Source organism: Alcanivorax sp. 1008, assembly GCF_020667895.1.
Classification (GTDB): Bacteria; Pseudomonadota; Gammaproteobacteria; order Pseudomonadales; family Alcanivoracaceae; genus PGZG01.
The window spans coordinates 1-57,671 of sequence record NZ_JAFMPS010000010.1 but is presented as its reverse complement, the minus strand read 5'-3'; the positions used below and the strand labels follow the sequence as shown (position 1 = coordinate 57,671).

The following is a 57,671-nucleotide window of genomic DNA, read 5'->3' as shown; positions in this document are numbered from 1 at the left end:
CCGAGATTCCAGCTGATCTCGTGGCCATTGTGGCGGGCGCTGCCGCTAAGCTGGTGGCTTTCAAGGCGCGAATCACCGATGCGGACCTGCATTTCACCGGCGCCGAATTCGCAGTCGGACAAAGGGTGTTCCTGCTTGACCGCAATCACCCGGTCCTGCTCACCATCAAACCAGATGGCCCAAAGCTCACCCAGCGACGGGCGTTTATCCTTGGGCACAAACAGGGTGTAGCGAATCCAGAATGCCTGTGCTTTTGAAGGGTGGTTGGCGCGCAGAAACCAGGACTCATAGTGACCCGGCTGACCACCGTGCTGACAGCCATGATAGGGAATCATGATGCGCTGCCGGCAGCGCTAAATGCGTTTTGCTCATCGACCAGGCGCAGGGCCTTGAACGGAAACGCCAACATGGAGTCGCGATAGGCAACCAGCGCCGAGCCAATGCGCTGGCCATTGCTGCTGATTTCTAGCGGGCAGGTGGTGAGCGATTTGACCAGCCCGTTCATGCTGTAGGTTTTGTGCCCCTCTGCGCGGACCTTGCCCAACTGTGGATGATTGAACTCGAGCCAGTAATGAGGGCCCCCGACGTGAATGGTCAGCTCGCCGCGACAGGGATAGTCAACGCCAGCCAGTGTCACCGTGCCACGAAAATAGCGCGGCGTACTCAGGCTAAAAATCCTGGTGGTAAAGGCACGAATAGAAAATGCAAATGGCTGTGCGACATGGTCAGCGTCGAGAGTGAAGTCGCCGCTCATGGTTTCGCAAAGCAAAAGTCCGGTGGCCATGGTTTTTCTCCTTTAAGAGAGTGAGTCTGCAATTTTTGATGCGGCACGGGCAGCCAGCGCCATAATGGTGACCTGAGGGTTGGCGCCCAGACTGGTGGGTACGTTGCTGCCATCCATCACATACAGGCCGTTCCAGCCAAATACTTGATGGTCCGGCCCGCACACTCCGCGGCTGACATCGGCGGCAATGCGCGCGGTGCCGAGCGGGTGATAGGCGCTCATCAGGAAATCCTTTGGCTTGTGCTTGCGCGCCATAAAGCTCGCCAGCTCCTGTTCATTGCGCACTGTGATCAGTCGGTTGAGGCCTGGAATCATTACTTCACGGGCGCCGGCAGCCAGATAGATTTGCGCCAGTGTTTCAACGCCTTTCAGGAAAAGCCGGAAATCCTGATCGTTCATCTGATAGCTGATCCACGGTACATCGCGATGTGGGCCTCGGCGCACCCGTCCTTCGCTGGTGTCACGGATCATGAAACCGAAGTAGGCGGTGTTCTGGTAGCGCTCGCAGAAGTCGACAAAGTCACGGCCATAAAGATTGCTAAACAGACCGTGGCCGGCAAACGGAATGGTGCCACCTTCGAACATTAGCCCCTGCTCGGCAAAATCGCCGACACCGAAACCCTGTGGAATGGTTTGCGAATTGGCAAACTCGCGCTCCGGAAAAATGGCATTGACCACCCCGGCGGGATGAATCGTCAGGTGACGACCAAGATGCGGGTTGCGCACGCCATTTTGTTTCAGAAACAGCGGCGTCAACAGACTACCCATGGCGACAATCACTTTCGCGGCGCGCACTGTCAGGCGAACAATGCTGCCGTCGTCACGCTTGCCGGTGGCCTCCACACCTTCCAGCTGCTGCTGGCGGTGCAACAGCTTTTCTGCGCGAAAGCCGGTAAATAAAAACGCACCGCGATCCAGTGCCCGGGGTACATAGCTGACATTGGTTGATTGTTTGGCATCCGTGGGGCAACCGAACTGACACAGGCCTTGGCCATCGCAGCCTTTAGCGTTGCGCGGCAGATTGTGCAGCTTGGTAAGGCCGATCTTGCGAGCGCCGTCGGCGATCACGTTGCCGATTTCGCCAACATATTTGTCTTCCGCCGGTGTGACATTGATAACTTCTTCGACGCTGGCAAAAAAGGGATCAAGATTTTCTGATGTCAGCTCGGTCAAGCCGAACTCTTTTTGCCAGCGCGCCAGCACTGCATCGGGGGTACGCAAACAGGTGCCGGAATTGATCGTGGTGGTGCCACCGACGCTACGACCGATGGGTACCGGAATGGTGACATTGCCCAGGGCAGTGGTGGCGCCGAGGCCGCGATATAGTTTCGCCACAGCGTCGGTGAGATTGCCGTTGAAGTGGGTGCGGTTGTAGTACTCGCCTTCCTCAATCATCACTACGGCCAAGCCACGGCTGGCCAGCTCGTAGGCAGCGGCCGCGCCGCCGGCGCCGGTGCCGATCACCACCACATCGGCTTCCAGTTCCATGTCCTCTTCCATATCTCGTGCCGGGCTGACCTGAGCTTGCCAGCGGAACGCTTCAATCTGCTTGGGCACCTGCACCGGCGGACGGCTACCGACCCGGCGCTGGGTATCGTCATCCAGTAGCCAGGCGGCTTTGAATGGCGCTGCCAGCGCGCGCAGCAGATGACCACTGATCAGCGTACCGGACAGGTCTTTGAGTACCACCTTTTGCTGATCCGGGGTTAGCCGGCTAAAGCGTTTGCCATGGCTGAACAGGGAGCGGCTTTCCAGCCACAGCAAGCTGCTGGCTAGTAACCGGCGAAAGCCGGGACGACCTTTTAAATAGCCGGCAACAGTGGCGCAGATGCGTTCGGCATCGGCGGCCGGTAATTGCTCACCGGCGGGCAGCATGGCTCGCACCAGCGCCCGGGCGGTATCCGGGCGCGGCAGGTCGGGCAGGATGTCAGTCAGAGCTTCAGTCATGTTCCGAGTGTAGCTGATCTAATGCTTTTGGCTTGTCCTTTCGCGCAGCCTGCGCTGCACCATCGGCCAAGCCAGAGCGTTTCAATCGGCCCGCCCGGGCTTACTTACGTCGGCGCAGCGGCTGAACGTTGCTACCGGTCTCGTCGCTGGCGAGTGACGACTTACCTTCAGAGCCTTTCTTCTCCTTGCCGAAGAACTCCGGGACGATCTGGTAGCCGGTATTGACGATCAGTTCGGCGGTCTTCGGCAGCACCGTGTACATGCCCTGAGAGAACAGGCCAAATGCGGTTACCTTGCGCTTTGGTCGGGTGACAATCGCTTCGCACATCCAGTCCACCGCCTTCTCCGGGCTCATGGCCGGGAAGTAATCATAGATCTTGGTGGGCGCGATCATCGGCGTGCGCACCAGTGGGTAGTTCATCAGGGTAAAGCTGATGCCGGTATGTAAAAGCTCGTTTTGCGCCGCCATCGTCCAGCCTTCCAGCGCACACTTGGAGCCCAGGTAGGCGGAGAAGCGCGGCACGCCGTTGAATACGCCGACGGTGGTGACATTGATGATGTGGCCGTCACCCTGGGCTTTCATTGCCGGAATCAGGTTCATGGCCAGACGAATGGCGCCGAAGTAATTCAACTGCATGGTGCGCTGGTAGTCATGGAAGCGATCCAGCGAATAGACCACCGAGCGGCGGATCGAGCGGCCCGCGTTATTGATCAGGATGTCGACCCGGCCATGATCCTCAAGCACCTTTTGGCAGAGACGGTCGCAGTCGTCCAGGTCGGCGATATCGGCGCGGTAGGCCACCGCCTCACCACCGTTATCGCGGATCTTCTCGGCCAGATCCTCCAGAGCATCTGCAGAACGGGCAGTCAGTAGCACCGTGGCGCCGGCTTCGGCCAGCTTGTGGGCAACACCCGCACCAATACCGGAGCTGGCGCCGGTGATCAGCACCACCTTACCGTTTACCCGGCGCCGCAACGCCGCACCGGGCATCAGCCGCTGATGTACTCCCCGGGCAGCGCCATCCACAAACCGCTTCGCATGGGGGCGAAAGTCGGGTACGCCAAGGGCGATGCCGCCAATCATGATTCGTCGTGACATGGTAATTCTCCGGTTGTCAGGAACGAGGGAAGTCTATTCTGTGCTGCTTTTTGCGCCAGTACACAGGGGGGAGAAAGATGTCGACTGGTGACAGGAGGGCGTTGTTGGCCGGAGGTTCTGCTTCTATTGCGGCTTTTGCTGCCGCAGGGCGTCAGGTTGATACCCTAAAGTGACAGTTAGTGGCGCAATGGAATCATGGCTTCGCACTGCCGATATGAAGGCGGGGAGCTGCAGAAGCAGTGCTGGCGGGGGCGGCAGTATTTTGTGGGTAGATCACTAGTTGTGGCGTGGTCTTTGCAAATGAGAATGTCATTCATTTCTCGATACGTCGTGGTTTCCCGAGATTACTGCGTGAAAGAGAGAAATATTCAATGGCAGTACGGAGTGATTTGATGAAAGCAGTGAGTCCGGTGATCGCACAGGGTCCAGCTTATGGCGTGAGACTATGGGGGGCGACCCTGTTGGTTGTCGGGCTCGTTGCGGGTTGCGGTGGTGGTGATGGACGACTGTTCCCGGCGGAGTCGAAGGCCGATGGTGTGTTTATTGATGCGCCGGTGCAGGGGCTGGGTTACCGCATCAGAGGTTGGAGTGAAGTATCGCGTTCTGAAGATATCTGGGGACGCGTGGCGATGTCCGCAGACGGCTCACGTATGTTCGCCTTGAGTGAGTACGCTATCTGGCTTTCCACGGACAGCGGTGCGAGCTGGCCATCGAATCGACGGCAGTCCCCTGTAACGGGTAGCTTCTTTAACAGAGATGCCGGGGCTACCGGCAGCGTGGCGGTATCAGCGGATGGGCAGACCATCGTCGTGCCGCAACGCAATGACAGCGCGGCCCTGCCGCTGCTGGTGTCTGTCGATGGCGGCGAGACATGGGTAGAGCGACCGGCACCAACATCAGCCCTGTGCCGCACCTCGGAGGTCAGTCTGTCCGCAGATGGTCAGCAGCTTTACTTCTCCGGAAAAGATACGCGCAGTGACGCGCAGCTCTGGGACGCTGGGGAGCAGCGAGATGTCTGCCGTTATCGCTCCAATGATGGCGGTCTCAGCTGGGCAGCGCTGACCGGTTCACCGGCCGAAGATGAAAACCGCTTGATGGTCTCCGCGGATGGTGCGCGCCTTCTCGCCGTGGGCGGCACCACCGCCAGTCTGTCGGTGGATGACGGCAACACTTGGCTGCCTCTGGCAACCAATGGTGAGCCAGTTCGGGATGCAGCGCTGTCCGCCGCCGGTGATGTGGTCGCCCTGGCCACGGCGAAAGGGGTGGAGCTGCATACACAAAGTGGCGTGCAGGTCACTTTGGCAGGCAAGAACATTGAGGCAATCGCCGGGTCTGCGGACATGCGCATTTTGCTGGCCGCCGAATGGCTGGGCAAAGTGTACCGTTCCAACGATGGCGGGAAGAGTTGGAGTGTGGATGTTGTATGGCCACCATCAGAGAGATGGAAAACAGCGGCCGTATCCAGTAACGGCCAGTTAGCACTTGTAACCGGTGGGTTGACGTACCAGAGCTCCATTGGCCGGATCTTCGATGATGTACCAATTTACGTCAGCAAACTGGGCTCCGAAATGCGCTTTACCGATGCCAATGGCGGATACCAATGCAAAGCCGGCGAGCAGGTCGCTTTCTATCTTGGAAACTTTGCCCTGGGCAGCACTGATTGCGCCGAAGCCGTTCACGTCTACCAGCTGGCGGGTCTGGGTGAAACCCCGGAAAGAGGTTTGCGCATAGCCCAGTTGTTGCAGTCTCTAAATACCAGCGGCGATCCGACGCAGATTGTATTGCCGGATCTTAGCGCGCAGAGCATTGATATCGATCTGGGCGGCACGGATGAGGAGTTTGCCAGCGCTGCCGAGACCCTGCTGTCGAGCATTTCCAGTACTGTCGGCAGTACCTTTACGCTGGTGAGTAAGGCCGATGCACAAGCGCATGTGGAATCGGAAATCATCAAGCTGCCGGCCGATGTGCGCGGAAAAATCTGTTCTCTGAATGCCTGCAACAATGATTTGATGACGCAGTTGGCGGCTGGTCTACAACAACTGGTGGGGGGCTCCTTGACTGGTCTTCCCGAGGGCGCGGAACTCAAGCTGACCCTCACATCCACCGAAACCAATGGCAAGCAGCGCGAAGACAAGCTGGCGATCTTCGGCAGTCAGGATCAGTGGCAGTTTCTTTCGCCGGTGCCTGTGAGTGCAACCTATACGGTCACCGTTGGTGATATCGCGCCGCAATTCGGCTGTACCGTCAGCAACGCCAGCGGCACCATGATTGGCAACAATATCAATAATGTTGCAGTGGATTGCACGCTGAAAGAGGTGCTGCCAGTGACACTCGGTGGCACCGCCACCGGGCTGCAGCCCAACCAGTCAGTCACGCTGTCCAATGGCGATGATTCGGTGGTCGTTGATGCCAATGGCGAGTTCAGCTTTCCATCAACGCTTGATGCGGGCGAGAGCTTCAGCGTGACAATCAACGGCGCCAATCCGAGCAACCTGCTGTGCTCGCTGGAAGGTGGCGATGGCGTTGCGCCGATCAACTATGACTCCGATGTGTTTGCTGTTGTGGAAGTCAGTTGTGAGGGGTTTGCCGCGTTCAGCCTTGGCGGGTTGCTCACCGGATTACCCGCCGGTGAAACTCTGGCGTTACAGAACACTGACAGTAATACTGGCCCGGCCTTCGCCCTGTTGAGCGCTAACGGCGATTATCTCTTTGCGGACAGTTTTACCGGCACCTACCAGCTGGAGCTGACCTCGGTGCCGAGTGGTTTGCAGTGCCAGTTGAGCAGCCAGAGCGATTCGCCGCAAGGCGCTCAGGTCACTGTCGATATTGCCTGCCAGGGCGCCCGCGTGACTGGCATTGTTAACGGCTTGGTGGACGGCGCAAGCGTGCAGCTCTCGGTGGTGAACAGTGCTACCGGCGCCCAGCAGATTGACCTTACCGGCACCGGCGCGGGTCTGGCCTTCAACAGTATCTACATGCCCGAAGGCGCTACTTATGATGTCACCGTGATCGGTACTTCGATCGGCACTACTTGTGGCGCCGTCACCAATGGCAGCGGCACCATCGGCACCACCAACATTACCAATCTGTCGCTGGAGTGCAGCTTCGATGGCGGCGGTGGCAGTGATCCTGCAGCAGGCTCCGTGGGCGGTACTGTGACTGGGCTGGATGATTTCGACAGTGTGGACATTGAAGACTTGGATAACTTCGAGTTTATTAACTTCCTGTTTAATGATTCGGGTCAGGGTGGCAGCTTCACCATGCCGAGCACCTTGGCACCGGGCGATACCTACGACATCACTGCCCAGTACACAGGCCTGTTTGGTTTGACCTGTTCGGTCACCAATGGCACAGGTGTAATGCCGGCGGCGGATGCCGTGCCGAACTATGTGAACGATATCCAGGTTACATGCCAATAATCGTACTCCTCAATCGTACTCATCTCGTAGTGGTATAAACAAAAAAGGCCCGGCAAATTGCCGGGCCTTTTTTGTTGGCGGACTTGTTTGGCAGATCCGATGTAATAAACGTGGCTGGTCAGTGACTCGTTGCAAATACTGCCTGTCTTGCTGTATGCAGTTTCTTGTAGCTATCGATCAGCCGCTGATGTTTGTCGAGCCCTTCCAGTGCCATGCTGGTGGGGGACAGGCCGTGGAAGCGCACGCTGCCGTTGACCGAGCCGATGACGGCATTAAGGATGTCATCACCAAACATACGGCGGAAACTGACCAGATAATCTTCCAGCGCCAGATCGTCATCCAGGGTGACTTCCAGCACTGCCTGCATGGCTTGATAAAAGCGCCCGCGCTCCACCGTATTGTCGTTGAACTGGAGAAAGGCCTCTACCAGTTCCAGAGCGCTATCCAGCTGGCCCAGCGCCAGATAAATAAGCAGTTTCAGCTCCAGAATGGTGAGCTGACCCCAGACGGTGTTTTCATCAAACTCAATGCCGATCAGGGTGATGATGGTCATGTAGGCGTCGCGATCGCTTTCTTCCAGCCGCTGCACCAGATCAGCCAGCTGGTTGTCGCCTAACCGGTGCAGGTTGAGGATGTCCTGGCGGAACTCCAGCGCCATATTGGTGTTGTCCCAGATCAGATCGTCGACCGGGTAGATCTCGGAATAGCCGGGCACCAGAATCCGGCACACCGGCGCGCCGAGATCTTCAAACACGGCCATATAACACTCATGGCCCATGTCCTTAAGTATGCCAAACAGGGTGGCGGCTTCTTCTTCGTTGCTGCCGCTGAAATCCCAGTCACAGAAGTCATAATCCGAGCGGGCGCTGAAAAAGCGCCAGGACACCACGCCACTGGAGTCGATAAAGTGCTCAACGAAATTGTTGGGTTCAGTGACAGCCATGCTATTAAAAGTCGGCGCCGGCAGATCATTCAGACCTTCAAAGCTGCGGCCCTGCAGCAGCTCGGTCAGGCTGCGCTCCAGTGCCACCTGAAAACTGGGGTGAGCGCCAAAGGAGACAAACACGCCGCCGGTTTTCGGGTTCATCAGGGCCACACACATGACAGGGAACTCACCGCCGAGGGAGGCATCCTTGACCAGCACCGGAAAGCCCTGCGCCTCCAGTGCCTTGATGCCTTCCTGAATATGCGGATAGCGATTGAGCACTGCCTCCGGAACATCCGGCAGCGCCACTTCATTTTCGATAATGTCTTTTTTTACGGCCCGCTCGAAAATTTCTGACAGGCACTGCACCTGAGCCTCCGCCAAGGTATTGCCGGCACTCATGCCGTTGCTGAGGTACAGGTTTTCAATCAGGTTGGAGGGGAAGTAGACCGTTTCGCCGTCAGACTGACGCACATAGGGCAGGGCGCAAATGCCGCGTTCCGGGGTGCCGGAGTTGGTATCAAGCAGGTGTGTGCCCAGCAGCTCGCCGTCGGGATTGTAGATCGACAGGCAGTGGTCATCGAGTATGCCGTTGGGCAGTGCGCCTTTCGGGCCGGGCTGGAACCATTTTTCATTCGGGTAATGGACAAAGTCGCTGTTACCGACTTCCTGGCCGAAATACTGATCGTTGTAGAAAAAATTACAGCTCAGCCGCTCAATAAATTCACCGAGTGCCGAGCACAGAGCAGCTTCTTTGGTGGCGCCCTTGCCGTTGGTAAAGCACATCGGCGATGCCGCGTCACGAATATGCAGTGACCACACATGTGGCACGATATTGCGCCATGAGGCAATCTCGATCTTCATGCCAAGATTGGCCAGAATAGCGCTCATATTGGCGATGGTTTGTTCCAGCGGCAGGTCTTTGCCTTCGATAAAAGTTCGCGCGTCGCTATCCGGTTTTATTGTCAGCAGTGCCTGGGCATCGTCATCCAGATTTTTTACCGTCTCAATTTGAAAGTCCGGGCCAGCCTGCACCACTTTTTTTACCGTGCAGCGCTCGATGGAGCGAATGATCCCCTGACGATCCTTGTCGCTAATGTCTTCCGGCAGTTGCACCTGAATGCGGAAGATCTGCTTGTAGCGATCCTCCGGGTCGACAATGTTGTTCTGCGAAAGACGAATATTGTCAGTGGAGATATTGCGTGTGTTGCAGTACACCTTGACGAAGTAGGCTGCACACAGCGCCGACGACGCCAGAAAATAGTCAAACGGTCCCGGCGCCGAGCCGTCGCCCTTATAGCGGATCGGCTGGTCCGAGATGACGGTAAAGTCGTCAAACTTTGCCTCGAGCCGAAGGTTGTCGAGATAGTTGACCTTGATTTCCATGGACAGTGTACCGGGGCAGATATGGGGAGAGGCGCAGGGCGCGCTATGGCAGCGATGGTCTCATAAAGCAGGAAATATGGACACCTTCACCACAGATGTGCAGGTGTCATAACGGAAAAGGCCCGGCAAATTGCCGGGCCTTTTCCGTTTGCGCTTGCCGCGGCGCGGATAGCTTACCAGTGAATGCCCTTGAACAGCCGCGAGAAGGCCTGCTGTTCCCGGCTGATCCGCTTCGGGGTTTTCTCTTTCTGGCCCAGTGCTGCAGACGAGTCGGAGAAAATCTTGTAGCCGGTATTCATGATGGTTTCGGTGATCTTCGGGGTCAGGAAGTGCATCACCTGGCCGACGATGCCCAGGCTGGTGGCGATGCGCTTGGGCTGGCGGACGATGGCATCACAGATCATGTCAGCAGCCTGATTTGGGCTGATGGTTGGCACATGGTTGTAGATCTTGGTCGGCGCGATCATCGGGGTGCGCACCAGCGGCATGTTAATGGTGGTAAAGCGAATGCCGTGATGGGCCAGCTCAGATGAGGCGCAACGGGTAAATGCATCCAGTGCGGCTTTGGAAGCAACGTATGCCGAGAAACGCGGTGCGTTGGTCAGTACGCCGATGGAGGAAATATTGATGATGTGGCCAGCGCCCCGTTCGGTCATTGATGGCAGCAGTTGCATGATCAAACGCAGGGCGCCGAAATAGTTAAGCTGCATGGTGCGCTCGAAATCGTGGAAGCGATCATAGGAGTGCTCCACGGAACGACGGATCGAGCGGCCGGCGTTGTTTACCAGAATATCCACCTGACCATGATCCGCAATAATCTGCTTCACCAGTCGGTCACAGTCATCCAGATGTGATACGTCAGCACTATAGGAGAATGCCTTGCCACCAAGCTGTTCAATCTCGTGCAGGGTTTCTTCAAGTTTTTCTGCAGTGCGAGCTACCACCAGAACGATGGCGCCGGCCCTAGCCAGCTTCAGGGCTGCCGCTTTACCAATACCTGAGGTGGCACCGGTGACCAGCACAACCTTGCCGGAAACTCGCTCTTCGAGGCTGATGGAAGGTGCGCCATCGTCTTCGCGCTCGTCGCGGTCCGGGTCCAGATGGTTTTCCCAGTAGTCCCATAGTAGCTGAGCATAGGCTTCCAGTTCAGGCGCTTCGATGCCGCTGCCATTCAGCGTCGCTTTGGCATTGCTGTTGTCAAAGATGGTTGGATAGCTGAGAAACTTCAGTGCTGACTCGGGGATATCCAGTCCCTCCATGGCTTGATGGAGGAAAAACTTGGCCGGTGTCAGTGAACTGATACCCTTGCGCACCATGCCCGGAACGGATTCGAAAACGCTGTTATCGATGCGTACTGGCATTTTCGGCGCGTCGGCCACGCCGGCAAAAATATTCATCACTTCGCCAACGCTGTAGTGACGGTCGGCGGTCAAATGGAAGCACTGGCCGTCGCGATCTGGCACATGGGCAATGCGATCAATGGCGCTAGCAACAAAGTCCACCGGAACAATGTTGAATTGGCCGCCTTCGATGCCCAGCAGCGGTACCCAAGGCGGCAGTACGTCGCTCAGCTTCTGAATCAGCTTGAAGAAGTAGTAGGGGCCATCGATCTTGTCCATCTCGCCGGTTTGAGAATGACCGACCACCATCGAAGGTCTATAGATGCGCCATGGCAGCTTTGCTTCCAGTCGCACTAGCGCTTCCGATTCGTGCTTGGTTTGCAGATAGGCATCGGCCAGCTCGCCAGCTTCGTCGAACATGTCTTCGCGGAAGGTGCCCTCATACAGGCCGGCGGCTGCTACCGAGCTGATGTGATGGAAGCATCCGGCGTTAAGCTCCTCCGCCAGGCGCAGGGCATTACGAGTGCCCTCAATATTGGTATAGCGCTGTTGGTTCTCATCGGCGGTGAGATCGTAGATCGCTGCCAAGTGGAAGAAGTGGTCAATTTTCGCTGCGGTAAGATCGTCTCTGTCCCGCTTGCTGACGCCGAGCATTTTTTTGGTCAAGTCGCCCTTGATACCCACTAGACGCTCCGGCTCCACATTGAGGCGGCGGCGCATGGCATCCAGTTTGTACTCCGAGCCGGGACGAATCAGTGCGAATACGCGGCTGTCTTCGCGGCTGAGCAGGCGAGCGAGAAGAAAGCGACCGATAAAGCCGGTGGCGCCAGTAACGAAGTAATTCATGGTATTCCCCTTCTTCTTTTTGCAGCGATTTCTTTTTTACAGGCCGGTTCAACACAGAGTCTGTCCCTGTGGGAGCCGGCTGGTTCCTTGAAGTCTGTAGTCAGACTGTAGCGGAATCAGCGGGCCTTGCCTCCTGTTTTATCTTCTCTGGCCAGCCTTGGTTTGGCTCTTGGATAAAAGGCTAACAAATGTGAGGTGAAATTTACCGGTTGATCGTATTTTGGTCAAGCACCTGAAATAAATATTTCTATTTAACAGTGACTAATGGCATTGTTGCCATTATTATTAACTTACAACTGTATATTCTAAGGGTGGGTTATGACGCTGAATCGGGCCGAGCGCAAGGCGCTCACTCGGCAGAAGATTCTCGATGCGGCGATGGAGCTACTGGCCAGCGGGCGCGGCCTCGATAGTCTGGGTTTGCGTGAGGTGGCCCGTCAGGCGGAGTTGGCGGCGCCATCGCTGTATAACCACTTTCCCGATATGGACAGTCTCGGCCAGGCGTTGGTGGATCAGGCCTGTTTTCGCTTGCGTGACGCCATGCGTCAGGGGCGTCGAGAGCTGATAGTGGCGGACCCGGCAGGTGGGGTGCGGGATCTGGTAGACCGCTTTCTGGCCTATCTGGCTGGCCATGAGGCGGAGTTTCGTCTGTTGGTGCAACAGCGCCTCGGAACCTCGGCGAGCATTCGCCGCCGTGTCCACCGAGAGCTGCAGCTGCTGGTGGAGGAGTTGGCGGATGATGTCCGCAGTGTCGGCGAGCACCGTAATCTGCCACCGGTGGATGATCTGCGCGCGGCTGAGGCGGCGGTGGCGGTGATGTTTGGCTACGGCATTCTGGCCCTGGATATGGCTCCTGCCCAGCGTCGTGCTGGCCGTGATCGCGTGGTGGTGCAGTTGTCCATGGTGTTTCTCGGCGCCAGAGGGTTGCTTGGCGGGGCGCGTCTGGGCGATGTGCTGGTGGTGAAGGAGTCCTGATTTCTAGTTACTTTAAGAAACCCTCGTAACTTTATGATCGCAATCACAAAGTTCCATAAATTTTAGTTGCGTTTGCCTGATATTTACTTTAAGTATGTCTCCTAAGTTATTGATATTGGAAAACGGAGGCAGGCATGGCATTCGATCCCAGGGACGTATACGACGCAGCTGCGCTATATGACATGTGGCTGAACTGCCACGGCTGTATCAATACCTTCGATTTCGAACCGAACCGGACCATCGGACTGGAGTACTACCACGACATCGGTCAGCGTGCGAAGCGTGACGGCTGGCTGGTAGCAGAACAGGAAGAGGGCGCCGATGACGCTTATATGGTGCTGTGCCCGCATTGCGTCAGCCGCTATGGGCTAGAGGTGCGCCATGAGCGCAACGTCCGCATCCCGCCGGCCATTGAAGAAATCTGCCTGGCGATGCAGGCGGTCGAGAAGGAACAGGTCGCCGCCTGAGGCGAGTTGCTTATTTTCCCTTTTTGCCGGCGTGTGTCAGTGCTTACTGACCATCGCCGGCCTGTCTTTGTCTGGTGACCAATTCAGTCACTTGCGATTCCAGTTTTGCCATCGCGAAGTCCTTCTATGCCGTTCATCATAGGCGCCGTTTATGGGGCAGACTGTTTATGTGTCAGGCTGTCACTGCGGCTGCAATCTGACTCAAGGAGTTGTCATGAGTAACGCTATCACTACCGCTGAAACCATGTCCCTTGCCGAGGCTCTGCGTGGGCGACGGTCCGTGCGCGGCTATCGTCCGGATCCAGTGCCACAGGCGGTGCTGGATGAGGTCTTCGGGCTGGCCCAGCTGGCACCGTCTAACTGCAATATCCAGCCGTGGAAGGTGTTCGTCGCCTCCGGGGCCATGCGTGATGAGCTACGCAATCGCATGGTGGAGCATGTCACCAAGGGTGATCCGATCGAGCCAGATTTTGAGCATCTGCCCAATTTCGAGGGTATCTATCGCAAGCGCCAGGTGGACTGTGCAGTGGAGTTGTACAACAACATGGGTATTGCCCGCGATGACCGGGAGGGCCGCGCCCGAGCTAGCCTGCGTAACTTTGAGCTGTTTGATGCGCCGCACGTCGCCTTTATCGGCATGGAACGCCAGTTCGGGGTCACCGTGGCGCTGGATGTGGGTATGTATATCCAGACACTGATGCTGGTGATGACCAGTTTCGGTATCGGCAGCTGCGCTCAGGGCTCGATGCGCTATTACCCGCAGGATGTCCGCGACCTGTTTGGTGAGCCGCACAGCACGGCGATTCTATGTGGCATCAGCTTCGGCTATGAGGATGATAGTGTGGCCGCTAACCGCACCCGGGTGGGTCGCGAGCCGTTGGGTGAAAGTGTCCGTTTTCTCGAAAGTGTTTAAGGCCAGATTGAGGGAATAAGCATGCCGATTCGCGAGTTCGATACGTTGGAAGATTTCGCCGTTGAGGAGTTCAGTCATGGCGAATATACCTACCCTGTATTTCGCAAGGGCAGTGGCCCGGCGGTGCTGATAATCCCGGAGATACCGGGCATTACCCCAGAGGCGGCGCGCTTTGCCCGAGTTGTGGCGGAGGCTGGCTTTACTGTGTTGATGCCGTCTTTGTTCGGCACTCCGGGGCAACGTTTCTCGATTGGCTATGTGGCTCGGCAGATGAGCGCTGCCTGTATTCGCAGGGAGTTCAGCGTGCTGTCGGCCAATAAGGCTAGCCCGGTGACTGATTTCCTTCGTGCTCTGGCGCGGGCTGCGCACGAGGAGCTTGGTGGTCCGGTGGGGGCCATTGGCATGTGCCTGACAGGCAACTTCGCCCTGACGCTGGCCATGGACCCCTGGATGATGGCGCCGGTGCTAAGCCAGCCGTCGCTGCCGGTGGGTCCTTTGCCGGCCCTGCGCCGCGGCCTGCATGCCTCTCCGGAAGTTGTGGCGGCAGTGCGCCAGCGGGTTGAGGAAGAGGGCCTGAAAGTACTGGGGCTGCGTTTTACCGGAGACCCGCTATGCCCGGGAGCACGTTTCCGCGAGCTGGAAAAACAGTTCGGTGATGGCTTCGAAGCAATCGAGATCAATTCGAAGCTGGGCAATCCCCATGGTATTCCGCCGACCGCCCATTCTGTGGTCACCACGGATCTGGTTGATGAGGCCGGCCACCCGACCCGGCAGGCGCTGGACCGGGTGCTGGCATTCTTTGCTGAGCATTTGCAGGGCGGCGTCGCGACAGCCGGTGCCTGAACTGGGAGTGCGGATATGCTACAATCCGCGCCCCTGATTCCTACAGCGGACTTGCATGATCATCGTCAAAGGTTCGATCCCGGTGAAGACTGACCGTCGTGAAGAAGCGGTAGCCCTGATCCAGCAACTGGCTCAGGCTTCTCGTGCCGAGCATGGTTGTCTGTCCTACGAGGTGTTCATTCAGGCGGACTCCCCGGAGACCATCGTGATCTGGCAGCAGTGGGATTCTCTGGATGCGCTGGAGGATCATTTTGCTTCCGAGCATGTGGATATGTTCCTGGATGCCATTCCTGACCTTATCGAAGGTGAGGTGACTTCTGCCCAGTTCGATGTGCAGGAGGCGGATTGGAGTGAGCAGGAAGAGCCTGTTGAATTGCCGCGGGTTCAGTACGCAGACAATATTGTTCTGCATTAAATGTTACGTGGCATCCTGCTATTTCAAAGTTTTACTCTGAAATTCTTACTCTACTGAATCCAGAGCTGCCAGCGCCTCGATAGCCTGTTCAGCAGAGGTCACTTTGATGGTGGTCATTCCCATCGCGCGGGCTGGTTTCAGATTGATTCCCAGATCGTCGAGAAAGACCACCTGTTGCGGCAATACCTCCATTTTTTCACAAGCAAGATGAAAGAACTCAGGCTCCGGTTTGCGTATGCCGGCCCGGCAGGACTCCAGTACTAGCTCAAAGCGACTGAGTGCTTCCCTCACCTTGCGGGCATGGGCCGTGTCCTGGCTCATGCCCGGGCCGTCGCCGATGGGCAGGTTGTTGGTCAGGCAGGCCAGCCGTAAGCCCTTGCTGCGTAGCCGGTCTAGCAGGGGAAGCATGGCTGGACGCACTTCCACTTGCAGCAGCGGCATCAGCTCGCGTCCCGCCACTTCATGACCGCGGGCGCGGCTCTCGGCGCGAAAGCGGCGGTCAAATTCATCCAGGTCAATTTCGCCGCGCTCAAAACAGGCCCAGGCGTTGCCGTCAGGATTTTCTGCATTGGTCAGGCGGATAAAGTCGGTGGGTAGATGATGTTGCCGTTCATAACGAGACAGATTAGCGAACGGGCTATCGGCAATGACGCCACCGAAATCGAAAAATACTGCGGTTATCGGATGCATGGAGATTCCCTGTAAACTGGCGGCTCAATAAGCGAACAGGGCATGGCATGAAAACCCGTATTCAGTCAGTTGCCGAAGTGCGTGACAGCTTCGCCCGTCAGGGCTATGTCTGCAATGACCAGATCGCCATGGCCGTCTATCTGGCTGCCCAGCTGCGTAAGCCAGTGCTAGTGGAAGGGCCGCCAGGGGTTGGCAAGACCGAGCTGGCAAAAGCCAGTGCCGCATTTCTGGAGGCGCCACTGATCCGCTTGCAGTGCTATGAAGGCCTTGACGAGGCGCGGGCGTTGTATGAATGGAAGTACGGCAAGCAGCTGCTGTATACCCAGCTACTGCGCGAACAGTTTGCCGGCAAGCTGGATGGTGCTGGTGGGCTTGAAGAGGCTATGAGCAGGCTCGGTGACCTTGGTGATGCGTTTTACTCGGAAACCTTTCTTGAGCCGCGACCGCTGCTTCAGGCGCTGCGCGCTGATGAAGCGACAGTGCTGCTGATTGATGAGGTGGATAAGGCGGATCAGGAGTTCGAGGCATTCTTGCTGGAGCTGCTATCTGATTACCAGATTTCCATTCCTGAGCTGGGCACGGTGCAGGCGCAGCATGAGCCGTTGGTGTTTTTGACCAGTAACAACAGCCGCGAGCTGTCCGATGCTCTTAAACGGCGTTGTCTGCATTTGTATATTCCGTATCCGGATGGAGCGCTGGAGCAGCAGATTATTGCCGCGCGGGTGCCGGAGGCGCCACAGGCCCTGCGTCAGCAGCTGGTCAGCTTTGTCCAGAGGCTGCGCACTCTGGATCTGAAAAAGCAGCCAGCTATTTCTGAGTCCATCGACTGGGCGCGTGCGTTGCTGTTACTGCATGTTGATAGTCTTGATGTGGCACTGGTCGACAGCACCCTCAATCTGCTCCTCAAGCATGAGGAAGATATTCAGCGAGTGCGTGATGATCTGCCTTCGCTGTTTAAGTGAGTTGCGTTGATGTCCGAGCAGGTGATTGGCCGTTTCGTTAAAGTGTTGCGTGGCGCGGACGTTTCAGTGTCACCGGCGGAAACGCTGGAAGCGGTGCAGGTTACTGCTCTGCTTGGCTATCAGGATCGTCAGGCGCTGAAGCACGGTCTGTCCCTGGTGCTGGCGAAAAGCGAGCAGGACAAGCTGGTCTTTGAAGAGTGTTTTGAAGACTTTTTCCGTTTTGATGGCATGCCGGCGGTAACCTCGCAATCAGCGGCCCCGCCAGCGGCCTCGCTAATGGATCGTTTGCGCGACATGCTGCCCGGGCAGCAGGGTGCCGCCGGTGCGGGCTCCTCTTCAACATTGGGCCAGCAATTGCTGGCCGATGATAGCGCCCAACTCAGTCGGCAGATGGCGCAAGCGGCGCGTCAGATTGGTTTGGATAATATCCGAGTGATTACTCAAAAGGGACTTTATGGTCGGCGCATTATGCAGGCGCTTGGCGGCGAAGCGCTGGATCGGGAAATTATTGAGTTGGATAAAAGCGAGCGTCGCCATGATCAGCGTCTGGCGGCCCAGTTACGCAGTGGCCGTGACCGACTGCGTGAAGCCGTGCGCGAGTATGTTGCTGATCAGTTTTTGCTGCAAGCACGCGAGCAGGGTCGGCAGTTAAGGGAGCAGATGCTGCGCGAGGCTAACCTACGTACCTTGGCGGAATTTCGTGATGTTCGTCAGCAGGTGGAGAAGATGGCCCGGCGACTGGCGCGCAAGCATGGCCGGCGCCAGCGTCGTGCACGTCGAGGTCAGCTTGATGGTCGCCGCACTACGGTGATGGCGCTAAAGCATGGTGGCGTTCCAGCATCTCTGGTTTGGCGTCGCCGTCGAATCCACAAGCCAAAGCTGATGGTGATTTGTGATGTGTCCAGCTCGGTCAGCGCAGCGGCACGGTTTCTGTTGATGTTTCTTCATGCGGTTAATGACGTGGTGCCATCGGTGCGCAGCTTTGCATTTGCCTCTCGGTTCGGAGAAGTGACATCGCTGTTCAATACGCTCTCGTCGGATCAGGCCATCGACGAGGTAATGGAGCGCTATGCTGGTTCTGGTACGGACTACGGCGCCATGCTGCGAGATTTTCTTGATCGCTGTGAAGGTGACATGGATCAGCGCACCACGGTAATTATTCTTGGTGATGCACGTAATAATGAATTGCCTGCCGAGCAGCAACTGCTTGGCCATATTAGCCGTCGTTGTCGGCAGGTATTCTGGCTGAACCCAGAGGCCAGGGGGCGCTGGGGTAGCGGTGATTCCGTGATGCCGCTTTACCAACCGTACTGCCGTGATTCGCTATCCTGCTCTAATCTGGCCGGGCTAGAGCGTTTTGTGGATCGGCTACTGCGGGATCTTACGCGCGACTAATCGGCGTCAATATGGTCGGGCGCCAGTGACAATTGTATGGTTACTCCAAGTGCAGAATATTGCGCAACTCACGATCCAGTTTTTCGCTATTAATTGGTTTTGCGAGGTGGCTGATCATGCCCGCCTCATGACAGGCGCGGATCTTGTCTGGCACCGCATGGGCGGTGAGCGCGACAATCGGAATCGGTGGTATCTTGCCCTCGTTCTGCAGCCGTATGATTTCTGCGGAAGTTTCAAACCCATCCATGTCTGGCATTTCGCAGTCCATCAGGATCAGGTCGTAGGGCCTGCTGTCATTAAGTAGCACGGCGATGGCCTCCGGCCCACTTTCTGCTACTTCTACTAAATGGCCCAGCTTGCGCGCCAAGCCTTGAGCAACCAGAAGATTAACGTGGTTATCGTCAACAATCAGCAGCCGCACTTGCGGAGTTCTGTTCTTGCCTGCCCTGTCGACTGCTTCGGCCTGACGCTGCTCGACGGATGTTTGTGGGAGAGGCAAACGGAACCAGAATCTTGACCCTTTCCCCGGGGTGCTTTGTACTCCGATTTCACCGCCAATCAGCTCCACCAGCTGGCGGCATATGGCAAGGCCCAGGCCAGTGCCGCCATAGCGTCGTCGCGTTGAACTGTCTGCTTGCTGAAATAACTCAAATAGTTCAGAAAGAGTGTCCGGCGCAATTCCTATGCCGGTGTCTTCAACTTCGAACAGGACATAATCGCTGTTATGGTGATCTCGCTGCAGATGCACCGTTACTTCACCGTGCTCGGTAAACTTTACTGCGTTGCTAATCAGATTGCCGAGAATTTGCCGCAGCCGGACCGGATCGCCTTGGCATAGCGTGCCAATGTCGCTATCCAGCTGAAGGTCAATCAGTAAGCCCTTGGCTTTGGCGTTCTGGGTGTAGAGGCCAACGGTTTCAGTGGCTAGCGCTGACAGGTTAAATTGCTCCGAAATGATCGGCATTTTGCCTGACTCGATGCTGGAGTAATCGAGAATGTCATTGATCAATGCCAGCAGGGTGTTGCCTGACTGCTCAATGACATGCAAGTGGCGACCATGCTCGGCGTCTTTAATGCCATCTTTAAGCATCTCCACGGTGCCGATAATACCGTTTAGCGGAGTGCGAATTTCATGGCTCATCACGGCAAGGAACTGACTGCGAGCGTTCAAAGCATTGTGCAATTCCCGGGTGCGCTCAATGACGCGCTGCTCCAGCTCGACGGTGGCTTCTCGTTGTATGCGCTCATTCTCATCGCGCAGCATGATAAAACGATGGGCCAGTGCAAAAGACAGCAGCCATGCCTCAATCATGCTGCCGACCTCGAAACCATGGTCGATCAGCCAGTTGCTGTCGATGAACGAGTAGGTCTTTAACATGAACAGGAATACCATTACCGCAAAGGGACTGAATGACAGCAGGAAGTATCGGGCTGGATGATAGCCGGCTCTAATGCGATCAATGGTAATTGCGATAACCGGCAGCACCAGAAACGCAGTGCCGGCGGTGACGATGCGCAGTACTGTGCCGGTTTCAACCAGAGTCGAGAGCGGCGCCAGAATTACCAAGCTCCAACCAGTGTAGCGAACTGCACGTTCCATGCGTGGCCGGGCTTTGCGCAGGCGCATAAAGTCATTGGCAAATAACATCATAAACCCGATGCCAAGAATGGCTGAGGCAGCCTGCACCGGGTTGTTTAGCCACGGCTGCTCCGGCCATAGCAATTTAAATGGCAGGCCTTCGCGACTGGTGAGATAGCCCAGCAGGCCGGTCAGATAAAGGCAGTACATTAAATAGCTTCTGTCGCGGATGGAGAGGTACAGCAGCAGGTTGAAAAGCAGCATGACACCAATGGCACCGAGATACAGGCCGACAAAGTTCTGAAATGTGGTGTCGTACTGTTGAAAGGAATATGGGGGCATTATCGCCAGCGGCAGTTCTATGGCACCGACCGAAGCGGCCCGGAACACCAGTCGGTAGTCCTGTTCTGGTTTCAGTTCCAGTGGGAACAGCAGGTTGGTGTGCGGGTAGGGGCGTTCACTCCAGGGTATCTGATCACCGTGGCGGAAGCTGCCGACCAACTGATCCTGCTGGTCAAACAGGAACAGATCGAGGCTGTCCATATGCGGCCTGCCTGCCTGCAGAATCCAGTCCTGCTCATTGGTATCGTTGCTTAGTGGAATCAGAAACCAGATTGCGCCGCGATCAAAGCCAAAAGCGGGATGTTTGCCACGGTCATTGATATTGCCTGTGTCTTGCAGGCGCTTCAGAGCCTCGCGTGGCCCTAGCTGCTGTTCCGGGTCGCGCAACCACAGCATTGACGTCAACAGGTCATCGCTGCCACTGGATAGCAAGGCAGCGCTGGCGCCTATCGGAGCCAGCAGCATGGTCAGCAGTAGCAGATGAGCCAGTCCCCGGGTCAGTCGAAAGTCCTGCACAGGCGTCCTTATTATGTGAATTAGTGGCGTCCCTTTGCAGTCTAGCCCGGCTTTACGCTGGTACCAACTGACTATAGGGAACAAATTACCGTTGCGGACGACCTTGAGTGGTGAGCGGTGCGAGGGCAGACTGTGCCTTCCCCCCTGCGGAGCTGGCCATGGAAACCCGTCTTCACCACCGTACCTGTAACCTTTGTGAAGCTATGTGTGGCATAGAAATAGAGCTTGCTGGCGATACCATCACCGCCATCCGTGGTGATAAGCAGGACCCGTTCAGTCGTGGCCATATTTGTCCGAAGGCGGTGGCGCTGCAGGATCTGCATCATGATCCAGACCGGCTGCGTCGTCCGGTCCGGCGCACTGCCAGTGGCTGGGAGGAGATCAGCTGGCAGGAGGCGCTGGACGAAACTGCCGCGCGTTTGAAGTATGTGCGCCGTCAGCATGGCGGGGAGGCGGTTGGTCTGTATGTCGGTAACCCGACGGCCCATAACCACGGTGCTTTATTACTGCTGTTGCCGTTCATTCGAGCGCTCGGCAGCCGCAACCGCTACAGTGCCACTTCAGTGGACCAGCTGCCTCATCAGCTGGCTTGCCTGAAGATGTTTGGTCACCAAGTGCTGTTTCCAGTGCCAGATATTGATCGCACCGAGTACTTTCTGGTGATAGGTGCCAACCCGATGGCATCTAACGGCAGTATCATGACGGCGCCGGATATGCGTAATCGGCTTAAGGCAATCAGAGCTCGGGGCGGCAAGATTGTGGTGCTCGATCCGCGTCGCACGGAGACCGCTGAAGTCGCCGATGCGCACCACTTTATTCGCCCCGGCACTGATGTGTTTTTGCTGTTGGGCTTGCTCAATGTGCTGTTCGCTGAAGGCCTGGCAAGGCCCGGTCATCTTGCCGAAATGCTGGATGGTTATGAGCTATTGCAGGGACTGGTTAAGTCGTGGACAGCGGAGCGCGTGTCCAGACATACCGGCGTTTCGGCCGAGGTTATCAAACAGATCGCCCGTGACTTCGCTGACGCCAAGTGTGCAGCCGCTTACAGCCGGGTTGGCACCACTACTTCGGAGCATAGTGGTCTAAGTGCGTGGCTGGTGTACGCGGTAAATATTGTTACTGGCAATTTTGATCGTGCCGGTGGCTTGATGTTTACCCATCCTGCATTTGATGTGGTGGGTATGGCGGGGATGACCGGCGAAACAGGTGGCTTCGACCGATTCCGTAGCCGGGTGCGTCAGATGCCCGAGTTTGGCGGCGAGTTTCCAGTGGCCACATTGGCGGATGAGATTCTCACTCCGGGCAAGGGCCAGATTCGAGCCATGGTCACCCACGCCGGTAATCCGGTGCTGTCCTGCCCGGATGGCCAGCGCCTTGATCAGGCTTTTTCCAATCTGGATTTCATGGTGTCGATTGATTTCTACATTAACGAAACCACACGTCATGCGGATATTATTTTGCCGCCCACGGGGCAGCTTGAGCACGCACAGTTTGATCCGGTGTTTCACTTGACGGCGGTTCGCAATACCACCAAATTCTCACCTGCGCTGTTTGAAGCAGAGGCGGGCGCCCTGCATGACTGGCAGATTTTGTTGGAACTGACTACCCGTTTGAACAGTCGCGACCGTTGGTCAACCCTTAAGGCAAAGGCGCTGCATCGTTTGCTGTCCCGGTTGGGCGACACTGGTATGGTCGATCTGGGGCTGCGGCTTGGGCCCTACGGCGATTGGCGCAGCCGGATTGAAAGTCTACGTGGTTTGTTGGCGCGTTTGCCGTTGCTTGGTGGAGGCAATGCTGCGGAGCATCAAGGTAGTGAAGGCCTGACGCTGGAAAAAGTCATCGCCGAGCCCCATGGTATTGATTTGGGGCCATTGCGGCCATCACTGCCTGATCGCCTGTTCACTCGTGGAAAGAGTATCCATCTGGTGCCACAGATATATATTCATGAGCTGGAGGCTCTGCAGCAAGTGGAGCCAGAAAGTGATGGGCGCATGCGTCTGATTGGGCGTCGTCATGTTCGTAGCAATAATTCGTGGATGCATAACAGCCAGCGTCTGGTTAAGGGCAAAAGCCGATGTACGGTAATGCTGCATCCAGAGGATGCTGCGCGCCTTGGTATTACCGATAGCATGGACGTGGAGGTTACTAGCGAAGCAGGGTCGATTTGTTTGCCTGCGGAAATCACCGACAGCATCATGCCTGGCGTTGTTAGTATTCCGCACGGCTTTGGTCATGCTCGCAAGGGCGTGCGGTTGGGTGTGGCTAGTCGCCATGCCGGCGTTAGCGTCAACGATGTGATTCGAAGTGATCGTACTGACGCATTGACAGGCACCGCAATTCTGAATGGTCAGGTCGTGGAGCTGCGTGCTTTTGGTGCTGGTGTGTAGTTGCCAGGTAAAAAAAGGCCCCGCAATGGCGGGGCCTTTTTTTACCAGTCATGGCTAGCCTTTGTTGTAGGCGTCTGCAGACTTCATGATCTCTGCGCGAGCAGCGGCGGCGTCTCCCCAACCATCCACTTTCACCCATTTTCCTGGTTCGAGATCCTTGTAGTTCTCGAAAAAATGCTCGATCTGCTTAACCAGCAGTTCTGGAAGGTCAGTCACTTCCTTAATCTTCTGGTACATGGCCGACAGCTTGTCGTGAGGTACGGCGATCAGTTTGGCGTCCTGACCGGCTTCGTCGCTCATGTTCAGAATGCCCACTGGGCGAGCACGAATTACCGAGCCCGGTACTACCGGGTACGGGGTGACAACCAGCACGTCCAGCGGATCTCCATCCTCAGACAGAGTCTGGGGAATATAGCCGTAGTTAGCCGGGTAGAACATGGGCGTGGCCATAAAGCGATCAACGAAAACGGCGTGGCTGTCCTTGTCGATCTCGTACTTGATCGGCGAGCTATTGGCCGGAATCTCGATAACTACGTAGATGTCGTCAGGCAGGGATTTGCCTGCCGGAACCTTGTCAAAATCCATGGTCTGTCCTACCGGAGGTTGCTGGGGGCGCGGATTATAGCAACGGGAAGGGCCGGGCGGCCACTTTGCCTGCCGGGCTGTCGGACCATGCCGGCTGTCGGCATGGTCCTGAGGGTTACTTCTGTACCTTTTGGCCCGCAGATTCCCAGCCAGGGAAGCTGCCTTCCAGCACCTGAATCTTGGTGAAGCCGGCGTCTTCCAGCACGGCAGCTGCCTGACCTGCGCGGTTGCCGGTGCGGCAGTACAGCAGGATTGGCTCATCCTTGTAGGCAGACAGCGAGTCCACGTAGTTGCTCATTTCCGTGTGCGGGATCAGTCGAGCACCCGGGATACGGCCTGCCAGGAAGTCATCTTCGGTACGTACATCGATGATTAGCGGGGCTTTGCCACTGCTCATCTGCGCCGCCAGAGCCTCGACGGAGACATTCTCAGCGGCTAGCGCTGGCAGGCTTACAAGGGATAGGGACAACAATGTGGCTGACAGAAAACGTTTCATAGCGATTCTCCTTATTGGATGACCCATTGAGTGCCAGCACTGGAATTCGTTCCGCTGGCTATCGGCATCATGGTTACAGTACCTGTTACAGCTCGAACTTGCCCTTCAGTTTCTTCGCTACCGGGGTAAGCTTCAAGTTTGCACGCATTGGCAAGCCATTTTTATAAGGGGGCACTGCTTCGCCCTGAATGAGTGGGGATAGGTAATCGCGGGCTGCCTGAGTAATGCCGAAGCCGTCGCGGCTGATAAAGTTGCGCGGCATCTTCTTCTCGACATTAGCTACCTTGGCCAGAGGGGCCTCACCAATTGACCAGCTGTACTTTTTGCCCTTGCTACGGACGATGGCCGGCATCACCGCATTGTGGCCAGCTTCAGCAAATTGCACGGCTGCGCGGCCCACGGCGTAGGCCTGCTCCAGATCGACCTGCGAGGCCAGGTGGCGGGCTGAACGCTGCAGGTAGTCAGGTACCGCCCAGTGATACTTGTAGCCAAGCTTGTCTTTGACCATCTGCGCCAACACCGGGGCTACACCACCCAGTTGCTTGTGGCCGAAGGCATCAACGCTACCAGCATCGGCAAGGAAGGTGCCGTCCTTGTAGCGGGCGCCTTCGGATACAGCGATTACGCAATAACCGTTCTTTTTAACCACCTGATCCACCTTGTTCAGAAATTTGCCCTGATCGAAGGCTATTTCAGGGAACAGGATGATATGCGGCGCATCGCCATCCTGTTCCTGAGCGAGGCCCGCAGCCGCTGCAATCCACCCGGCGTGGCGCCCCATGACTTCCATGACAAACACCTTGGTGGAGGTGGCGCACATGGATTTCACATCCAAAGCTGCCTCACGAATGGAAACTGCAGTGTATTTGGCAACGGATCCAAAGCCTGGCGAGCAGTCGGTGATCGGCAGGTCATTATCGACGGTCTTCGGCACATGGATGGCTTGAATCGGGTAACCCATGGTTTCTGCCAGCTGGGAGATTTTCAGGCAGGTATCAGCAGAGTCACCACCGCCGTTGTAGAAAAAATAGCCGATATCGTGGGCGCGGAATACTTCGATAAGGCGCTGGTATTCGCGGCGGTTCTGCTCGAGTGACTTCAGCTTGTAGCGACAGGAGCCGAAAGCGCCACCGGGGGTATGTTTTAGTGCAGCAATAGCAGACTTGGACTCCTTGCTTGTGTCGATCAAGTCTTCCAGCAGGGCGCCGATAATACCGTTGCGGCCAGCATAGACCTTGCTGATCACCTTGCTCTCCCGGGCAGCCTCAATGACACCGGCAGCGGAAGCATTGATGACGGAGGTGACACCACCGGATTGGGCATAAAAGGCGTTTCTGCGGGCGGGTTTCTTGGCCATTGGTTTGGGCTCCTGAAGAGGCTGGCTGGTTGGCGCGCATTCTAAAGGCATTGGTCGGATGACGCACGGAGTTGGGGTGCCTTCCGTCTGGTAGCTCGCTACACTGCCTGCACGGTTTCAGGAGCAAAGCACACCATGCACATTCATATTCTCGGCATCTGCGGCACCTTCATGGGCTCGTTGGCACAGTTGGCGCGGGACATGGGGCACCGGGTCACTGGTGCAGATACTAATGTCTATCCGCCCATGTCGGACCAGCTGCGCGCCGCTGGAATCGAGATTCATGAAGGCTACGATGCCGCCCAGCTCGACCCGGCGCCGGATCTGGTGGTGATCGGCAACGCCATGAGTCGTGGCAACCCGGCAGTGGAAGAAGTGCTTAATCGTGGTCTGCGCTATACCTCCGGCCCGCAGATGCTGGCGGATGTGGTGTTGCCGGATCGCTGGGTGATTGCGGTGGCTGGCACCCATGGCAAAACCACCACCGCATCGATGGTGTCCTGGCTGCTGGAAGCGGCTGGTATGGCGCCAGGTTTTTTGATTGGCGGTGTGCCCGGTAACTTTCCAGTGTCAGCACGTCTTGGTGAAACACCGTTCTTTGTGGTTGAAGCTGATGAGTATGACACGGCGTTTTTCGATAAGCGCTCGAAGTTTATTCACTACCGACCGCGTACTGTCATTCTGAATAATCTGGAATTTGATCACGCCGACATATTTGAAAATCTTGGCGCTATTCAGAAGCAGTTCCATCATTTGATACGAACCATTCCCGGGAATGGAAGAATTATTCTGCCCTCTGGAGAGATGGCTCTGGAGGAGGTTTTGGATAAGGGCTGCTGGAGTGAGGTGGAGCGTTTTGGCGCTGGCGCAGGAGTTGACGTGCAGCTGTTAAAAGACGATGGCAGTCATTTTGCTGTGCTGGAAAATGGCAGCAAAGTCGGCGAAGTGCGTTGGGGGCAAACCGGCGTGCATAGCGTTAATAATGGCATGGCAGCGCTGCTGGCGGCACGTCATGTTGGTGTGCCGCTGGCGCAGGGCTGTGAGCTGCTTGCTGACTTCCTCGGCGTCAAAAGGCGCATGGAGCTTGTTGGTGAGATTGGCGGTGTTCGAGTTTATGATGACTTTGCCCATCACCCCACTGCCATTGCCACCACCCTTGAAGGGTTGCGCAAAAAAGTTGGCACTGAAAAAATCATCGCAGTAATTGAGCCTCGCTCCAACACCATGCGCATGGGGGCGCATCGTGACAAATTGGCAAACAGCGTGCTGGCCGCAGACGAAGTGATCTGGTATCAACCGGAGGGCATAAACTGGTCGTTGGATGATGTGGTCAAGGCATCAGAAGTGCCGGCCAAAACGCTGTCGAGCATTGATGCTGTGATCGCTGATATTTGCAGTCGTGATGGTGCGCTATTGAACGTGGTAGTCATGAGCAATGGTGGATTCGGTGGCATCCATAGAAAGTTGGTCGAGGCGCTGCAGAGGCGTTAAACGGTACCCGGACCGGGCTATTTAGTGCGAATCACCAGAGTGCCAGCCAGCTTGTCATGCCAGCCCTGTTTGCGCTTGTCGAATGCCACCCATAGAAATCCCAGGCAAAGTGCAACAATCGAGACATAGTAGCCAAGATAGCGACCGATTAACTGGCCGGTGCTGCATGGGCCGGCCGTATCAGCGTCGACGATCTTGAGGCCCAGCGCCATCTTCCCCGGCGTAGCCGATTTGTATACCCAAAAAGCAATTGATGCGATGGCAGGAAACAGGTAGCTGATAATGAAATCAGCGGGGCCGCGCAGCATGCTTTGCTCGGTGTATAAACTATGACCATAAAATGCGTATAGTACCGGGGAGGTGACTAGCAGAATCAATATGGTGTCGATTAGCGAGGCGCCCGTACGACGCCAGAAGCCACCGTACTCAAGCCCCTGAGTGGAATCATCGGGCGCTACCTGCGAGGTCGGGGTCTGGTATGGATTGGTCATGCTGACACTCCTTTGCGATGTAAAATTCAATGGTTGTGCAGTTGACCAACGTCTACACCTTGATGCTGCAGATCTGCGTGGTAGGAGCTGCGCACCATTGGTCCAGAGGCAACTGAGGTAAAGCCTAGCTGTTCAGCGGCCTTCGCGTACTCGCGGAACTCGTCCGGGTGCACATACCGTTCCACCGGCGCGTGGTGTTTGCTTGGTTGTAGATACTGACCAATGGTTAACATGTCCACATCGTTGGCGCGCAAATCCTTTAACACGCAAATGACTTGGTCAAAGGTTTCGCCAAGGCCGACCATAATGCCGGACTTGGTGACTACCTCTGGGTGTTGCTGCTTGAAAGTCTTCAGTAGCTTCAGAGAGTGGTCGTATTTGGCGCCGGGCCGAATGGTTTTGTACAGCTCAGGCACGGTTTCAATGTTGTGGTTGAACACATCCGGTGGCTGAGTGGCAAAAATAGTTAGTGCTTCGTCCATGCATAGCTTGAAATCCGGTACCAACACTTCAATGCGAGTGGCCGGCGATTGTTGGCGGATCTCGCGGATGCATTCGGCAAAATGTTGGGCTCCCCCATCGGCCAGATCATCACGATCCACCGAGGTGACCACCACATATTTCAGTGCCAAATCGGCAACGCTTTCACCCAGGTGCTTCGGTTCGTCAGTGTCCAGAGGTTTGGGCCGACCAAAGCCCACATCACAGAAAGAGCAACGACGGGTACAGATATCTCCCATGATCATAAAGGTGGCGGTGCCGCCGCCGAAGCATTCCGGCAGGTTTGGGCAGGAAGCCTCCTCGCAAACTGTGTGCAGCTTTTGCCGGCGCAGCATGGACTTGATGCGTTGAATTTCGCCATTGGCTGGTACGCGCACCCTGATCCAGCTTGGTTTGCGCTGGATGCCGGGCTCGTTAATCACCGGAATAGTGCGCACCTTGTCAGCGCCGCGTAGCTTTTCACCAGGGGCAACTTTGCGACGGGCCGGACGTGGTTCGCTCATGGCGCGGAGGTCTCCTGCGGGATATTGGCTGGGGTGCCAGTGTACCAGTCCGGCAGCCCGGCGGCAGTGACGTTGTCGAACGCAAAGCGCTCGCATAGTGCCTGCTGTAGCCCTGCTTCCACGGCCGGCCGGCCAGGGTCGGCGCCGAGAACAGCCAGACTGGTCATTGGTTGGCCAATATGGCCGCAGGGGTTGATACGCTGAAAGACGCCCATATCTACATCGCGATTGAGCGACAGGCCATGGTAGCTGCGGCCATGACGGATGCGCAGCCCGAGCGAGGCAATCTTGGCGGCGCCCACATACACGCCCGGCGCATCTGCGCGGGGCGCCGCCTCAATATCCAGCGTGGCCAGATAGCTGACAATAGCTTGTTCAATGCGAGTGACCAGTTCACGGGCGCCAATGCCCATGCGGGCAATATCGAACAGCAGATAGCCCACCGTTTGTCCGGGGCCATGCCAGGTCACCTGGCCGCCGCGATCTGTCTGCAGCAGCGGGATAGACCCTGGATTGAGCACATGCTCCGGCTTGCCGGCCTGACCGAGGGTGAATACATCAGGATGCTCCAGAAACCACAGCTCGTCAGGCGTGTTGCGGTCACGCTGGTCGGTAAAGGCCTTCATCGCCTGCCAGCAGGGCTGATAGTCGATGCAGGGGAGGTGGCGGGTCAGCAGGTTCGGCATGGTGGGATTGTAGAGGTCACTGGCCCCGCTAGTCATCTTGAACATGTTTAATTGAACGGTTGGTAACTATCTCGTTCACACTGTCACTATGGGCTTACTCTGGAGTTGATTGGTGAAGTTGGCGCTGCGAGCCGCACTGCGGTTTGAGACTGCTCCCATCAGCCAGCACAGGAGCATGAAATGTCTACACAGATCCGTTTAATTATTCCGGCGATGACCTGCGCAGGTTGCGCGCGCAAGGTTCGTGCTGCTCTGGAGCCGCTAGCCGGGGTGAGCGAGATCGTCGTTGATGCTGCCGCTAAAACAGTCGATTTGCATATCGATGGTCAAGACTCGGCTGCGGTGATTGCTGCGCTGGAGCAGGCTGGTTATCCCCCTGACGCTATGCCGATTGGAACTGATTCGGAGGCGGCCCCTGAATCATGCAGCATGGATGATCCACTTCCTTCTGATCAGTTTCCTGTCGATGGTGTGCGGCTTGCTATTACTGGTGCCACCTGTGCCAGTTGTGTTCGCAGCATAGAAACCGCCCTGTCGTCTGTGCCAGGTGTCGAGCGGGCCAGCATGAATCTGGCTGATCACAGCGCTTATGTGCAAGGCGCGGCAAAGCCCGAGCAGCTCATCGCCGCCATTGAGGCGATTGGTTATGGGGCGTCAGCGACAGCGGATGATGACTCTCTTGAACAGGAACGAGAGCGCTCGGAGCAGCAGCTCTATCGTCGCCTGCTTCGTGACACCTGGCTGGCACTGGGCCTCGGTGCTCCGTTGATGGCATGGATGTTGTTTGGTGGCAGCATGATGGTGCATGGCGGAGGTATCAGTCAGCTGGTCTGGTTACTAGTCGGCCTGTTGACGCTTGCTGTGCTGGTAATTGCTGGCGGGCATTTCTTTGTCGGTGCCTGGAAGGCAGCCGTCCACCATAACGCCAATATGGATACGCTGATCGCCATTGGTACTGGTACTGCCTGGCTGTACTCCATGGTGGCGGTGCTGGCGCCATCGCTGTTACCAGAGCAGGCGAGGCATGTCTATTTCGAAGCCTCTGTGATGATTGTCGGCTTTATCAATATGGGGCTGGCGCTGGAGTTGCGCGCCCGCGGTCGCTCTGGTCAGGCAATCAAGCGCCTGCTCGGCCTGCGAGCTACCACTGCACGACGGGTCGACGATGATGGTAGTGAAGAAGATGTCGATATTGCACTGGTAGTCACAGGCATGCGCTTGCGAGTTCGACCGGGTGAGAAAATTGCTGTCGATGGCGTGGTGGAAAGCGGTTCTACTCTGGTGGATGAGTCTATGCTGACGGGTGAGCCCATGCCGGTTAGCAAACAGGCTGGGGATATGGTTTCCGCCGGGACGATAAATCAGCAGGGTAGCCTGATTTATCGGGCTACCCGGGTCGGTAAAGACACCGCGTTGGCCCAGATTATTGCTTTGGTAAAAAAGGCACAGGGCTCGCGCCCGCCGATTGGCCGACTGGCAGATCAGGTGTCTGCGGTTTTTGTGCCGGTGGTGATGCTGGTTGCCATTGGTGCTGCACTGGCTTGGTTTAACGTGGGGCCGGAGCCACGCGCCAGTTATGCCATGGTGGCATTGACCACGGTGCTGATTATCGCTTGTCCCTGTGCGCTTGGACTGGCAACGCCCATGTCGGTGATGGTTGGGGTGGGAAAGGCAGCGGAGTCGGGCATTCTTATCCGTCAGGGTGCAGCACTGCAAACAGCATCGCAGCTGACCACTATTGTTCTGGATAAAACCGGCACCATTACGCAAGGAAAACCATCGGTTACCGATGTATTTAGTTATGCCGACTGGTCACGGGATAAAGTGCTGGCATTGGCCGCCGCGCTGGAGAATGCGTCTGAACACCCTCTTGCCTTTGCGGTTCTTGAGGCCGCCAAGGAGCAAAGTCTGCCTGCCCTGGATGTGAGTGACTTCATCGCTGAAAATGGCAAAGGTGTGCAGGCGAGCTATCAGGGCGGTGTGGCCAGAATCGGCAATCTGCGCTGGCTGGCTGATCTGGGAATTGATGCAAGCGCGGCCACGGCAGATGCCGCCGGGATTGCTGAGCAGGCCGGTACCCCTTTATTTCTGGCAATGGATAAAACGCTGATCGGTGTGATTGGCGTGCGTGATCAGATTAAGACTGATGCCCGTGCAGCAGTGGCGCGTATGCATGCCCGTGGATTAAAGGTAGTGATGATCACTGGCGATGTTCGCAGTACCGCTGAGGCGATTGGCAAGCAAGCTGGTATTGATGAAGTTATCGCCGAGGTTTTGCCCGCCGATAAGGCCTTGCACGTGCGCGCGTTGCGTGACAAGGGAGAGCGGGTGGCCATGGTTGGTGACGGCATTAATGATGCGCCAGCTCTTGCCGAAGCCGATGTTGGATTCGCCATCGGAACAGGAACGGATGTGGCAATTGAAAGTGCGGGCATTACGCTGATGGGTGGGTCCTTGCACGGAGTGGTCGATGCCATTGCTGTGTCATCGGCCACGGTGCGTAATATTCGTCAGAACCTTGTTGGTGCATTTCTCTACAATGTGCTCGGTATTCCAGTGGCTGCGGGGCTGCTTTATCCGGTTACCGGAATGATGTTTAGTCCTGTTATCGCCGGGCTCGCCATGTCGCTGTCATCAGTTACGGTAGTATCCAATGCCAACCGGTTGAGATTTTTCCAGGCACGCCCAGCCAAGGAGATGGTATGAGCACTGTGCTGGTAAACGCTGCGGGACTGGCAGCAATGATGATGATTGTCTGGTGGTTCTGGCTATGGACGCCGCGCAAAGCAGTTAACACCAAAGCCGGGATAATCGAGATACGGGTTGCCAACGGAACTTACAGTCCGGCTTTGATAGATAGTCCGGCAGGGCAGCCCGTTACCCTCCGGGTGTTGCGTGAGGATGCCAGTCCTTGTGCTGAGTACCTGATCGTTGATGGCCTTGGCATCAATGAAGCATTGCCGATTGACCGCCGGCACGACATAGAGCTTCCGGCAATGGAACCAGGTGAATATCGTTTCCATTGCCAGATGAACATGTATCAGGGTGTCTTGAGGGTGGGCTAGGCAAATTATGACTATTCAGCGACAAGTTTGGCGCACTCCGAAAGCAGGCAGTTTGAACAGCTTGACGCTGCAGAGTGAGTCAGTGCCCGAGCTGGATGCCCGTGCTGTGCGTGTACAGGTAACAGCGGTGGGGTTGAACTTCGCTGATATTTTTGCCCTGACAGGTCTTTATTCCGCCACTCCTGAAGGAAGCTTTATTCCGGGGCTGGAGTACGCTGGTGAGATCGTTGCTATCGGACAGAATGTGGAAGGTTTCTGTGTTGGTGACCGGGTAATGGGTGTAACCCGCTTCGGCGGCTATGCCACGGTGATTGATAGCCCTGAAGAGTATGTTCACCTGATTCCACCGGGTTGGGATGATGCACAGGGAGCAGCCTTTCTGGCCCAGACACTGACCGCCTGGTATGCGTTGAAAGCGCTTGGTGACATTCAGCCGGGGCATAAGGTGTTGATTCATAGCGCAGCGGGTGGAGTTGGCTTGCAGGCCATGCGACTGGCCCGCGCCGTCGGTGCGATCCCGGTTGGTAGTGTTGGCTCGGCAGATAAGCTGGAGCTATTGCTTTCTGAGGGATTTTCCGACGTGTTAGTGCGAGAGCATTCATTTTCATCACAGCTACGCCGTCAGGGTCGACGTTTTGATTTGGTACTGGATGCCATCGGCGGGGAAGTGCAGCTGGCCAGCTTTGCGGCCCTTGAGCCAATGGGGCGGTTGGTGGTCTTTGGCGCGGCAGAGTTTACCCCCACTGGTAGTCGTCCCAACTACTTCAGTGCTATCTGGAAATTTCTCCGCCGGCCAAGATATGACGTGATGTCGATGATCAGTGAGAACAAGTCTGTACTGGCTTTTAACTTGATCTGGCTATGGCAGCGGCAGGAGCGTATGCATGCGCTGCTGGATGAGTTGCAGCAGATTGACCTGCCTCCACCATACGTGGGTCACCAATTCCCGTTCTCTGATGCTCACGGGGCGTTGGATTGCCTTCGATCCGGGAAAAGTACAGGTAAGGTGGTGTTAAGAGTAAACCTCTCAGGGCTTTAAGGTTGTGTTAAGACAGGTGTGAGGAAATGGAAGGGAGTATCGGTTAACCAGAGAATTGATCATGCGTTTCCGACAAGACTATCTGAGCATCTTGTCACGTACGGCTATATCTCCCTATGTGATGGCTTTGCTGCTGGCGGTGTGGTTGGCAGTGTTTGGCAATATACCTCTTTGGCGATCTCTGGCATATGTTGCTGCGCCTGTCTGGAAGCAGAACCTGTGGCTGGGCGGTTTCGCGCTGTTGCTGGTCGAAATCAGCTCTTTGCTTCTTATTTTGGTAGCGTGGCCTCGCTTATTTAAGCCTCTGGCAACCTTACTGCTTATGACCGCAGGATTAGCCAGCTATTTTATGACGACCTACGGCGTTGTTATTGACCCGGGAATGGCAACTAATGTTTTCGATACTGATATGGCTGAGTCACTGGACCTTCTTTCTTGGGCAATGATTCAGTCGGTTGCGATAGTGTCCATTCCACCCATATGGTTTCTTTGGTCAAGGTCAGTGCAGTGGAAGCCGTTCTTTCGTCAGGCTGCGTATAACCTACTTGCAGCCTCAATAACCCTGGCTATCATCGTTTTGACGGTACTTTTTTTCTACCAAAGCCTCACCTCAGTGATGCGCAGCCATCCCGACTTTCGTTATCAGATTAATCCGGCCAGCAGTGTGTACTCTGCTGCCTTTGTCGTTCATCAAAGGTGGTTTTCGGCCTCAAGGGAATTCCATCAAGTCGCAACAGACGCCCACCTTGGCATCGATGTAGATGGACTGCCTTCATTGATGGTGCTGGTGGTGGGGGAGACTGCAAGGGCAGATCATTTTTCTTTGGCGGGCTATTCCCGCCAAACTAATCCTGTCATGGAGCGCTGGCAAGCAGAGCAGGGTCTGGTGTATTTCTCTTCTGTCAGTTCCTGCGGCACATCAACTGCTTCATCTCTGCCCTGCATGTTTTCTCCTCTTGGCAGGCGTAGTGGAGGGGATGGCCATGCAGGGGAGTATGAGAGCGTTCTTGATGTATTGAAGCGTGCCGGCGTATCAGTGTTGTGGCTGGATAATCAGTCTGGCTGTAAAGGGGTATGTGACCGGGTTCAGTCTATGAAGCACAAAGATCTTTGTGATCAAGATGAATGTAAAGATGAGATAATGCTGGCGAATATGAAGTCTCTGTACAAAGATGCCAGCACAGAGTCTGAGCCGCGGAAGACCTTGGTGGTTATGCATCAGATGGGTAGTCATGGGCCCGCTTACTACAAGCGAACAACGCCGGAGTATAAAAAGTTTCTTCCAGAGTGCACCAGCAATGTACTTTCTGAGTGTGACAGTCAGAAAGTGATTAATGCTTATGACAATACGATCTTCTATACCGATTTCTTTCTGGGTCAGGTACTGGAATATTTAAAAGGCCTTGCCGATGAGGGTCGCGCTAGCACTGCAATGCTTTATGTATCGGATCACGGAGAGTCACTTGGTGAGAATGGAATATATCTTCATGGGCTGCCATATTCTCTGGCGCCGTCGTCTCAAACGCATGTGCCAATGATGGTCTGGCTGTCTAAACAGGAAGTGGTACAGAGCGGATTTGATCTTGACTGCTTAAAGCGCCATCGTGACAAACCTTTGAGTCATGACAATATTTTTCACTCGCTTATTGGTTTTATGGGTGTCTCCACATCAGAGTATCAGGAAGATATGGATATGTTCTCCTCATGCCACCTCGGTGCCAAGTAGCCAGATCACGTTGTCGATTTATTCTACTGCAGTAGTGTGCAGTGAGCTTCGGCTCTCGATGTGCGCAAGATTATTTAGAATACCACTTTAACGTGACTGCAGGCGTTAAGTTCCGCATAGATGTTAGTGACATGGTCGCGGTGCTGGACAGTGATGCGGGCATTTACCGAGATATAGTTTCCCTTTGCACTGGGTTTTACGGAGAGGTGTGTATTTGGGTCAAAGTCTTCCAGGTGTTGGGTAAGGATGGCAACCACTGCTTGCTCAAGCGGGCTATCCGCTGCCCCCATTACTTTCAAGGTCATTTCGTGGGGGAATTCCCAGAGTTCTTCGTTAATGGTCATGGGGTGTCTCGCCAACTTGGTAGTTTGCTATATGGAGCCTGTTGACCAGATTACAAGCCACACAGGCGGCGTTTGTAGTCGACATAATGGCGTGCCATCTGTTTCCAAAGCGGACCAGGTTTGCCATCGCCAAGGGTATGCCCATTCAGACGGGTTACCGGTACCACTTCCTTGGTAGAGCTGGACAGCCAGATTTCATCGGCGCTGCGAAGTTCGGCCTCAGTGACCTCACGCTCCTCAATCAGCATATTGTTCTGTTGAGCCAGCTCGACCACCAGATCACGAGTGATTCCCGGCAGGATTAAGTGGCTTTTCGGCGGGGTGGTTATGAGGCCGTCCTTAACGATAAAGAAGTTACTGGCAGAGCCCTCTGTGGCAAACCCGTCACGGATCAGGATTGCTTCAGCTGCGCCCTCGGCCACGGCTTGCTGGCGCATCAGGATATTGGCCAGCAGGGCCACGCTTTTGATGTCGCAGCGGCTCCAGCGGATGTCATCAAGTGTGACTACCGTGACGCCTTGTGCCGTATCCGGCATGTCAGCGGCTGGGGTGGCGATGTGCCCGGTCATGGCGAAAACTGTTGGCGCTACTGGCGGGTTTGGAAAAGCATGGTCACGTCTTGTTGTCGCGCCACGGGTAACTTGCAGATAGATATAAATGTTACCGCCGCCATTTTGCTGGATTAGTTCCTCGAACAGAGCAGTCCACTCGTCGGTCGAGTGTGGATTGGTGATTTCGATGGCTGCCAGAGAGTGGGCCAGACGCTGTAGGTGCTTATCCAGACGAAATAGCTTGCCGGCGTAGGCAGGGATAACTTCATAGACGCCGTCGGCGAACAGAAAGCCACGATCAAGAGGCGAAATACGAGCATGCTCAAGAGGTAAAAACTGTTCATTAAGGTAAGCAATGGCCATTTTCGCATCTCAACCAGAGTGAGCAGAAATCAAAACAGGCCAGCAAAGAACAGGCGGATGCGGTGCCACAGGCGCTTGAATAATCCAGCCTGTTCCACATCGTTCAGAGCCACAAGTGGACGATCCAGCAACACCTCGCCATCCAGGCTGACAACCACACTGCCCAGGGTCTCGCCCTTGCTGATCGGGGCACGAATTTCAGGGTTGACCTTCATCTCGGCTTTCAGGCGTTGTTGGCTGTTGCGAGGAATGGTCATCACCAGGTCATTTATCGGGCCGATCGCCAGTTTGTCATTTTTACCCATCCAGACTTGCACTTCAGATAGCGTGTCGCCAGCGTTGTAGGCATGGTAGGTTTCGAAAAACCGGAATCCCCAGGTCAGCAGCTTTTGCGTCTCGACCGCTCGGGCCTGCTCCGAACTGGTGCCCATTACTACACTGATCAGCCGTTGGTCACCCTGCTTCCCGGACGCCACAAGGCAATAGCCCGCTTCTTCTGTGTGGCCGGTTTTCAGACCGTCAACTTTGTCATCCCGCCATAGCAGCAAATTGCGATTTTGCTGGGTGATGTTGTTGTAGGTGAAACTTTTTTCAGCATATAGCGGATAGTGTTCTGGATAGTCATTAATGATTGCCAGCGCCAAAAGGGCCATGTCGCGAGCGCTGCTATAGTGACCGTCTGCTGGCAGGCCAGTAGCATTGCGGAAATGGCTGTTGGTCATGTTGAGGCGTTCCGCATGACGGTTCATTAGGTCGGCGAAGGCGTCTTCGCTGCCAGCAACGTGCTCTGCGATGGCGACACTGGCGTCGTTGCCAGAGACGATAATAATGCCCTTGAGAAGCTCATGGAGGTTTACCCGGGTACCTTCGCGGATAAACATACGTGAGCCGCCGGTTCGCCAAGCCTTGACGCTTACCAAAACCTCATCCGCCAGGGAAATATTGCCGCGCTCCAGTTCGTGATCAGCGACATAGGAGGTCATCATTTTGGTCAGGCTGGCGGGAGGGAGGCGCTCATCTGCATTGTGAGCCACAAGTACATGGCCGCTGGCGGCGTCCATCAGAATGTAGCCGCTGGCGGCGATCTGGGGTGCACGGGCAATCAGCGATTCTGCACTGGCGCTGAGCGGCAGTAGCAGCGCGGTCATCAGGGTAACAAGCCGTGGAAGTCGGAGTCGTGTCATGATTTTCTCGCATTGCAGGGCACTGAATCAGTGCCATTTGACCGCGTTGGCGGGAATAATTCCCGTTACGGGCACAGGTTGTGCGCATTCTAGGCCGCAGGGATAGAAATGTCAGGGGGCGACGGCGTTAACCGGCGATGGGTAGCCTGCGTCAGTTAATGACTGGCGGGCGGCAAGTCTTTCCTGCTCATCTGTAAAGGGGCCAATCCACACCCGGTATATGTCGTTGCGAGTGTGAATCGTTACCGGCCAGGAGAACCGCCTATTCAGGTCCGTGACAAGCTTGATCGCGCTATCCTGCTGGCTGAAGGCGCCGGCTTGCAGGAACAGTACGCCTGAGGCGTCAGGTGGGGGGCTGCTGGCGGCGGCGACCACGGTCTGGGGCTGGTTGGCAGGTTCTGTGCTGAGAGCCTCAACTCTTACCCGTCCGGTACCGCGTTGGTCGATATCCAGCTTCACTGCCGCCGCCCAGGAAAGATCAATGACTCGGTCAGGATGAAAGGGGCCACGATCATTCACCCGCACAATGGTGCTTTTGCCGTTGTCCAGATTGGTGACCCTCGCCCAGGTGGGCAATGGCAGGGTTTTGTGGGCTGCGCTCAACTGGTACATGTCATAGGTTTCACCGCTGGAGGTACGGTGGCCGTGAAACTTTGCGCCATACCAGGAGGCGATGCCATCCTCGGTGTACCCTTCTGACGACTCCATTACTTCGTATGTGACCCCCCAAACTCGATAGGTCGGACCATTGCCATAACGGCTGAGGGGCTCATGCTTTGGGGTGGGCTGTGGCAATTGCTGCATCCGCACTCGATCTGCCTGCGGCGCATGGTCTTGTTGAATGCTGTAGCGGTCACTACCCGGTGCGCCGTTGTCCTCCGCACTTGATCCGTGTGGCGCATAAGGGGATGTTTGGCAGCCTGCCACTAGCAGGCAGGCAAGTGACAGCAGCTTTTTCATTAGCGAATCTCTCCGCGGTGCTGGGTCAGTTCCTTAGCCAAATGATGGGCAGCCATGGCATACAGGTAACTGTGGTTATAGCGGGTTATTACATAGAAGTTGTTGGTGGTAAGCCAGAACTCGCTGCCATGCTCTCCTTCCAGCTCTATCAGGGCAATCGGTGTATCGTCGGCCAGACCAGTGAAGCAGAAGTTGCTCTCCGCGCAGGGCACGGACACAGCGCCAGCTGCCCTGGCTGCGCCCAGAGTCGTCCGTGGTTTGTCGAGGGGTTGAATTAGCTTGCGCCATGCCTCTCCCCGCACTCGGGCACGGGCTACCAGCGGTTGGCCAGTCTGCCAACCATGGACTTTAAAGTAGTTGGCTATGCTGCCTATGGCATCTACAGGGTTACCAAGCAGATCTATGCGGCCGTCATTATCCTGATCAATGGCGTAATGAATGTAGCTGGTTGGAATGAACTGCGGATATCCCATGGCGCCGGCATAGGAGCCGGTTACTTCGCTGATATCAATACCGGCTTTTTGCTCCAGACGGAACAGCTCCTTTAGCTGACCGCGGAAAAACTTTGAGCGCGGTGGGTAATCAAATCCCAGTGTTGTCAGAGCATCAATAACTCGGTAAGTGCCCTTGTGACGACCATAGCGGGTTTCCACCCCAAGGATGGCAAGGATCATTTCTGCTGGCACCCCATGAGATGCCTCCACCGCGTCCAGCGTGTCCTTATGTTGCCGCCAGAATGCAACGCCCTGCTCGACCCGATCGGGCTGCACAAATAGACGTCGATAGTCCGCCCATGTAAGGGTTTTTTCAGCTGGCCGAGCAATGAGCTCAAGTATTTTTTCCTGTTTTTGAGCGTCGCCCAGCAGCAACATAACACGTTCGCGGTCCAGTCCTTCCTCTGCCAGTTCGTCAGCTACCTTGATGGCTTCCGGGTGCTCGGCATAGCTCGCAAGGGCCGGGCCGGAGGCCCCCCAGATCAGGGCGGCGAGTGTGAAAATCATAATCCGGTTATTCACGTAGTCTCCTTATCCCATGAGGCGCCGGTGGGTATGAACGGACATCAGAATGCCGAACCCGGCCAGCAGGGTCACAATGGATGTGCCGCCGTAGCTGATCAGTGGTAGTGGAACTCCCACCACCGGCAACAGGCCGGACACCATCCCGACATTGACCAGAATATAGATAAAAAATGTGAGGGCCAGTCCCGCGCCAAACAGGCGTGAAAAGAGATCCTGAGCGTGGTAGCTGATCCATAGGCAGCGGCCGATAACAAACAGATAAAGAGCGAATAGTAACAGGATGCCGAGCAACCCCAGCTCCTCTGACAATACCGCGAAGATAAAGTCTGTATGTGACTCGGGCAGAAAGTCGAGTTGGGACTGGGTGCCATTTAGCCACCCCTTACCCTGAATGCCGCCAGAACCAATAGCGGTCTTTGACTGGATGATGTTCCAGCCGGCGCCAAGCGGGTCGGCCTCCGGGTTGAGAAAGGTATCAACGCGGCGGCGCTGGTAATCATGTAGCACATAGAAATACATCAATGGTGCAGCAATAGCTGCGCCTGCCACGGATGCTCCGATTACTCGCCAGCTGAGACCTGCCATAAAAAGAATGACTAGTCCCGACATGGAGATTAGCAGGGCGGTACCCAGATCAGGCTGGCGACCGATCAGCATGGCCGGCACCAGAATTATCATTAGCGCAACAAAAGTGTCGCCCATTGAAGGGGGGAGCGCACGGTCGCGGAAAAACCATGCCACCAGAGCCGGTACAGCGATCTTCATCATTTCTGAAGGCTGAAAACGGCCTATGCCGGGCAGGCTAAGCCAGCGCTGTGCACCTTTGGCTTCTGTGCCGATTACCAGCACCAGAATCAACATGAGCAGGCCGATGCCATAGAGTACCGGTGACCAAAAGCGAAACGTACGCGGTGGGAGCTGAGCAAGAACAAACAAGACGATGAAACCGACCAAAAAGCGGGTTAGCTGGCGTAGCACCAGATCCATGCTCTCGCCGCCGGCGCTGTACAGCACAAACAGGCCGAAGCCCATTATGGCGAGTAGTCCCGCCAGTAATGGCATGTCGATGTGCAAGCGAAAGGCGAGGTCAAGATTGCCGGGGCCGCGCTGGTGGCTAGGTAGCTGACGAAGATATTCGTGATTGCTCATGGAGACTCTCCGCCGCCGGTGCTGGACAAACGGGGCTTGCTCAAATCACGCAGGTTGCCCTTTCCGTCAAGTAGCCAGGCATCCATTATTGCTCGCGCCACTGGCGCTGCGGCCCGGCCGCCGGATTCGCCATTTTCTACCAGCACAGCTACGGCGATAGCGGGGTTGTCCGCTGGAGCAAAAGCGACAAAAAGCGCATGGTCACGCAATCGCTCGCTGACATCCAGGTCTTTGTATTCGACGTCTGAGGCAAGTGAGAATACCTGCGCTGTGCCTGTCTTTCCTGCAATTTTGTATTTTGCTCCTCGCCCGGCTGCACGAGCTGTACCGTGCGCGCCATGAATAACGTCGGTCAGTGCTGCTTCCATAAGCTGCCAGTTATTTGGATCTTTGAGTATGAGATCTTTGTCTTCAGTCGTTGCTGTTGCTGCCATGGCTACCTGCGGAGGGTGTTGCTTGCCACGACGTGCACTGATGGCCATAGCCTGGGCCAATTGAAGTGGGGTGGTCAGCATATAGCCTTGGCCGATGGATGTGTTCACCGTGTCACCGTGAAACCAGGAGCTACGTCTTGCGCTTTGTTTCCATTCACGAGAGGGCAGAATGCCCGCTAGTTCGCCCTGCAGATCGATACCCGTTCGACGGCCAAGATTGAAGTAACTGAGAAAGTCAGACATATGGTCAATGCCCATCTTCAAACTGGCATCGTAAAAGTATGTGTCACAGGACTCCACGATAGCCTTGTGCAGGTCGACTTTGCCATGGCCGCCACGCTTCCAGTCGCGGAATACTCGTTCCGTGCCGGGTAATCGGAAGAAGCCAGGATCCTGAATGGTACGTTGCCAGTCGGTGACGCCCGCTTCGAGCGCAGCCAACCCCATCATTGATTTTATTGTTGAGCCTGGTGGGTACTGACCCTGTAGCGCGCGATTGAATAGTGGGCGATCAGGATCCTCCCGGTAGGCGCCATAATCGCTTAATGAAATGCCAGTAACAAAAAGATTCGGATCGAAGCCCGGGCGGCTGATGAAGGCAAGTACGCCACCATCCCGGGGGTCTATGGCGATAGCGGCCCCACGTCGTCCGCCGAGGGCATTCCAGCCAGCTCTTTGGACATCCAGATCGAGAAAAAGAGAGATGTCTTCTCCTGCAATTGGTGGCGTTTCATCTAGCACCTGCTGGACACGGCCTCGGGCGTTGGTTTCTGCTTTGCGGTAGCCGACAGTGCCATGCAGGATGCTTTCGTATTGTCGTTCGATGCCTGCCCGGCCATAGAAATTGGTGCCACTGTAATTAGCCAGTGTTGCCTCATCCATAGCAGAAATATCTTGTGCATTGATGCGGTTAACATAACCAATTACATGGGAAAAAAGTTCGCCGTAGGGATAGTGGCGGATTGCCTCGGCCTCAATGCGCACGCCGGGCCACTCATGACGTGCTTCGGCGACTAGAGCAATTTCTTCAGCGGTAAGGCGGCTGCGTAGTGGCACCGGCTCCCATGGGCGGCGGCGCTGACTGAGCTGGGCACGGAACCGTTCCAGTTGATCCTCATCAATATCTATCAGCTCCCTTAAGCCGCTAAGTGCGGCCTCCATGTCACGCAGCTGTTCAGGAATTACCACCAGGGAAAAGTCAGGCTGGTTGTCGGCCAGGATACGACCATGGCGATCCAGAATGAGACCCCGCGGCGGAGCAATTGGTTGAGTTTGTACTCGGTTCTGATCGGCGAGTGCTCGAAACCGGTCATGCTGAGCCCATTGCAGCCAGACTATCCTGCTGACCAGAGCGGCCAGTACGATCACCACGAACACTAATGTCCAGACAAGACGCATCTGGATGATTTGGCTTTCCCTTTGACGATCGCGCAGGCGCATAGCAGTCAAATCATCGATGGTAGGGATGGCCGGAGAGAAGGCTCCAGCCACGATAGATCTGCTCTGCCACCAGTATGCGTACCAAAGGGTGGGGCAGTGTCAAAGTGGACAGTGACCATTGCTCGTGGCACTGCATGGATAGCTGCGCATCAAGTCCGTCCGGGCCGCCAATTAGTAGTGCCATGTCCTGACTCTGGTCACGCAAGGTCTGAAGCTTCTTGGCCAGCTGTGGCGTATCGATCTGTTTGCCTAGCACCTCAAGGGCAACGGTGTGGATGGCTGGATATTTTTGTAATCGCTTTCGAATGGCGACAGCTTCTTCAGCAATTAGTGTTGCTGTGTCACCGCGCCGTTTTGGCAGGGGAATTTCCTCGAACTCAATGCGAATATCACCGGAAAGTCGGCGGCGATATTCTTCCACGCCCGCATCAACCCAGTTCGGCATTTTTGTTCCCATGGCCAGTACTCTTACCAGCATGCTGAGTTCCGCAAAGCAAGTGCGCTTCCTGCCATGACCGTCAATCAGGTTTCCTGACGGTCAGGGTGGTGAGCGGGATTGCGCCACAGGCGTTCAAGGTCGTAGTACTCCCGGGTCGATGTTTGCATAACGTGGACAATAACATCGCCTAAGTCCACCAGAACCCACTCGGCGCTTTGTTCACCCTCTACACCTACCGGCATGAACCCGGCTTCCTTGATCTTTTCCTGCACGGTGTCGGCCAAGGCCTTGACGTGGCGGGTAGAGGTGCCGCTGGCGATTACCATCTGATCGGCCAGGCTTGTCATCTCGCCGATATTCAGAACGGTGACATTCTTCGCCTTCATTTCTTCGAGCGCATTAACAACGGTGTCGAGCAGGAGAGTAGGGCTGGTCTGGCTCATGAATCCTCATCATCTGGGCGGGCATCATTGGGGACAGTATACAGGCCATGCTGCTTAATATGTGCGAGCACCGCATCATCCAGGGACGTGCAGTGGTCTTTTTCGGCCAGTCGCTGGCGGATGGCGCTAGAGGACACATCCAGAAATGGCGCGCTTAGCATCAAGCGCAGCCCCGCCGGGTGGTCAAGCAGGCGGCTTGCATCTGTCGTGGGGAATGCCTGAAGCACTTCGTTCACTGGCTCGGCAGCGCCAGGGCGCGGCAGCACGGCTAGGTGACAGAGTGCCGGGTAATCCTGCCAGCGGTGCCAGTGGTGAAGAGTGGCGAGGCTGTCAGCGCCGAGGATGAGCACCAGTGGTTTGTCTGGGTGATGGCCGCGCAGTTCCGTTAGGGTGTCGATGGTCCAGGATGGCCCGGGCCGACGTAGCTCGCGGTCATCGGTAAGTAGTTCGGGGTAGGGCTCGGTGGCGATCTTCAGCATGGCCAGCCGTTGTTCAGCGCTCGCCGCTGGCTGAGGCCGGTGGGGTGGCACTGAGTTTGGTAAAAAATATACCTTGGCGTTGCCAAGGGCTTTGGAGACTGCTCGGGCAGCGCCTATATGGGCGCGATGCACTGGATCAAAAGTGCCGCCGAACAGGATCAACGGCACTGCCTCTTTAGTATCAGCTGCGGACATGACCGTCGCCGAGGACAATCCATTTCTGGCTGGTCAGTCCTTCCAGTCCGACCGGTCCACGGGCATGAATCTTATCGGTGGAAATGCCAATTTCTGCGCCCAGTCCATATTCAAAACCGTCAGCAAAGCGGGTTGAAGCATTTACCATCACTGAGCTTGAGTCCACTTCGGTCAGGAAGCGCCGTGCGCGGGTGAAGTTCTCAGTGACAATGCTTTCCGTGTGGGCAGAGCTGTAGCGGGCGATATGGTCCATGGCCTGATCCAGATCCGTGACGATCTTTACTGCCAGAATCGGCGCCAGGTATTCCTCTGCCCAGTCCTGCTCGCTGGCCTCCTGCATGCTTGCTACTAGTGTTCGGGCGGCGGGGCAGCCACGCAGTTCGACCCCCTTTTCCATGTAGGTTTTGGCTAGCTGGGGAAGAATCCGTTCGGCAATTCCCTCGGCCACCAGCAGAGTTTCCATCGTGTTGCAGGTGCCGTAGCGGTGGGTCTTGGCGTTGATGGCGATGGCCATGGCCTTATCGATATCCGCTTGGTCGTCGATATAAACATGACAATTGCCGTCCAGATGCTTGATCACGGGCACCCGAGCTTCGCGACTGATGCGCTCAATAAGACCCTTACCGCCGCGTGGCACGATTACATCTACATACTCGGGGCGGCTAATCATTTCGCCCACGGCAGCGCGGTCGGTGGTGTCGATAACTTGTACTGCCGTACCAGGCAGGCCAGCAGCAGTAAGGCCTTCGCTGATGCAGGTGGCGATGGCTCTGTTGCTGTTAATCGCTTCCGAACCACCGCGCAGAATGGCAGCATTGCCGGACTTCAGGCATAGCGCTGCAGCGTCGATGGTGACGTTAGGGCGGGACTCGTAAATAATTCCGATAACCCCCAAAGGGACGCGCATATGGCCCACCTGAATGCCGCTTGGACGGTACTTCAGGTTGGTGATTTCACCAACCGGGTCGGCTAACGCGGCGACCTGTTCGAGGCCTTCGATCATGGCCTCAAAGCGGGCAGGGGTCAGTTCCAGCCGGTCCAGCAGGGCGGCATCGAGTCCGCCAGCCTTGCCAGCGTCCATATCCGCGCTATTGGCGGCGAGAATGGCGGTCCGCTGCCGTTTCAGGCTGGCGGCAATCTCCGCTAGCGCACGGTCTTTATCGCCACGTGTGGCACGGGCCATGTGCCGAGCTGCTGCTCGGGCTTGCTGGCCAATTTGCTGGAAATACTGCTCAATCGTCATCGGACACGCTGCTCCGGGATACATAAAGACGACGATTATAGCGGTCCCAAGCGCTTTACGCGCCCTGCCTTTCCCGTAACAATCAACCTCCAGCCCGTTTTTTTGCTTCTCGGGGAGAGAGCTTTGAGGTTGGACACAATAATAAAGAAAACCCGCAGCCCGTGTGTGGAGGGCAGCCAACTATGAAAATCAAGTATCAGGCATACAGCCGAAACGCAATCAAAGCAGACCCGCAGACCATGTGGGTCGGGCCGTGGAAAATCGATTATCTGGCTTTCAGTGACCCGGCTCAGTACCACAAGCCGCCATTGCTGGTTATCGGCGGTGCATTTCAGAACTTCACCTCTTATAAATACTGTGTCGAGCGCATTTACGATGATTTTCCGGTAGTTCTGGTGGATTTGCCCTCGTTGGGTAGCAATGATCAGATTGCTCCTGATCTGGGTATGGAGGATCTGGCAGATCTTCTATATGGCTTTGTTCAGGCGATGGGGCTTGGCAAGGTGCACCTGATGGGGTTGTCACTGGGATCTGCCATCGCCAGTACCTTTGCCTACAAATACCCTGCCGAGACCGGCAAGCTAATTGTTGCCGGCATCATCACCCGACCAAGAAAAAGCTGGCGCATGCTCGTGGACGAATCCGTGCGGGTGCTTGATGAAGGTCGTATGGATGAGTTTAGCCAGGCAGTAGTGCTCTACCTGGTTAATTATCAGCGCTTGAAAGAAACGGGTATTACGCCCACTGCGCGTAAACTTTTTTATCGACAGATGAAAGCGCTCAATGACAATGAGCGAGAGCGTTACAAGATCAATGGCCGGCGTCTATTGTCTGTTGAGGGTGTGCTTGGTTACCCGAACTGTGAAACGCTGGTGACCACTGGTGAGTTTGATAGTTTTACTCTGCCATGGGAAAACGCAGCTTTTTCCAGCAAGTGTCCCAACTCAACATTTGTCTTGATTGATGGTGCTGATCATTTGCCGCAGCTGGAAAAGCGAGAGGTTTCTCTGGAGTTGTTCTCCGCATTTCTAAATGGTCGCTCGCTCGGCAATGTCAGTGGTATTCGGGTTATGCCGAAGGGAACTTACGATCGCCTGGAGCGGCGGCGTAGTGATCGTTTGGCTCCGTGTAATACTCGTGGCCGGGTTATCAGTGAGTCGCGAATTGGCGACCAGTTCCGCTTTGATCAGGAGGTTAAAGTAGTTGATGTCAGTTTCTTTGGCTGCCTGCTTAAGTTAGACCGCCCCGGCTTTTCGCTGGCAGAACATGCCCGTGATTGCACGCTTTACATGACTTCGCCGGAGCTGAAGCTGGAGCTGCTGGTTTTCGATTATGACGATGCCGGACATCTTCGCTGTCTGTTCAAGCATGGCAATATCGCAGAGGCAGAGCGCTTTGCAGCGTTGCTGAAGGATGATGCCTACTTTCTTCAGGTAGCGGGCGAAGGCAAGCTGCACAAGATCTACGGTTGAGGTTGTCGAAATATAAAAAAGGCCGGTTAAACCGGCCTTTTTTATATTCGTTCCAAGAGTGGCTACTTAAGCAGGTCAAAGGTCAGCAATGATAGCCAATTGCGTTCGTCTGACGGCCACCACTCTATGGTTACTTCACCATCTTCCAGCCATTCACTGTCAGGCCAGTTCTGCTTCAGGAGTTCGCGACCCTTGGCTGCCAGTACAGGTTGCTCAAGTGACTGGTAGGATTTTGTCAGGATCGCCAGAGCCTCCTCCACAGAGCTGGTCTGCTGGAAGTGGCGGATAACATCTTGTGCTCGGTTTGCTGCTGCGATATAGGCTTGTCGCCGGGCATAGTAACGGGCAGCAATAATCTCTTGCTCGGCCAGCAGGTTGCGGATGAACAGCATCCTGTTGCGGGCATCCGGGGCATATTCACTGTCCGGGTAGCGTCGCACCAGCTCATCAAAATCCCGGAACGCGTCTTTCATGGTGGCAAGGTCCCGCGGCGCCTTGTCACTGCCGAAGACCCGGTCAAACATCCCCTGGTCCATGTAATAGTGAGCCAGGCCGCGCAGGTAGAGTACGTAATCTATGTGCTCGTGAGTCGGGTAGGTTCGGATAAAACGTTCTGCCTGAGCGGTAGCCCCCGGATAGTCCAGCGACCGATAACGGGCATAGACAAGATCAATTTGTGCCTGCTCGGTAAAGTCACCATAGGGGAAGCGTGCTTCCAGCTCCTCTAGTTGCTCTATGGCGTCGAGGAAGGTTTTTCGGTCGAGCTGCTTGCGTGCTTCGCGGTAATGCTCGGCCTCGGTCAGCTCCCGTTTATCTGCCGGATTGCCGGCACAGGCGGCCAGCGTTAGCGCTATCAGAATCAAAAACAGCTTTTGCATCAGAACTCTTTGCCATCATAAGGCTACAATAGGGCCGGTATTTAATCACAGCCACAGCAGCAGGTCGCCATGGGACAGCCCGTAGACGGGAAAATTCAGATTCAGGTACAAGCCAGTCCGGAACATGCCGGGTTGCGTCTTGATCAGGTGGCTGCCGAGCTTTTTGGCGGTTTTTCACGGGCCAGGCTGCAGGAGTGGATCAAATCCGGCGCACTGACCGTCAACGGTGAGGTGGTCAAGCCCAAGCAGAAGCTGGTCGGCAGCGAGGAGTTGGCGCTGGATGCGGTGCTGCTGCCAGAGGTTGAGGACGAGGCTGAGCCAATCACCATCAAGGTGGTGTACGAAGACGGCGAGCTGCTGGTTATAGATAAGCCCGCCGGGCTAGTAGTGCATCCTGCGGCAGGGCATGCCGCAGGCACCCTGTTGAACGGGTTGCTGCACCACAACGCCACCCAGGCCAACCTGCCGCGGGCGGGTATTGTCCATCGTCTCGACCGCGATACCACTGGGCTTATGGTAGTGGCGAAGACGCTAGAGGCGCATGCGTCACTGGTTTCCCAGTTGCAGGACAAGAGCCTGTATCGGGAGTATGAAGCGGTGGTTCAGGGTGTGATGACGGGTGGCGGCAAGGTGGAGGCACCGATTGGTCGTCATCCAACGGATCGCAAGCGTATGGCTGTGGTGCAGTCCGGTAAGCCGGCAGTGACGCACTACAGAGTTACCGAGCGCTTTCGTGGCCATACTCTTGTCAGGGTGCAGCTGGAAACCGGCCGCACCCATCAGATTCGCGTGCATATGACCCATATTCGCTACCCGTTGGTGGGCGACCAAACTTATGGACGACTTCGTTTTCCAGCAGGTGCCAGTGCGCAGTTGCGCGAAGCGCTGCACAAATTTCCCCGTCAGGCTTTACACGCCCGTCGCTTGGGCCTGATTCATCCTGGCTCCGGTGAGGAAATGCGCTTCGAATCGCCGCTGCCGGAGGATATGGAGGTTCTGCTGGCCACATTGCGTAAGGACCGGGACGAGGAATGATGCTGCCCGGGCCGGAGCAGTGGCTGGTTCCTGATTGGCAGCCACATTCCAGAGTGCGGGCTTTGGTTACCAGTCGGCGTGGGAATCATTCTCCTCCTCCCTGGGATGGCTTTAACCTGGGCGATAACTGTGGCGATGACAGTGCTCGCGTGGCAGCCGCCCGGGCTCACCTGCATCAGCAGATTGGCACCACCAAACCACCCTTCTGGCTGACCCAGGTCCATGGCGTGCGTAGCGTTCGCTACGGTGATGCAGATCGTCGCGCCGATGGAGCTTGCTGTGATCTGGTCGGGCACCCCTGTGCCGTGTTGACAGCCGACTGCCTGCCAGTGCTGATGGCTCGTCGGGACGGCAGTGCGGTGGGTGCTTATCATGCCGGTTGGCGAGGTCTGCTTGCCGGGATGTTAGAAGTCGGTGTGCAACAGCTGGCGCCTGCAGGTGAGCCCTTATCTGCATGGTTGGGGCCAGCCATTTGCCAGAGTTGCTATCAAGTCGGAGATCAGGTGCGCGACGCGTTTATGGCGACGGACCCGGGGGATGGCCGAGGGTTTCGCGAGGATGGCCCCGGCCACTGGCGGATGGACATGTTTACACTGGCTCGGCGCCGGCTGCAGGCTGTCGGGGTCAATGATATCCATGGTGGCAATTTGTGCACCAGTTGCCGCCTAGATGAATATTACTCCTATCGGCGCGATGGCCAGACCGGCCGCTTCGCTACCCTGATCTGGCTCAACGACTAAGTTGTCCTTCTCTGCTTTCCTGTGATCTGGTGGTCCTACTTGAAAAGTACGGACAATGGCCGCACCTATGTGGCATCAAGATCGAGTCCGGGAGAGGCAAATCATGCGTTACGAAAAATTTACCGCACGTCTTCAGGAGGCGATTGGCGAAGCTCAGTCTCTGGCGGTTGGGCGCAGCCACTCCTCTATAGAACCGGTGCACCTGATGTTGGCGTTGCTGCGGCAGCAGGGTGGTAGTGCGCGTCCGTTGCTGGATCGAGCGGGAATTAATGTTGGCGATCTGGATGTCGCGCTACAAGTAGCGATAGATAATCTGCCAGTGATGAAGCCCTTTAGCGGCGATGTTCAGGTTTCACAGAATTTGGCGCGTCTGTTCAATCTGGCGGATCGTGAAGCTCAGCAGCGTGGAGATCAGTATGTCTCCAGTGAGACAGTATTGTTGGCGGCCTGTGATGATGGTGCCGAGCTCGGCAAGATTCTATCTCGCGCCGGAGTTGTCAAAGAAGTTTTGGCAGAAAGAATTAGCGATCTGCGAGGAGGCGAAGCGGTGAACGACCCGAATGCGGAAGACAAGCGTGAGGCGCTGGATAAGTACACGGTAGATCTGACCAAGCGTGCTGAAGATGGCAAGCTTGATCCAGTGATTGGCCGTGACGATGAAATTCGTCGCACCATTCAGGTTTTGCAGCGACGCACCAAAAACAATCCTGTTCTGATTGGCGAGCCCGGTGTGGGTAAGACGGCTATTGTCGAGGGCCTTGCCCAGCGCATCGTCAATGGTGAGGTTCCTGAAGGTCTGAAAGACAAGCGCGTTTTGTCTCTGGATATGGCCGCTTTAATTGCAGGGGCAAAGTATCGGGGCGAGTTTGAAGAGCGTCTCAAGGCAGTGTTGAATGAGCTGGCCAAGCAGGAAGGTCGGGTTATTTTGTTTATTGATGAACTGCACACTATGGTTGGTGCGGGTAAAGCTGATGGAGCGATGGACGCTGGCAATATGCTTAAGCCGGCCTTGGCTCGTGGTGAGCTGCATTGCGTGGGCGCTACAACCCTGAATGAATATCGGCAGTTTATTGAAAAAGATGCAGCTCTTGAGCGTCGTTTCCAGAAGGTGCTGGTGGATGAGCCTACGGTGGAGGACACCATTGCCATTTTACGCGGGCTGAAGGAGCGTTATGAGGTCCATCATGGTGTGGAAATTACCGACGGTGCAATTATTGCGGCGGCTAAGCTATCGCAGCGTTATATCACTGATCGGCAGTTGCCGGATAAGGCCATCGATCTGATTGACGAGGCGGGTAGCCGCATTCGTATGGAAATCGACTCTATGCCGGAGGAGATGGACCGTTTGGATCGTAAGCTGATTCAGTTGAAAATGGAGCGCGAAGCGCTGCGCAAAGAAACTGATGATGCAAGCAAGAAGCGTCTGGATAAGCTAGAGGAGGATATCGACCGCCTTGAAAAGGAGTATGCCGATCTGCGTGAAGTATGGGATGCGGAGAAAGCCACTCTTGCCGGTGCGCAGAATCACAAAGCTGAGCTTGAAAAGGCTCGTTTGGAAATGGATCAAGCTCGTCGCGCTGGTGACTTGAGCCGTATGTCCGAGTTGCAATACGGCGTTATCCCGGAGCTTGAAAACAGACTGAAGAGTGCTCAGGGTGCTGAGGTAGAGACGCAGCTATTACGTAATAAAGTCACCGATGAAGAAATTGCCGAGGTAGTTTCCAAGTGGACCGGTATTCCGGTGTCAAAAATGCTTGAGGGAGAGCGCGACAAGCTGCTACGCATGGAAGACGCGTTGCATAACCGAGTGGTGGGTCAGGATGAGGCAGTCGTCGCTGTGGCTAATGCGGTACGTCGTTCGCGTGCAGGCCTGTCGGATCCTAATCGCCCCAATGGTTCGTTCCTCTTTTTGGGGCCAACCGGTGTGGGTAAAACGGAGCTATGCAAGTCGCTGGCGGAATTTCTATTTGATACCGAAGAAGCGATGGTGCGGATTGATATGTCGGAGTTTATGGAGAAGCACTCCGTAGCTCGGTTAATCGGTGCGCCTCCGGGATATGTTGGATATGAAGAGGGTGGCTATCTCACCGAGGCGGTGCGTCGGCGTCCCTATGCGGTGCTCCTGCTGGACGAGGTTGAGAAGGCGCATCCGGATGTTTTCAATATCTTGCTTCAGGTGTTGGATGATGGGCGTCTGACTGATGGTCAGGGGCGCACAGTGGACTTCCGCAATACGGTAGTCGTGATGACATCCAATCTGGGCTCGGATTTGATACAGCAAATGGCTGGCGAAGATAACTATGAGCGCATGAAGTCGGCCGTGATGGACGTGGTTGGTGGACATTTCCGGCCGGAGTTTATTAACCGTATTGACGAGGTCGTTGTATTTCATCCGCTGGCCCGGGATCAGATCCATGGTATTGCCAACATTCAGCTGGATGGCTTGCGTCGCCGCTTGGCTGAGCGCGATCTGAAAATCGACCTGACTGCCGAGGCGCTCGATATGCTGGTAGTCGCTGGTTACGATCCGGTGTATGGCGCCCGTCCTCTAAAGCGGGCAATTCAACAGCGGATTGAAAATCCTCTGGCGCAGCGCATTCTTAGTGGAGACTATGCTCCAGGGGATGTTATCAAAGTCGGTGTTGAGGGTGATGCGTTGACCTTTAGCAAGTCCTTAGGCAGGCAGCACGAATAAAAAAGGCCGTCATAGACGGCCTTTTCTATTTTGTGTCACCAGAGCTATTGGGCTATGGGCATAGCTTCAGGGCTTCCTGTGTTTGCTCAATCATCTTCTGACGCCCTTCGTCATCCAGAGTAATGACCTCGCCGGTATCCGGGTCAGTAGTGCGAACCACAGGTCTGTTGCGCAATTCATCCAGATTCTTGCGGTGCTGCTCGCAGCGCTCCTCGGTGGCTTGGTCGGGGGCAGTGGCTTCCTGCTCAGCGTCGGCTTGCTGTTTGGCCTGCTGCTGGCGGGCGGCCTCTGCCCGCTGCCGCTGTTCCTTAAGTCGCTCAAGCTCCGCATCCTGATCCGAAGAGGGACCAAGGGTGCGAACCTCCTTGCTCTGAACCCCTTCTGGCGGGGGAGTTTGGGTGTAGTGGGTGACCCCGCTGTCATCTGTCCAGCGGTAAAACTTTGCCGCCGTCGCTGTGCCGCAAAGTAGTATGCCGATCATCACTGTGGTGACTATTCGAGCCTGACGGATCATGGTTTCTCCGTAATTCATTGTTCTCCCTCGCTAGAATGCCCTGCCGGGCCTGCCTGCGGCAACCCCGCCGGGGCTTTGGCTGTTTGACAACAGGTATTTATCTGCCAGAATTGCTGGTCTCCGGAGTTCGAGACCGCCCGTCGCAATACCCCCGCAACGGACCGGCCGGGAATCCGGGCGTCGTTACCGCGGCGTCCTAGCAGTGACACTGCCACACCGTCCCCATAGTCTGCTCCGCGGCGGCCAACCTCCGCCCGGCATGTCGGAAAGCCCAATAGCGCTTTCCTTTCGCAGACCAGCAAAACCGACGATGGATCTTGCCAAGGCTGGACGGCGCCGCCGTGCCGGCTCGTGTGGTTTGAACAGTAGAGGGCTTCACTGTGGAAAAATTATCTGGCGCGGAGATGTTGGTTCGCGCGTTGCAGGACGAAGGTGTAGAAATCATTTTCGGCTACCCAGGTGGTGCCGTTCTTCATATTTACGATGCTCTGTTCCAGCAAGACAAGGTGCAGCACATTCTTGTGCGCCACGAGCAGGCCGCGACCCATGCTGCGGATGGCTATTCCCGCGCTACCGGCAAGCCCGGGGTGGTGCTGGTTACATCCGGCCCTGGTGCGACTAACGCAGTAACCGGTATTGCCACAGCCTATATGGACTCGATTCCAATGGTGGTGCTTTCGGGGCAGGTGCGTTCGGACTGGATCGGCGACGACGCCTTCCAGGAGACTGACATGGTGGGTATCTGTCGGCCAATCGTGAAGCACAGCTTCTCGGTACGAAAGCCTGAAGATATTCCCGAAATGATGAAGAAGGCCTTTTATATCGCCACCACGGGTCGGCCTGGCCCGGTGCTGGTAGATATTCCCAAGGACCAGACCAGCCCGCTGGTGAAGGTGCCTTACGAATACCCGAAGAAAGTCAAAATGCGCTCTTACTCGCCGGTGGCTCGCGGTCACTCTGGGCAGATTCGCAAGGCAGTCGACGAGATGCTCAAGGCTCGCCGGCCGGTGATCTACGCCGGGGGCGGGGTGATTCTGGGTGATGGCAGTGAGTACTTGACCAAGCTTGCCAAGCTACTGAATTTCCCTGTGACTAACACGTTGATGGGGCTTGGCGCCTATCCTGGCTCTGACTCGCAGTTCCTCGGCATGCTCGGCATGCACGGCACCTACGAGGCAAATATGGTCATGCATAGCAGTGACCTGATCGTCGCGGTGGGCGCCCGTTTTGATGACCGTGTGACCAATCACGCGGAGAAGTTTTGCCCGGGGGCCACGGTTATTCATGTGGATGTTGACCCTGCAAGCATTTCCAAGAATGTGCGTGCCGATGTGCCCATTGTTGGGCCGGTAAGGCAGGTGCTTGAGGAAATGGTTTCGATGATTGAAGAGTCGCCGGATCGCCCTGATGCTAAAGCGCTGCAGCGCTGGTGGGACGAGATCAAGGGGTGGCGTGAATATCATGGCCTTCGTTACGAAGTGAACGATGGCGGTCCCATGAAGCCGCAGCAGGTGGTGCAAGCTTTGTATAAAGCTACCAAGGGCGATGCCTATGTGACCTCCGACGTGGGTCAGCATCAGATGTTCGCTGCACAGTTCTACAAGTTCGACAAGCCGCGTCGCTGGATCAATTCCGGTGGTCTCGGCACCATGGGCTTTGGCCTTCCATCGGCTATCGGCGTCCAGTTCGCTTTCCCGGATGCGATGGTTGCCTGTGTTACTGGTGAAGGCTCGATCCAGATGAACATTCAGGAGCTGTCTACCTGTCTGCAGTACGGTCTGCCGATCAAGATTATTAACATTAATAATCAGGCTCTGGGCATGGTTCGCCAATGGCAAGACATGCAGTACGGCGGCCGTCATAGCCAGTCGTATATGGACTCTCTGCCAGACTTTGTCCGCTTGGCAGAGTCCTATGGCCATGTCGGGATCCGTGTCGATCGGATCGAGGATCTGGATGAGGCAATGGAAAAAGCGTTCTCCCTTAAGGATCGATTGGTATTTATGGATATCTATGTGGATCCGAGTGAGCACGTATACCCCATGCACATCGCCGATGGTTCGATGCGCGACATGTGGCTCAGCAAAACGGAGCGGACCTGATCATGAGACGGATCATTTCAATCCTGATGGAAAACGAGCCAGGTGCTCTGTCCCGCGTGGTGGGTCTGTTCTCTCAGCGCGGCTATAACATTGAAACGCTAACGGTGGCACCCACTGAAGACAGGACGCTGTCCCGGCTAACGCTGACAACCTTTGGCGATGATCGGCAGATTGAGCGCATCACCAAGAACCTGAACAAGCTGATCGAGGTGGTCAAGCTGGTGGATCTGACCGAAGGTCCGCACATTGAGCGTGAGCTTATGCTGTGCAAGGTCAAGGCCACCGGTGCCCAGCGTGCCGAGGTCAAGCGTACCGTGGATATCTTCCGTGGCCAGATTGTCGATGTGACCAGTTCCGTCTATACCGTCCAGTTGGCTGGTACTTCGGATAAGCTGGATGCCTTTGTTGGTACCATCGGCGATGCTCAGGTGCTGGAAGTGGTGCGTACCGGGGTGTCAGGTATTTCCCGGGGTGAGAAGGTACTGAGCATCTGATTTGTGCGCCGGTGGTGGAGTAATCGCCGGCAGAATCGTATTATTCGCCGCCTTAACGAATGCCGGCGGCGAGTCAACAGGGGAAAACCATGCAAGTTTATTACGACAAAGATTGCGACCTTTCCATTATCAAGAGCAAAAAAGTGGCTGTTATTGGCTATGGCTCTCAGGGTCATGCCCATGCCAATAACCTGAAAGACTCCGGCGTTGACGTTGTTGTCGGTCTGCGCCCGAGGTCAGCGTCGGCGGCCAAGGCCGAGCAGTCTGGTCTCGCTGTCAAGCCTGTGGCAGAGGCAGTGCAGTGGGCTGATGTGGTTATGATCCTGACCCCGGACGAGTTCCAGTCCCAGCTGTATCGTGATGAGATTGAGCCGAACCTGAAAAAGGGCGCCACTCTGGCCTTTGCTCATGGCTTTGCTATCCACTACAACCAAGTGGTGCCGCGCGCCGATCTCGACGTCATCATGATTGCGCCGAAGGCCCCTGGTCACACCGTGCGTAGCGAGTTTGTCAAAGGCGGTGGCATCCCGGATCTGATTGCCATCTATCAGGACGCTTCCGGCAATGCCAAGAAGCTGGCTCTGTCCTACGCCTCCGGTGTCGGTGGTGGTCGCACTGGTATTATCGAGACGACTTTCAAAGACGAGACTGAAACTGACCTGTTTGGTGAGCAGGCCGTACTGTGTGGCGGCGCGGTAGAACTGGTCAAGGCTGGCTTTGAAACTCTGGTTGAAGCTGGTTACGCTCCGGAAATGGCCTACTTTGAGTGTCTCCATGAGCTCAAGCTGATTGTTGATCTGATGTACGAGGGCGGCATTGCCAATATGAACTACTCGATCTCCAATAATGCGGAGTATGGCGAGTATGTTACTGGTCCTGAGGTAATCAACGATGAGTCTCGTGCGGCTATGCGTAATGCCTTGAAGCGAATTCAGAATGGCGAGTATGCCAAGATGTTTATCGCTGAGGGTGCGCATAACTACCCGTCGATGACCGCCTACCGTCGTAACAATGCGGCCCACCCGATTGAGCAGGTTGGTGAGAAGCTGCGTGGTATGATGCCCTGGATTCAGGCTAACAAGATCATCGACAAGAGCAAGAACTGATTCTGGCGCTATGCTGCTGTTAAAAAGCGCGGCTTCGGCCGCGTTTTTTGTTTGCCGATAGCGGATAATCGGGGCATATGTTGATGGCCAGCTGGACTGGGCGGAGGAGCAGCCAATGAATGAGCATCAGGATAAGCCGGCGGAAAAGCCGGAGGATCACGAATTTGAGGTGATAGAGGTGGATGCCGCCCGTCAAGGTGTGCGCCATAAAGGGGTGTACCTGCTCCCCAATCTGATCACCACCGGCGCCATGTTCGCCGGCTTCTATGCCATCGTGGCGGCCATGAATGGCCATTTCGAAAGTGCGGCGATCGCCATTATTGTTGCCGGTATTTTGGATGGCCTAGACGGCAGTGTCGCCAGAATGACCAATACCCAGTCAAAGTTTGGCGCAGAATACGATTCATTGTCCGACTGCGTTGCCTTTGGGGTGGCTCCAGGATTGGTTGCCTATGCCTGGGCGCTGACGGACCTTGGCAAGCTCGGCTGGGCGGCTGCTTTTATCTATGTGGCCTGTGCCGCCCTGCGGCTGGCGCGCTTCAATGTTCAGGTGGAAACCTCCGACAAGCGCTATTTCACAGGGTTGCCCAGTCCCAGTGGTGCGGGTTTGGTGGCCACCATGGTGTGGCTGGGGGCAGCCAAGGGTATTGACGGGCACGACGTGGCCTATGTGGTGGCTTTTGTCACCGCTGCAGCGGGTCTGCTAATGGTCTCTTCCGTCCGTTACCAGAGTTTCAAGGAGTACCACATTGGTCGGGTCCCGGTCAGGGCATTGCTTGGGGTAATTATTGCGTTTGCGATTATTGTTCTTGATCCGCCGCTGGTGCTTCTTGCTGTCGGGGTTATCTATGCCGGTAGTGGGGTGGTACTTGACCTGCTTCGACGCTACCGGCAACGGAGGGCTTCGGCCGTTTGAGGCTTTCCAGGGGATTGTTTTTTCGCCGTTTTTCGGGCGAAAAACAGGCTTTCTTGGGTTAATTGACTGTTTCGTGACCGAACAATCAAAAGATAATGAAAAGTAGTTGACTCCGGTGCGCCGTTCCATAGAATGCGCACCCACGGCGACGGCATAGCAGTCGACGCAGCGGCAAGTTTCCGCAGCTCTTTAACAATCAGGCAGACAAACGTGTGAGCTCTGATGGGGCGATATCTTCAAAAAAGATATCAGCACTATCGAGTCATTCATTGAGTGATATTGGTTTTGCTGAGCATGATTTAAGCG

General features: G+C 55.9%; 49 protein-coding genes (1 of these 49 running past the window's edge). 22 read left to right on the top strand and 27 right to left on the bottom strand.

Translation table 11 applies throughout. From position 1 onward, the window contains the following. The 4 genes from J1C54_RS11805 to J1C54_RS11790 form a co-directional block, all read right to left on the bottom strand. Positions 1-335, bottom strand: partial view of a hypothetical protein gene (locus J1C54_RS11805; RefSeq protein ID WP_229147982.1) — the beginning only. 643 nt of this gene lie to the left of the window's left edge; 335 of the gene's 978 nt are visible here — the first part of the coding sequence; its start codon is at positions 333-335; its stop codon lies beyond the left edge, outside the window. Then, positions 332-784 (bottom strand): hypothetical protein, encoded by a 453-nt coding sequence (locus J1C54_RS11800; RefSeq protein ID WP_229147981.1) that lies wholly within the window; start codon positions 782-784, stop codon positions 332-334. The genes J1C54_RS11805 and J1C54_RS11800 overlap by 4 nt, the downstream gene beginning before the upstream one ends. 12 nt (positions 785-796) lie before the next feature. Next, a complete protein-coding gene (locus J1C54_RS11795) occupies positions 797-2,731 on the bottom strand; it encodes a GMC family oxidoreductase N-terminal domain-containing protein (RefSeq protein ID WP_229147980.1) in 1,935 nt (644 codons plus the stop codon). 100 nt (positions 2,732-2,831) lie between these two features. Further along, positions 2,832-3,830 carry an SDR family NAD(P)-dependent oxidoreductase gene (locus J1C54_RS11790; RefSeq protein WP_229147979.1) on the bottom strand — a complete coding sequence of 333 codons (999 nt, stop codon included), beginning with the start codon at positions 3,828-3,830 and terminating at the stop codon, positions 2,832-2,834. Positions 3,831-4,222: 392 nt separating this feature from the next. On the opposite strand from J1C54_RS11790, the gene J1C54_RS11785 reads away from it, so the two are divergent. After that, entirely contained in the window at positions 4,223-7,249 is a 3,027-nt protein-coding gene (locus tag J1C54_RS11785; RefSeq protein WP_229147978.1) for a sialidase family protein, read from the top strand. A 118-nt stretch (positions 7,250-7,367) separates the two neighbouring features. Here J1C54_RS11785 and J1C54_RS11780 read toward each other — a convergent pair whose 3' ends face one another. Both J1C54_RS11780 and J1C54_RS11775 read right to left on the bottom strand, forming a co-directional pair. After that, the gene (locus tag J1C54_RS11780; RefSeq protein WP_229147977.1) at positions 7,368-9,560 is read right to left on the bottom strand and encodes an OsmC domain/YcaO domain-containing protein; all 2,193 of its coding nucleotides are present in this window, start codon (positions 9,558-9,560) and stop codon (positions 7,368-7,370) included. A gap of 173 nt (positions 9,561-9,733) precedes the next feature. Beyond that, complete coding sequence (locus J1C54_RS11775) at positions 9,734-11,746, bottom strand: SDR family oxidoreductase (protein WP_229147976.1); 2,013 nt, start codon at positions 11,744-11,746, stop codon at positions 9,734-9,736. Positions 11,747-12,064: 318 nt separating this feature from the next. On the opposite strand from J1C54_RS11775, the gene fabR reads away from it, so the two are divergent. From fabR to J1C54_RS11750, 5 genes are all read left to right on the top strand, one after another. Next, positions 12,065-12,721, top strand: a complete 657-nt coding sequence (gene fabR, locus J1C54_RS11770; RefSeq protein ID WP_229147972.1) for an HTH-type transcriptional repressor FabR — start codon at positions 12,065-12,067, stop codon at positions 12,719-12,721. A 134-nt stretch (positions 12,722-12,855) separates the two neighbouring features. After that, entirely contained in the window at positions 12,856-13,188 is a 333-nt protein-coding gene (locus tag J1C54_RS11765; protein WP_229147968.1) for a hypothetical protein, read from the top strand. 214 nt (positions 13,189-13,402) lie between these two features. Then, positions 13,403-14,101 carry a nitroreductase gene (locus J1C54_RS11760; RefSeq protein ID WP_229147964.1) on the top strand — a complete coding sequence of 233 codons (699 nt, stop codon included), beginning with the start codon at positions 13,403-13,405 and terminating at the stop codon, positions 14,099-14,101. Between the two features lie 21 nt (positions 14,102-14,122). After that, positions 14,123-14,944 (top strand): dienelactone hydrolase family protein, encoded by an 822-nt coding sequence (locus tag J1C54_RS11755; protein WP_229147962.1) that lies wholly within the window; start codon positions 14,123-14,125, stop codon positions 14,942-14,944. A 55-nt stretch (positions 14,945-14,999) separates the two neighbouring features. Next, positions 15,000-15,359, top strand: a complete 360-nt coding sequence (locus J1C54_RS11750) for a putative quinol monooxygenase (protein WP_229147959.1) — start codon at positions 15,000-15,002, stop codon at positions 15,357-15,359. Positions 15,360-15,404: 45 nt separating this feature from the next. On the opposite strand, the gene J1C54_RS11745 is transcribed toward J1C54_RS11750, so the two are convergent. Then, positions 15,405-16,049, bottom strand: coding sequence for an HAD-IA family hydrolase (locus tag J1C54_RS11745; RefSeq protein WP_229147955.1), 645 nt, complete (start codon positions 16,047-16,049; stop codon positions 15,405-15,407). 47 nt (positions 16,050-16,096) lie between these two features. Between J1C54_RS11745 and J1C54_RS11740 the strand changes: the two genes are divergently transcribed. Together J1C54_RS11740 and J1C54_RS11735 are read left to right on the top strand one after the other, a co-directional pair. Next, complete coding sequence (locus J1C54_RS11740) at positions 16,097-17,011, top strand: MoxR family ATPase (RefSeq protein ID WP_229147952.1); 915 nt, start codon at positions 16,097-16,099, stop codon at positions 17,009-17,011. A gap of 9 nt (positions 17,012-17,020) precedes the next feature. Continuing rightward, positions 17,021-18,406, top strand: coding sequence for a VWA domain-containing protein (locus J1C54_RS11735; protein WP_229147950.1), 1,386 nt, complete (start codon positions 17,021-17,023; stop codon positions 18,404-18,406). A 40-nt stretch (positions 18,407-18,446) separates the two neighbouring features. Here the strand turns inward: J1C54_RS11735 and J1C54_RS11730 are convergent, their stop codons facing one another. Then, positions 18,447-20,843 (bottom strand): hybrid sensor histidine kinase/response regulator, encoded by a 2,397-nt coding sequence (locus tag J1C54_RS11730; RefSeq protein WP_229147949.1) that lies wholly within the window; start codon positions 20,841-20,843, stop codon positions 18,447-18,449. 158 nt (positions 20,844-21,001) lie between these two features. Here J1C54_RS11730 and J1C54_RS11725 point away from each other — a divergent pair, with 158 nt between their 5' ends. Next, positions 21,002-23,230, top strand: a complete 2,229-nt coding sequence (locus tag J1C54_RS11725; RefSeq protein ID WP_229147947.1) for a molybdopterin-dependent oxidoreductase — start codon at positions 21,002-21,004, stop codon at positions 23,228-23,230. Positions 23,231-23,284: 54 nt separating this feature from the next. On the opposite strand, the gene ppa is transcribed toward J1C54_RS11725, so the two are convergent. From ppa to J1C54_RS11710, 3 genes are all read right to left on the bottom strand, one after another. Further along, the gene (gene ppa, locus J1C54_RS11720) at positions 23,285-23,815 is read right to left on the bottom strand and encodes an inorganic diphosphatase (protein WP_229147946.1); all 531 of its coding nucleotides are present in this window, start codon (positions 23,813-23,815) and stop codon (positions 23,285-23,287) included. 115 nt (positions 23,816-23,930) lie between these two features. Continuing rightward, positions 23,931-24,311: a rhodanese-like domain-containing protein gene (locus J1C54_RS11715; protein ID WP_229147945.1), complete on the bottom strand. Its 381-nt coding sequence runs from the start codon at positions 24,309-24,311 to the stop codon at positions 23,931-23,933. An 85-nt stretch (positions 24,312-24,396) separates the two neighbouring features. After that, positions 24,397-25,668, bottom strand: a complete 1,272-nt coding sequence (locus J1C54_RS11710) for a 6-phosphofructokinase (protein WP_229147942.1) — start codon at positions 25,666-25,668, stop codon at positions 24,397-24,399. A gap of 135 nt (positions 25,669-25,803) precedes the next feature. On the opposite strand from J1C54_RS11710, the gene mpl reads away from it, so the two are divergent. After that, positions 25,804-27,159: a UDP-N-acetylmuramate:L-alanyl-gamma-D-glutamyl-meso-diaminopimelate ligase gene (gene mpl, locus J1C54_RS11705; RefSeq protein ID WP_229147939.1), complete on the top strand. Its 1,356-nt coding sequence runs from the start codon at positions 25,804-25,806 to the stop codon at positions 27,157-27,159. A gap of 17 nt (positions 27,160-27,176) precedes the next feature. Here mpl and J1C54_RS11700 read toward each other — a convergent pair whose 3' ends face one another. From J1C54_RS11700 to lipB, 3 genes are read right to left on the bottom strand one after another with little or no spacing between them, the layout of a single operon-like run. Continuing rightward, positions 27,177-27,650: an RDD family protein gene (locus J1C54_RS11700; RefSeq protein ID WP_229147936.1), complete on the bottom strand. Its 474-nt coding sequence runs from the start codon at positions 27,648-27,650 to the stop codon at positions 27,177-27,179. A gap of 26 nt (positions 27,651-27,676) precedes the next feature. Further along, positions 27,677-28,654: a lipoyl synthase gene (gene lipA, locus J1C54_RS11695; protein ID WP_229147934.1), complete on the bottom strand. Its 978-nt coding sequence runs from the start codon at positions 28,652-28,654 to the stop codon at positions 27,677-27,679. Beyond that, complete coding sequence (lipB, locus tag J1C54_RS11690; protein ID WP_370635653.1) at positions 28,651-29,280, bottom strand: lipoyl(octanoyl) transferase LipB; 630 nt, start codon at positions 29,278-29,280, stop codon at positions 28,651-28,653. Before lipB ends, lipA begins: the two co-directional genes overlap by 4 nt. A 240-nt stretch (positions 29,281-29,520) precedes the next feature. On the opposite strand from lipB, the gene J1C54_RS11685 reads away from it, so the two are divergent. The 4 genes from J1C54_RS11685 (at position 29,521) to J1C54_RS11670 (ending at position 35,170) form a co-directional block, all read left to right on the top strand. Next, positions 29,521-32,046, top strand: coding sequence for a heavy metal translocating P-type ATPase (locus tag J1C54_RS11685; protein WP_229147931.1), 2,526 nt, complete (start codon positions 29,521-29,523; stop codon positions 32,044-32,046). Continuing rightward, positions 32,043-32,405, top strand: a complete 363-nt coding sequence (locus J1C54_RS11680; protein WP_229147930.1) for a cupredoxin domain-containing protein — start codon at positions 32,043-32,045, stop codon at positions 32,403-32,405. The genes J1C54_RS11685 and J1C54_RS11680 overlap by 4 nt, the downstream gene beginning before the upstream one ends. A gap of 52 nt (positions 32,406-32,457) precedes the next feature. Continuing rightward, a complete protein-coding gene (locus tag J1C54_RS11675) occupies positions 32,458-33,444 on the top strand; it encodes a zinc-binding dehydrogenase (protein ID WP_229147929.1) in 987 nt (328 codons plus the stop codon). Positions 33,445-33,505: 61 nt separating this feature from the next. Then, positions 33,506-35,170, top strand: coding sequence for a phosphoethanolamine transferase (locus tag J1C54_RS11670; protein WP_229148161.1), 1,665 nt, complete (start codon positions 33,506-33,508; stop codon positions 35,168-35,170). 74 nt (positions 35,171-35,244) lie between these two features. On the opposite strand, the gene J1C54_RS11665 is transcribed toward J1C54_RS11670, so the two are convergent. The 11 genes from J1C54_RS11665 to J1C54_RS11615 form a co-directional block, all read right to left on the bottom strand. Beyond that, the gene (locus tag J1C54_RS11665; protein WP_229147928.1) at positions 35,245-35,514 is read right to left on the bottom strand and encodes a YbeD family protein; all 270 of its coding nucleotides are present in this window, start codon (positions 35,512-35,514) and stop codon (positions 35,245-35,247) included. Positions 35,515-35,564: 50 nt separating this feature from the next. Beyond that, positions 35,565-36,428, bottom strand: coding sequence for a D-amino-acid transaminase (gene dat / locus J1C54_RS11660; RefSeq protein ID WP_229147924.1), 864 nt, complete (start codon positions 36,426-36,428; stop codon positions 35,565-35,567). Positions 36,429-36,457: 29 nt separating this feature from the next. Then, positions 36,458-37,612 (bottom strand): D-alanyl-D-alanine carboxypeptidase family protein, encoded by a 1,155-nt coding sequence (locus J1C54_RS11655; protein ID WP_229147921.1) that lies wholly within the window; start codon positions 37,610-37,612, stop codon positions 36,458-36,460. Positions 37,613-37,723: 111 nt separating this feature from the next. Beyond that, positions 37,724-38,572, bottom strand: coding sequence for a septal ring lytic transglycosylase RlpA family protein (locus J1C54_RS11650; protein WP_229147918.1), 849 nt, complete (start codon positions 38,570-38,572; stop codon positions 37,724-37,726). Continuing rightward, a complete protein-coding gene (gene mltB / locus J1C54_RS11645; RefSeq protein ID WP_229147917.1) occupies positions 38,572-39,588 on the bottom strand; it encodes a lytic murein transglycosylase B in 1,017 nt (338 codons plus the stop codon). The genes J1C54_RS11650 and mltB overlap by 1 nt, the downstream gene beginning before the upstream one ends. A gap of 9 nt (positions 39,589-39,597) precedes the next feature. Further along, a complete protein-coding gene (gene rodA / locus J1C54_RS11640; RefSeq protein WP_229147916.1) occupies positions 39,598-40,740 on the bottom strand; it encodes a rod shape-determining protein RodA in 1,143 nt (380 codons plus the stop codon). Next, complete coding sequence (gene mrdA / locus J1C54_RS11635; RefSeq protein WP_229147914.1) at positions 40,737-42,665, bottom strand: penicillin-binding protein 2; 1,929 nt, start codon at positions 42,663-42,665, stop codon at positions 40,737-40,739. The genes rodA and mrdA overlap by 4 nt, the downstream gene beginning before the upstream one ends. Beyond that, a complete protein-coding gene (rlmH, locus tag J1C54_RS11630; RefSeq protein ID WP_229147910.1) occupies positions 42,625-43,092 on the bottom strand; it encodes a 23S rRNA (pseudouridine(1915)-N(3))-methyltransferase RlmH in 468 nt (155 codons plus the stop codon). The genes mrdA and rlmH overlap by 41 nt, the downstream gene beginning before the upstream one ends. Positions 43,093-43,136: 44 nt before the next feature. Then, complete coding sequence (gene rsfS, locus J1C54_RS11625; RefSeq protein ID WP_229147906.1) at positions 43,137-43,496, bottom strand: ribosome silencing factor; 360 nt, start codon at positions 43,494-43,496, stop codon at positions 43,137-43,139. After that, positions 43,493-44,170: a nicotinate-nucleotide adenylyltransferase gene (gene nadD / locus J1C54_RS11620; protein ID WP_229147904.1), complete on the bottom strand. Its 678-nt coding sequence runs from the start codon at positions 44,168-44,170 to the stop codon at positions 43,493-43,495. The genes rsfS and nadD overlap by 4 nt, the downstream gene beginning before the upstream one ends. After that, complete coding sequence (locus tag J1C54_RS11615; protein ID WP_229147902.1) at positions 44,157-45,413, bottom strand: glutamate-5-semialdehyde dehydrogenase; 1,257 nt, start codon at positions 45,411-45,413, stop codon at positions 44,157-44,159. Before J1C54_RS11615 ends, nadD begins: the two co-directional genes overlap by 14 nt. A gap of 182 nt (positions 45,414-45,595) precedes the next feature. Between J1C54_RS11615 and J1C54_RS11610 the strand changes: the two genes are divergently transcribed. Continuing rightward, a complete protein-coding gene (locus J1C54_RS11610; RefSeq protein WP_229147898.1) occupies positions 45,596-46,885 on the top strand; it encodes an alpha/beta fold hydrolase in 1,290 nt (429 codons plus the stop codon). A gap of 62 nt (positions 46,886-46,947) precedes the next feature. Here the strand turns inward: J1C54_RS11610 and J1C54_RS11605 are convergent, their stop codons facing one another. Continuing rightward, positions 46,948-47,763, bottom strand: coding sequence for an outer membrane protein assembly factor BamD (locus J1C54_RS11605; RefSeq protein WP_229147896.1), 816 nt, complete (start codon positions 47,761-47,763; stop codon positions 46,948-46,950). Between the two features lie 69 nt (positions 47,764-47,832). Between J1C54_RS11605 and rluD the strand changes: the two genes are divergently transcribed. From rluD to clpB, 3 genes are all read left to right on the top strand, one after another. Beyond that, positions 47,833-48,798 carry a 23S rRNA pseudouridine(1911/1915/1917) synthase RluD gene (gene rluD / locus J1C54_RS11600; protein ID WP_229147895.1) on the top strand — a complete coding sequence of 322 codons (966 nt, stop codon included), beginning with the start codon at positions 47,833-47,835 and terminating at the stop codon, positions 48,796-48,798. After that, positions 48,795-49,538, top strand: coding sequence for a peptidoglycan editing factor PgeF (gene pgeF / locus J1C54_RS11595; protein ID WP_229147894.1), 744 nt, complete (start codon positions 48,795-48,797; stop codon positions 49,536-49,538). The genes rluD and pgeF overlap by 4 nt, the downstream gene beginning before the upstream one ends. A 103-nt stretch (positions 49,539-49,641) precedes the next feature. Beyond that, positions 49,642-52,233, top strand: a complete 2,592-nt coding sequence (gene clpB, locus J1C54_RS11590; RefSeq protein ID WP_229147893.1) for an ATP-dependent chaperone ClpB — start codon at positions 49,642-49,644, stop codon at positions 52,231-52,233. A gap of 52 nt (positions 52,234-52,285) precedes the next feature. Here the strand turns inward: clpB and J1C54_RS11585 are convergent, their stop codons facing one another. Beyond that, positions 52,286-52,765 (bottom strand): DUF4124 domain-containing protein, encoded by a 480-nt coding sequence (locus J1C54_RS11585; RefSeq protein ID WP_229147892.1) that lies wholly within the window; start codon positions 52,763-52,765, stop codon positions 52,286-52,288. Between the two features lie 362 nt (positions 52,766-53,127). On the opposite strand from J1C54_RS11585, the gene J1C54_RS11580 reads away from it, so the two are divergent. The 4 genes from J1C54_RS11580 to pssA all read left to right on the top strand — a co-directional run bounded on the left by J1C54_RS11580 (position 53,128) and on the right by pssA (position 57,365). After that, complete coding sequence (locus tag J1C54_RS11580) at positions 53,128-54,849, top strand: acetolactate synthase 3 large subunit (RefSeq protein WP_229147891.1); 1,722 nt, start codon at positions 53,128-53,130, stop codon at positions 54,847-54,849. 2 nt (positions 54,850-54,851) lie between these two features. Continuing rightward, positions 54,852-55,343, top strand: a complete 492-nt coding sequence (ilvN, locus tag J1C54_RS11575) for an acetolactate synthase small subunit (protein ID WP_229147886.1) — start codon at positions 54,852-54,854, stop codon at positions 55,341-55,343. A gap of 89 nt (positions 55,344-55,432) precedes the next feature. After that, complete coding sequence (gene ilvC, locus J1C54_RS11570) at positions 55,433-56,449, top strand: ketol-acid reductoisomerase (RefSeq protein WP_229147884.1); 1,017 nt, start codon at positions 55,433-55,435, stop codon at positions 56,447-56,449. 115 nt (positions 56,450-56,564) lie between these two features. After that, entirely contained in the window at positions 56,565-57,365 is an 801-nt protein-coding gene (gene pssA, locus J1C54_RS11565; RefSeq protein WP_229147883.1) for a CDP-diacylglycerol--serine O-phosphatidyltransferase, read from the top strand. The last annotated feature ends 306 nt before the right edge of the window (positions 57,366-57,671 follow it).

Coding starts and splice junctions, on each gene's coding strand:
- J1C54_RS11735 (WP_229147950.1), top strand. CDS start 17,021: ATGTCCGAGCAGGTGATTGGCCGTTTCGTTAAAGTGTTGCGTGGCGCG.
- J1C54_RS11605 (WP_229147896.1), bottom strand. CDS start 47,763: ATGCAAAAGCTGTTTTTGATTCTGATAGCGCTAACGCTGGCCGCCTGT.
- J1C54_RS11650 (WP_229147918.1), bottom strand. CDS start 38,572: ATGAAAAAGCTGCTGTCACTTGCCTGCCTGCTAGTGGCAGGCTGCCAA.
- J1C54_RS11710 (WP_229147942.1), bottom strand. CDS start 25,668: ATGGCCAAGAAACCCGCCCGCAGAAACGCCTTTTATGCCCAATCCGGT.
- J1C54_RS11745 (WP_229147955.1), bottom strand. CDS start 16,049: ATGCATCCGATAACCGCAGTATTTTTCGATTTCGGTGGCGTCATTGCC.
- J1C54_RS11670 (WP_229148161.1), top strand. CDS start 33,506: ATGCGTTTCCGACAAGACTATCTGAGCATCTTGTCACGTACGGCTATA.
- J1C54_RS11760 (WP_229147964.1), top strand. CDS start 13,403: ATGAGTAACGCTATCACTACCGCTGAAACCATGTCCCTTGCCGAGGCT.
- J1C54_RS11750 (WP_229147959.1), top strand. CDS start 15,000: ATGATCATCGTCAAAGGTTCGATCCCGGTGAAGACTGACCGTCGTGAA.
- pssA (WP_229147883.1), top strand. CDS start 56,565: ATGAATGAGCATCAGGATAAGCCGGCGGAAAAGCCGGAGGATCACGAA.
- rodA (WP_229147916.1), bottom strand. CDS start 40,740: ATGAGCAATCACGAATATCTTCGTCAGCTACCTAGCCACCAGCGCGGC.
- ppa (WP_229147946.1), bottom strand. CDS start 23,815: ATGGATTTTGACAAGGTTCCGGCAGGCAAATCCCTGCCTGACGACATC.
- J1C54_RS11615 (WP_229147902.1), bottom strand. CDS start 45,413: ATGACGATTGAGCAGTATTTCCAGCAAATTGGCCAGCAAGCCCGAGCA.
- J1C54_RS11725 (WP_229147947.1), top strand. CDS start 21,002: ATGGAAACCCGTCTTCACCACCGTACCTGTAACCTTTGTGAAGCTATG.
- J1C54_RS11665 (WP_229147928.1), bottom strand. CDS start 35,514: ATGACCATTAACGAAGAACTCTGGGAATTCCCCCACGAAATGACCTTG.
- J1C54_RS11680 (WP_229147930.1), top strand. CDS start 32,043: ATGAGCACTGTGCTGGTAAACGCTGCGGGACTGGCAGCAATGATGATG.
- J1C54_RS11585 (WP_229147892.1), bottom strand. CDS start 52,765: ATGAATTACGGAGAAACCATGATCCGTCAGGCTCGAATAGTCACCACA.
- rlmH (WP_229147910.1), bottom strand. CDS start 43,092: ATGCTGGTAAGAGTACTGGCCATGGGAACAAAAATGCCGAACTGGGTT.
- J1C54_RS11715 (WP_229147945.1), bottom strand. CDS start 24,311: ATGAAACGTTTTCTGTCAGCCACATTGTTGTCCCTATCCCTTGTAAGC.
- J1C54_RS11685 (WP_229147931.1), top strand. CDS start 29,521: ATGTCTACACAGATCCGTTTAATTATTCCGGCGATGACCTGCGCAGGT.
- J1C54_RS11775 (WP_229147976.1), bottom strand. CDS start 11,746: ATGAATTACTTCGTTACTGGCGCCACCGGCTTTATCGGTCGCTTTCTT.
- J1C54_RS11655 (WP_229147921.1), bottom strand. CDS start 37,612: ATGACACGACTCCGACTTCCACGGCTTGTTACCCTGATGACCGCGCTG.
- mpl (WP_229147939.1), top strand. CDS start 25,804: ATGCACATTCATATTCTCGGCATCTGCGGCACCTTCATGGGCTCGTTG.
- clpB (WP_229147893.1), top strand. CDS start 49,642: ATGCGTTACGAAAAATTTACCGCACGTCTTCAGGAGGCGATTGGCGAA.
- lipA (WP_229147934.1), bottom strand. CDS start 28,654: ATGAGCGAACCACGTCCGGCCCGTCGCAAAGTTGCCCCTGGTGAAAAG.
- dat (WP_229147924.1), bottom strand. CDS start 36,428: ATGGCCATTGCTTACCTTAATGAACAGTTTTTACCTCTTGAGCATGCT.
- lipB (WP_370635653.1), bottom strand. CDS start 29,280: ATGAAGGCCTTTACCGACCAGCGTGACCGCAACACGCCTGACGAGCTG.
- rluD (WP_229147895.1), top strand. CDS start 47,833: ATGGGACAGCCCGTAGACGGGAAAATTCAGATTCAGGTACAAGCCAGT.
- J1C54_RS11790 (WP_229147979.1), bottom strand. CDS start 3,830: ATGTCACGACGAATCATGATTGGCGGCATCGCCCTTGGCGTACCCGAC.
- ilvN (WP_229147886.1), top strand. CDS start 54,852: ATGAGACGGATCATTTCAATCCTGATGGAAAACGAGCCAGGTGCTCTG.
- J1C54_RS11795 (WP_229147980.1), bottom strand. CDS start 2,731: ATGACTGAAGCTCTGACTGACATCCTGCCCGACCTGCCGCGCCCGGAT.
- J1C54_RS11700 (WP_229147936.1), bottom strand. CDS start 27,650: ATGACCAATCCATACCAGACCCCGACCTCGCAGGTAGCGCCCGATGAT.
- J1C54_RS11610 (WP_229147898.1), top strand. CDS start 45,596: ATGAAAATCAAGTATCAGGCATACAGCCGAAACGCAATCAAAGCAGAC.
- ilvC (WP_229147884.1), top strand. CDS start 55,433: ATGCAAGTTTATTACGACAAAGATTGCGACCTTTCCATTATCAAGAGC.
- J1C54_RS11785 (WP_229147978.1), top strand. CDS start 4,223: ATGAAAGCAGTGAGTCCGGTGATCGCACAGGGTCCAGCTTATGGCGTG.
- J1C54_RS11765 (WP_229147968.1), top strand. CDS start 12,856: ATGGCATTCGATCCCAGGGACGTATACGACGCAGCTGCGCTATATGAC.
- J1C54_RS11780 (WP_229147977.1), bottom strand. CDS start 9,560: ATGGAAATCAAGGTCAACTATCTCGACAACCTTCGGCTCGAGGCAAAG.
- J1C54_RS11800 (WP_229147981.1), bottom strand. CDS start 784: ATGGCCACCGGACTTTTGCTTTGCGAAACCATGAGCGGCGACTTCACT.
- pgeF (WP_229147894.1), top strand. CDS start 48,795: ATGATGCTGCCCGGGCCGGAGCAGTGGCTGGTTCCTGATTGGCAGCCA.
- fabR (WP_229147972.1), top strand. CDS start 12,065: ATGACGCTGAATCGGGCCGAGCGCAAGGCGCTCACTCGGCAGAAGATT.
- J1C54_RS11740 (WP_229147952.1), top strand. CDS start 16,097: ATGAAAACCCGTATTCAGTCAGTTGCCGAAGTGCGTGACAGCTTCGCC.
- rsfS (WP_229147906.1), bottom strand. CDS start 43,496: ATGAGCCAGACCAGCCCTACTCTCCTGCTCGACACCGTTGTTAATGCG.
- nadD (WP_229147904.1), bottom strand. CDS start 44,170: ATGTCCGCAGCTGATACTAAAGAGGCAGTGCCGTTGATCCTGTTCGGC.
- J1C54_RS11755 (WP_229147962.1), top strand. CDS start 14,123: ATGCCGATTCGCGAGTTCGATACGTTGGAAGATTTCGCCGTTGAGGAG.